The sequence below is a fragment of the Streptomyces sp. NPDC047028 genome (genome assembly GCF_040644095.1).
Classification (GTDB): domain Bacteria; phylum Actinomycetota; class Actinomycetes; order Streptomycetales; family Streptomycetaceae; genus Streptomyces.
Genome location: NZ_JBEYVS010000018.1, coordinates 107,428 through 150,403, shown reverse-complemented (window position 1 = coordinate 150,403; position 42,976 = coordinate 107,428). Strand labels below are relative to the sequence as shown.

General features: G+C 72.8%; 41 protein-coding genes, 1 tRNA gene and 1 riboswitch (1 of these 43 cut by a window edge). Of the genes, 23 read left to right on the top strand and 19 right to left on the bottom strand.

Annotated features, from left to right (window positions below; genetic code table 11):
* Window positions 1-417 precede the first annotated feature (417 nt).
* The 4 genes from ABZ854_RS18330 to ABZ854_RS18315 form a co-directional block, all read right to left on the bottom strand.
* Window positions 418-651 (bottom strand): ferredoxin, encoded by a 234-nt coding sequence (locus ABZ854_RS18330; RefSeq protein ID WP_361211515.1) that lies wholly within the window; start codon window positions 649-651, stop codon window positions 418-420.
* Window positions 652-653: 2 nt separating this feature from the next.
* On the bottom strand, window positions 654-2,105 hold the full coding sequence (locus ABZ854_RS18325) for an aldehyde dehydrogenase (protein WP_361211512.1): 1,452 nt from the start codon (window positions 2,103-2,105) through the stop codon (window positions 654-656).
* A gap of 159 nt (window positions 2,106-2,264) precedes the next feature.
* The gene (locus ABZ854_RS18320; protein ID WP_361211509.1) at window positions 2,265-2,420 is read right to left on the bottom strand and encodes a hypothetical protein; all 156 of its coding nucleotides are present in this window, start codon (window positions 2,418-2,420) and stop codon (window positions 2,265-2,267) included.
* Complete coding sequence (locus ABZ854_RS18315) at window positions 2,410-2,799, bottom strand: hypothetical protein (RefSeq protein ID WP_361211506.1); 390 nt, start codon at window positions 2,797-2,799, stop codon at window positions 2,410-2,412. Before ABZ854_RS18315 ends, ABZ854_RS18320 begins: the two co-directional genes overlap by 11 nt.
* A gap of 193 nt (window positions 2,800-2,992) precedes the next feature.
* On the opposite strand from ABZ854_RS18315, the gene ABZ854_RS18310 reads away from it, so the two are divergent.
* The gene (locus ABZ854_RS18310; RefSeq protein ID WP_361211503.1) at window positions 2,993-4,027 is read left to right on the top strand and encodes an MBL fold metallo-hydrolase; all 1,035 of its coding nucleotides are present in this window, start codon (window positions 2,993-2,995) and stop codon (window positions 4,025-4,027) included.
* A 40-nt stretch (window positions 4,028-4,067) separates the two neighbouring features.
* On the opposite strand, the gene ABZ854_RS18305 is transcribed toward ABZ854_RS18310, so the two are convergent.
* A complete protein-coding gene (locus ABZ854_RS18305) occupies window positions 4,068-4,679 on the bottom strand; it encodes an XRE family transcriptional regulator (protein ID WP_361211500.1) in 612 nt (203 codons plus the stop codon).
* Window positions 4,680-4,934: 255 nt separating this feature from the next.
* On the opposite strand from ABZ854_RS18305, the gene ABZ854_RS18300 reads away from it, so the two are divergent.
* Window positions 4,935-5,981 (top strand): hypothetical protein, encoded by a 1,047-nt coding sequence (locus tag ABZ854_RS18300; protein ID WP_361211497.1) that lies wholly within the window; start codon window positions 4,935-4,937, stop codon window positions 5,979-5,981.
* A gap of 122 nt (window positions 5,982-6,103) precedes the next feature.
* Here ABZ854_RS18300 and ABZ854_RS18295 read toward each other — a convergent pair whose 3' ends face one another.
* The gene (locus tag ABZ854_RS18295) at window positions 6,104-6,772 is read right to left on the bottom strand and encodes an aminoglycoside phosphotransferase family protein (protein ID WP_361211494.1); all 669 of its coding nucleotides are present in this window, start codon (window positions 6,770-6,772) and stop codon (window positions 6,104-6,106) included.
* Between the two features lie 59 nt (window positions 6,773-6,831).
* A riboswitch (cobalamin riboswitch) is annotated at window positions 6,832-6,960 on the top strand.
* 115 nt (window positions 6,961-7,075) lie between these two features.
* Between ABZ854_RS18295 and ABZ854_RS18290 the strand changes: the two genes are divergently transcribed.
* From ABZ854_RS18290 to ABZ854_RS18260, 7 genes are all read left to right on the top strand, one after another.
* A complete protein-coding gene (locus ABZ854_RS18290; protein WP_361211533.1) occupies window positions 7,076-8,311 on the top strand; it encodes a prenyltransferase/squalene oxidase repeat-containing protein in 1,236 nt (411 codons plus the stop codon).
* Window positions 8,308-8,955, top strand: coding sequence for an SCO2322 family protein (locus ABZ854_RS18285; protein ID WP_361211491.1), 648 nt, complete (start codon window positions 8,308-8,310; stop codon window positions 8,953-8,955). Before ABZ854_RS18290 ends, ABZ854_RS18285 begins: the two co-directional genes overlap by 4 nt.
* A gap of 277 nt (window positions 8,956-9,232) precedes the next feature.
* Window positions 9,233-10,345 carry a CbiQ family ECF transporter T component gene (locus ABZ854_RS18280; protein WP_361211530.1) on the top strand — a complete coding sequence of 371 codons (1,113 nt, stop codon included), beginning with the start codon at window positions 9,233-9,235 and terminating at the stop codon, window positions 10,343-10,345.
* Window positions 10,342-12,054 carry an ATP-binding cassette domain-containing protein gene (locus ABZ854_RS18275; RefSeq protein WP_361211488.1) on the top strand — a complete coding sequence of 571 codons (1,713 nt, stop codon included), beginning with the start codon at window positions 10,342-10,344 and terminating at the stop codon, window positions 12,052-12,054. Before ABZ854_RS18280 ends, ABZ854_RS18275 begins: the two co-directional genes overlap by 4 nt.
* The gene (locus ABZ854_RS18270; protein WP_361211485.1) at window positions 12,051-12,881 is read left to right on the top strand and encodes an ECF transporter S component; all 831 of its coding nucleotides are present in this window, start codon (window positions 12,051-12,053) and stop codon (window positions 12,879-12,881) included. The genes ABZ854_RS18275 and ABZ854_RS18270 overlap by 4 nt, the downstream gene beginning before the upstream one ends.
* Before the next feature lie 338 nt (window positions 12,882-13,219).
* Entirely contained in the window at window positions 13,220-13,633 is a 414-nt protein-coding gene (locus ABZ854_RS18265; RefSeq protein ID WP_361211482.1) for a transglycosylase SLT domain-containing protein, read from the top strand.
* 174 nt (window positions 13,634-13,807) lie between these two features.
* The gene (locus ABZ854_RS18260; protein ID WP_361211479.1) at window positions 13,808-14,518 is read left to right on the top strand and encodes a YoaK family protein; all 711 of its coding nucleotides are present in this window, start codon (window positions 13,808-13,810) and stop codon (window positions 14,516-14,518) included.
* A 40-nt stretch (window positions 14,519-14,558) separates the two neighbouring features.
* Here the strand turns inward: ABZ854_RS18260 and ABZ854_RS18255 are convergent, their stop codons facing one another.
* Window positions 14,559-15,728, bottom strand: coding sequence for a steroid 3-ketoacyl-CoA thiolase (locus ABZ854_RS18255; protein WP_129309403.1), 1,170 nt, complete (start codon window positions 15,726-15,728; stop codon window positions 14,559-14,561).
* Between the two features lie 293 nt (window positions 15,729-16,021).
* Here ABZ854_RS18255 and ABZ854_RS18250 point away from each other — a divergent pair, with 293 nt between their 5' ends.
* On the top strand, window positions 16,022-17,257 hold the full coding sequence (locus ABZ854_RS18250; RefSeq protein ID WP_361211475.1) for a cytochrome P450: 1,236 nt from the start codon (window positions 16,022-16,024) through the stop codon (window positions 17,255-17,257).
* A gap of 26 nt (window positions 17,258-17,283) precedes the next feature.
* Here ABZ854_RS18250 and ABZ854_RS18245 read toward each other — a convergent pair whose 3' ends face one another.
* Window positions 17,284-19,320 (bottom strand): bifunctional glycosyltransferase 87/phosphatase PAP2 family protein, encoded by a 2,037-nt coding sequence (locus ABZ854_RS18245; RefSeq protein ID WP_361211472.1) that lies wholly within the window; start codon window positions 19,318-19,320, stop codon window positions 17,284-17,286.
* A gap of 392 nt (window positions 19,321-19,712) precedes the next feature.
* Between ABZ854_RS18245 and proP the strand changes: the two genes are divergently transcribed.
* The 3 genes from proP to ABZ854_RS18230 all read left to right on the top strand — a co-directional run bounded on the left by proP (window position 19,713) and on the right by ABZ854_RS18230 (window position 23,685).
* Window positions 19,713-21,092 carry a glycine betaine/L-proline transporter ProP gene (gene proP, locus ABZ854_RS18240; protein WP_361211469.1) on the top strand — a complete coding sequence of 460 codons (1,380 nt, stop codon included), beginning with the start codon at window positions 19,713-19,715 and terminating at the stop codon, window positions 21,090-21,092.
* Between the two features lie 659 nt (window positions 21,093-21,751).
* A complete protein-coding gene (locus tag ABZ854_RS18235) occupies window positions 21,752-22,873 on the top strand; it encodes a DUF2330 domain-containing protein (RefSeq protein WP_361211466.1) in 1,122 nt (373 codons plus the stop codon).
* Between the two features lie 140 nt (window positions 22,874-23,013).
* Window positions 23,014-23,685: an O-methyltransferase gene (locus ABZ854_RS18230; protein WP_361211463.1), complete on the top strand. Its 672-nt coding sequence runs from the start codon at window positions 23,014-23,016 to the stop codon at window positions 23,683-23,685.
* Window positions 23,686-23,707: 22 nt separating this feature from the next.
* Here the strand turns inward: ABZ854_RS18230 and ABZ854_RS18225 are convergent, their stop codons facing one another.
* Complete coding sequence (locus ABZ854_RS18225) at window positions 23,708-24,100, bottom strand: hypothetical protein (protein WP_361211460.1); 393 nt, start codon at window positions 24,098-24,100, stop codon at window positions 23,708-23,710.
* A gap of 114 nt (window positions 24,101-24,214) precedes the next feature.
* On the opposite strand from ABZ854_RS18225, the gene ABZ854_RS18220 reads away from it, so the two are divergent.
* Complete coding sequence (locus ABZ854_RS18220; RefSeq protein ID WP_361211457.1) at window positions 24,215-24,643, top strand: DUF1992 domain-containing protein; 429 nt, start codon at window positions 24,215-24,217, stop codon at window positions 24,641-24,643.
* 21 nt (window positions 24,644-24,664) lie between these two features.
* Here the strand turns inward: ABZ854_RS18220 and ABZ854_RS18215 are convergent, their stop codons facing one another.
* The gene (locus ABZ854_RS18215) at window positions 24,665-25,339 is read right to left on the bottom strand and encodes a hypothetical protein (RefSeq protein WP_361211454.1); all 675 of its coding nucleotides are present in this window, start codon (window positions 25,337-25,339) and stop codon (window positions 24,665-24,667) included.
* A gap of 5 nt (window positions 25,340-25,344) precedes the next feature.
* The gene (locus ABZ854_RS18210; RefSeq protein ID WP_361211451.1) at window positions 25,345-26,031 is read right to left on the bottom strand and encodes a hypothetical protein; all 687 of its coding nucleotides are present in this window, start codon (window positions 26,029-26,031) and stop codon (window positions 25,345-25,347) included.
* 163 nt (window positions 26,032-26,194) lie between these two features.
* Between ABZ854_RS18210 and ABZ854_RS18205 the strand changes: the two genes are divergently transcribed.
* Complete coding sequence (locus ABZ854_RS18205; RefSeq protein WP_361211448.1) at window positions 26,195-26,683, top strand: GNAT family N-acetyltransferase; 489 nt, start codon at window positions 26,195-26,197, stop codon at window positions 26,681-26,683.
* Between the two features lie 36 nt (window positions 26,684-26,719).
* On the opposite strand, the gene ABZ854_RS18200 is transcribed toward ABZ854_RS18205, so the two are convergent.
* A complete protein-coding gene (locus tag ABZ854_RS18200; RefSeq protein ID WP_361211446.1) occupies window positions 26,720-28,759 on the bottom strand; it encodes an MDR family MFS transporter in 2,040 nt (679 codons plus the stop codon).
* A 129-nt stretch (window positions 28,760-28,888) separates the two neighbouring features.
* Between ABZ854_RS18200 and ABZ854_RS18195 the strand changes: the two genes are divergently transcribed.
* The gene (locus tag ABZ854_RS18195) at window positions 28,889-29,932 is read left to right on the top strand and encodes a peptidoglycan-binding protein (protein ID WP_361211443.1); all 1,044 of its coding nucleotides are present in this window, start codon (window positions 28,889-28,891) and stop codon (window positions 29,930-29,932) included.
* A gap of 452 nt (window positions 29,933-30,384) precedes the next feature.
* On the opposite strand, the gene ABZ854_RS18190 is transcribed toward ABZ854_RS18195, so the two are convergent.
* A complete protein-coding gene (locus ABZ854_RS18190; protein WP_361211440.1) occupies window positions 30,385-31,041 on the bottom strand; it encodes an HAD-IA family hydrolase in 657 nt (218 codons plus the stop codon).
* 214 nt (window positions 31,042-31,255) lie between these two features.
* Complete coding sequence (locus ABZ854_RS18185; RefSeq protein ID WP_361211437.1) at window positions 31,256-31,837, bottom strand: TMEM165/GDT1 family protein; 582 nt, start codon at window positions 31,835-31,837, stop codon at window positions 31,256-31,258.
* Window positions 31,838-32,213: 376 nt separating this feature from the next.
* On the opposite strand from ABZ854_RS18185, the gene ABZ854_RS18180 reads away from it, so the two are divergent.
* The 3 genes from ABZ854_RS18180 (at window position 32,214) to ABZ854_RS18170 (ending at window position 34,410) form a co-directional block, all read left to right on the top strand.
* Complete coding sequence (locus ABZ854_RS18180; protein ID WP_361211434.1) at window positions 32,214-32,858, top strand: HNH endonuclease family protein; 645 nt, start codon at window positions 32,214-32,216, stop codon at window positions 32,856-32,858.
* 293 nt (window positions 32,859-33,151) lie between these two features.
* The gene (locus tag ABZ854_RS18175) at window positions 33,152-33,622 is read left to right on the top strand and encodes a DoxX family protein (protein ID WP_361211431.1); all 471 of its coding nucleotides are present in this window, start codon (window positions 33,152-33,154) and stop codon (window positions 33,620-33,622) included.
* A gap of 224 nt (window positions 33,623-33,846) precedes the next feature.
* Complete coding sequence (locus ABZ854_RS18170; RefSeq protein ID WP_129312084.1) at window positions 33,847-34,410, top strand: VTT domain-containing protein; 564 nt, start codon at window positions 33,847-33,849, stop codon at window positions 34,408-34,410.
* A 188-nt stretch (window positions 34,411-34,598) separates the two neighbouring features.
* On the opposite strand, the gene ABZ854_RS18165 is transcribed toward ABZ854_RS18170, so the two are convergent.
* Entirely contained in the window at window positions 34,599-34,829 is a 231-nt protein-coding gene (locus ABZ854_RS18165; RefSeq protein ID WP_361211428.1) for a DUF2277 family protein, read from the bottom strand.
* A 93-nt stretch (window positions 34,830-34,922) separates the two neighbouring features.
* On the opposite strand from ABZ854_RS18165, the gene ABZ854_RS18160 reads away from it, so the two are divergent.
* Entirely contained in the window at window positions 34,923-35,822 is a 900-nt protein-coding gene (locus tag ABZ854_RS18160) for a 2-dehydropantoate 2-reductase (RefSeq protein WP_361211425.1), read from the top strand.
* Between the two features lie 121 nt (window positions 35,823-35,943).
* Window positions 35,944-36,288, top strand: a complete 345-nt coding sequence (locus ABZ854_RS18155) for a hypothetical protein (protein ID WP_361211422.1) — start codon at window positions 35,944-35,946, stop codon at window positions 36,286-36,288.
* Between the two features lie 54 nt (window positions 36,289-36,342).
* On the opposite strand, the gene ABZ854_RS18150 is transcribed toward ABZ854_RS18155, so the two are convergent.
* A tRNA-Val gene (locus tag ABZ854_RS18150) sits at window positions 36,343-36,417 on the bottom strand.
* Between the two features lie 172 nt (window positions 36,418-36,589).
* On the opposite strand from ABZ854_RS18150, the gene ABZ854_RS18145 reads away from it, so the two are divergent.
* Both ABZ854_RS18145 and ABZ854_RS18140 read left to right on the top strand, forming a co-directional pair.
* On the top strand, window positions 36,590-37,996 hold the full coding sequence (locus ABZ854_RS18145; RefSeq protein ID WP_361211419.1) for a hypothetical protein: 1,407 nt from the start codon (window positions 36,590-36,592) through the stop codon (window positions 37,994-37,996).
* Between the two features lie 162 nt (window positions 37,997-38,158).
* Window positions 38,159-38,734 carry a DUF4383 domain-containing protein gene (locus tag ABZ854_RS18140; protein ID WP_361211416.1) on the top strand — a complete coding sequence of 192 codons (576 nt, stop codon included), beginning with the start codon at window positions 38,159-38,161 and terminating at the stop codon, window positions 38,732-38,734.
* On the opposite strand, the gene ABZ854_RS18135 is transcribed toward ABZ854_RS18140, so the two are convergent.
* The 3 genes from ABZ854_RS18135 to ABZ854_RS18125 form a co-directional block, all read right to left on the bottom strand.
* Window positions 38,722-39,843, bottom strand: a complete 1,122-nt coding sequence (locus ABZ854_RS18135) for an amidase domain-containing protein (protein WP_361211526.1) — start codon at window positions 39,841-39,843, stop codon at window positions 38,722-38,724. The genes ABZ854_RS18140 and ABZ854_RS18135 overlap by 13 nt on opposite strands.
* 175 nt (window positions 39,844-40,018) lie before the next feature.
* Entirely contained in the window at window positions 40,019-41,299 is a 1,281-nt protein-coding gene (locus tag ABZ854_RS18130; protein WP_361211524.1) for a hypothetical protein, read from the bottom strand.
* A gap of 57 nt (window positions 41,300-41,356) precedes the next feature.
* Window positions 41,357-42,976, bottom strand: the 3' portion of a protein-coding gene (locus ABZ854_RS18125) for a transglycosylase domain-containing protein (RefSeq protein WP_361211521.1). The gene runs 594 nt beyond the window's last position; 1,620 of the gene's 2,214 nt are visible here — the last part of the coding sequence; its start codon lies off the right edge, out of view; the stop codon is at window positions 41,357-41,359.

The window sequence follows — 42,976 nt, the reverse complement described above, 5'->3', positions numbered from 1 at the left end:
CCGCGATCAGGCGGTCGCCGTTGAGGTCGGCCGCGTACACGGTGCCGGTGCGCTCGTTCACGGCGAGCCCGGCCGGGCCGGCGCCCTCGACGGTGCGCAGTTCCCCGCGCCCCTTCGGGCGCGGGGAACTGCGGTCGATCGCGGGGCACAGCGAAGACCTACGAGACGGGTTCCCTTCGCCGGTATGGGCCGGATCAGGTTCTGGGGGTCGCCCTCCGGCTTTGCGGCCGCCTTCGGGCCTCTCAGCCCTACCGTCGCTGTCGGCCCCGGCGGATGCCTGTGCGTCTCGCCGAAGTCGGCTACTCCGGTCGGACTCCCTCACTCGTCTCGTAGGCTGATTACAGGATAGAACGCGCAAGCCAGTTCGGAACCCCTCAGAACTGTGTTTTTTGGGGAATTCCGGACCCGGTCGCACCCTCACTCCTCGGGCGGGAACACCGGCTCCCCGCTGCCGGTGAGGGTGAGCGCGATGGCCTCGACCGGGCAGCCCTCGGCCGCCGCGAGGACCTGTTCCCTCGCGTCCGTGTCGGGCTCGACGGGGTGGGACTGGCGGGCTGAGTCGAGCCGGAAGCCGCCGGGGGCGTGGTGGACGCACTGGGCGGAGCCGATGCAGACGGACCGGTCCACCTCGACGTGCCAGCGGTCGCCCATCCCTACGCCCCCGCCGGCAGGTGGATCATCTTGTGTTCGAGGTACTCGCCGTACCCCTCGGGCCCGAACTCCCGCCCCAGACCGGAGTTCTTGTAGCCGCCGAAGGGTCCGAGCATGTCCAGGCTGAAGGTGTTGACGGAGTAGGTGCCGGTGCGGACCTGCCGGGCGATCTCGACGCCGCGCTCGACGTCGGAGGTCCAGACGCTGCCGGACAGGCCGTAGTCGGAGTCGTTGGCGATCCGCAGCGCGTCGCGCTCGTCGCCGTACGGCAGCAGGCAGATGACCGGGCCGAAGATCTCCTCGCGGGCGACGCGCATGGAGTTGTCGACGTCACCGAAGAGTGTCGGCTCGACGTACCAGCCGCGCTCCAGTCCGGCCGGGCGGCCGCCGCCGGTGAGGATCTTGGCGCCCTCCTCCTGGCCGATCCGGATGTAGTCGAGGTTGCGCCGCTGCTGCCGCTCGGCGACCAGCGGGCCGACCTGGGTGGCGGGGTCGAGCGGGTCGCCGACCTTGAGCGCACCGGCCGCCTGGGCGAGGGCGTCCGCGAACTCGTCGTAACGGGAGCGCGGGACGAGGATGCGGGTCTGGGCGACACAGGCCTGCCCGTTGTTCATCCAGGCCGCCGGGACGATGCCGGCGACCGCGGTCGCGGTGTCCGCGTCCGGCAGGACGACCGCGGCCGACTTGCCGCCCAACTCCAGCGTGACCCGGGTGAGGTTACGGGCGGCTACCTCCATCACGCGCTTGCCGGCCGCGACCGAGCCGGTGAAGGACACCTTGTCGACGCCGGGGTGTCCGACCAGGTACTCGCTGACCTCGCGGTCGGCGGGCAGGATCGACAGCACGCCCTCGGGCAGCCCGGCCTCGCGCGCGATCTCCCCGAGCAGGTAGGCGTCGAGCGGGGATTCCGGGGACGGTTTCAGTACGACCGTACAGCCGGCCAGCAGCGCGGGGGCGAGCTTGGCGGCGGCGACGAACTGCGGCACGTTCCAGGGGACCACGGCGGCGACCACCCCGACCGGCTCGCGCCGGACCAGGATCGGCCCGAGGACGCCGTCGCGCCGCTCCTCGTGGGGGACGTCCCGGGCGACCCTGATCGCCGAGTCCCACACCATCATCGCGCCGAGCGCCTGGGCGAGGACGCTCCAGGAGTACGGGGAGCCGTTCTCGGCGGAGATGACCCGGGCGATCTCCTCGTGCCGGGCGGCGATGCCGTCCTTGATCCGGGTGACGACCTCGATCCGCTCGTCCAGGCTCGCCCGCGGCCAGGGCCCCTCGTCGAAGGCGCGGCGCGCCACGGCCACGGCCCGGTCCACGTCCGCCCGGGAGGCGTGCGGCACCCGGCCGATGACCTCCTCGGTGTGCGGCGAGACGACCTCGATGACGTCCGTGCCCAGGGGGTCCGTCAACTCCCCGCCGATGAACAGCTGTCCGTGTTCCACGAGCTGGGTCATGACCGCCCCGCCTCCCGCCGTACGGCTTCTGACACGATGTCAGAACTGATATCAGTTCTAGTTCCAGGAGTCCACGGACAGGACGAGAATGCCGCTGAACAGCGGTTTCCCCGGGGGCCGGTGACATTGCGGACCGGGTGGGGGCCGTGCTGCCACCGCTCAGCGGGAGGCGGGGCCCCGACGGTCGTCGAGGACGTCCGCGGCCGCCGCGCGAAGGCCCTTCACCGCCTCGTACAGCAGGTGCTCCCGCTCGGCGGCGAGCGCGGTGTCCGCCTCCTTCCGGGAGGCGTCGCCCGCGCGGGCGTCACGCACCATGCGCCGCACGACCTCGGCCAGGCCCTCGGCCGCGTGCACCGCGCGGTGCAGCGCCTTCCGCCACCGGCTGCGGGCCTTCGAGCACGACGGACTCCGCGGCCCGGTGCACGGCACGGGCCTGGGCGCGGAAACGCTCCGTCCGCTCGTCGACCTCCCCCGTGTCCGGCCGGTCCGCGCGCAGCGCTTCACGCACCGCGTCCAGGGCGACGTCCCGGTCGTACACCGCGGTCAGGTACTCCACGTAGGCGTCCCGGCGGTGCCGGCGGCGCCACTGCGCGAACTGCGAGCGCGCCGCCGCGCGACCGGTGACCATCGCGGAGCCGACGGTGGCGAGCGATCCCACGGCGGCACCGAGCAGCGCGGCCAGTCCAGCGCCCATGGGGCCATGCTGCCGAGGCCGGGGGCCCGGCCGGACCGGCATCCCAGGAGGCGGGCATGCACAGGCCGCTTCAACGCCCGCAGGAACCGGTCGACTTGGGCATCCATTGGAACCAGTTCTAGTTATAGTGGCGGTGGCCGCGTGAGGCGTGGGTGGCACGGTGGTGTCCGGCACGGCGTGGGGCGGAGGGCTGATGACGGGGACGAGGACGTTCGATCACGGCGGGGGGGTGCGGTCCGTCCAGGTGCCCATCCCGGACAACCCGCTCGGCCACACACTCGTGTACGTCGTGGATACCGACCGGGGTCCCGTACTGGTGGACACCGGGTGGGACGACCCGGCGTCCTGGGACGCGCTGTCGGCCGGGCTGGCGGACTGCGGTTCGGGGGTCCAGGAGGTGTACGGGGTGGTCATCACCCACCACCACCCCGACCACCACGGCCTGTCGGCGCGGGTGCGGGAGGCCTCGGGGGCGTGGATCGCGCTGCACGCGGCCGACGCGGCGATCGTGCGGCGGACGCGGGAGACGCGGGCCGAGCGCTGGTTCACCTACATGGCGGCCAAGCTCACCGCGGCCGGCGCACCCGAGGAGCACATCGCCCCGCTCCGCTCCCCGCGCAGGCGCACCACCCTGCCCGGCCTCGCCCCCGCCCTGCCGGACCGGGAGATCGTCCCCGGCGACCTCCTCGACCTGCCCGGCCGCCGCCTGCGCGCGATCTGGACCCCGGGCCACACCCCCGGCCACGTCTGCCTGCACCTGGAGGAGCGGCACCCCGCCCGACTGCCGGGCCACGGACGCCTGTTCTCCGGCGACCACCTCCTCCCGGAGATCACCCCGCACATCGGCCTGTACGAGGACCCGGACGACGCGACGGTCACCGACCCCCTCGGCGACTACCTCGACTCCCTCGAACGCGTCGCCCGCCTCTCCCCCGCCGAGGTGCTCCCGGCCCACCAGTACGCCTTCAGCGACGCGCCGGCACGCGTACGGCAGCTTCTCGCCCACCACGAGGACCGGCTCACCGCCCTGCTGGCCCTGCTCTCCACTCCGCACACCCCCTGGCAACTCGCCGAGCGCATGCGGTGGAACCGCCCCTGGGACGACATCCCCTACGGCTCCCGGAACATCGCGGTCTCCGAGGCCGAGGCCCACGTGCGGCACCTGGTGAAACAGGGCCGGGCCGAGCCGGTCGCAGGCAGCGAGCCGGTGAGCTACGTGGCCGTGTGAACCGGGCGGCCTTACCGACCCGGCGGACGGGCGGTGGGCGTCAGGCGGAGGCCGAGGCCGCGGGGTGGGGCGGGTTCACCGTGTGCTCGGCCGTGATGATCATCTCAGCCAGGTCGGCGAGGGTGGTGAGCTGGCGGGCGTTCATCTGCGGCGCCCGGGCGGCGAGCCGGACGAGGCCGCACTCGCGCAGGCGGAGGAGCGGATCCGCCTCGGCCTCCAGGGACTGCAGGACCGGCTGCAACGCCTCGTGCAGCGCCTCCTGTTCGTCCGCGGTGAAGAAGCCGGCCGACAGGCCGAAGTACCTGCGCAGCCGGTCGGCGTGTTCCAGGCTCGGCATGCCGCTCTTGCGCCACTCGCTCAGCCACTGCCGGCTGGTCCCGGCGATCCTGGCCAGTTCGTCCAGCGAGTAGCGCTTGCCGTCGGGACGGCGCCGGGTCTCCCGGATGAAGTCCAGCCGCTGCCGCACCCGTTCGGCCAGTCCCACCTCCGGTGCGCGGCCGCCCCCGAGCAGGTCGACGACGACGCCGACGGGGATGCCGGTCCGGTGCGAGAGGTCGGACACGTCCAGGGCCTCCGGCAGCCGTCCGGGCCGCCCGGTCAGCTCGCCGAGCCGGTCCAGCACGTCGGCCAGCGGGGCGTAGGCGTCACTCACCGAGGTCCCCCCTGGGCGCGTCGTCCGTTCCGTGACTCAAGTGGACGCGAGGCTACCCGGTCCCTCGCCGCGTCACCAGAGAGGCAACACCCCCTGCGCAAGAAGGCAGCAATCGTTGACAGTTGAGGGTGCGGTGGGTGAGGATCACGGCACAGAGAGCAAGATTGATCTGACCCGCCCCGGGTGCCGCCTATGGGGGAGCGGCACCCGGGGTGTATCTCTGTTCGGCTTCTCCCACACGAAGGTGAGGCGCCGATGCCGTCGCCCCTGCTGCTCCTCGGGGCCGGACGTCAGGCCGCGTACGGCGAGTTCCCGCTGGCGCGGATCGCCGCCGTACACCCGGTCGTACTGGTGGGCGCGGCCCCGCCCGCGTGGGCGATCCCCCTCCTGGCCGGTCATCTCGTGGCCGACCCCGACCGGGAGGCGGACACGGCCGCTGTGGTGGCGCGGTTCGCGGCCCGGCACCGGGTCGCCGGGGTCCTGACCTGGTCGCGGGAACACCTGGTCACCGCCGCGCGCCTCGCCGGGCAACTGGGGCTGCCGGGCCTGCCGTACGAGACGGCGACGGCCTGCGCCGACCCGGCCGCGCTGCGCACGCTGCTCGCCCGGCACGGGGTGCCGCCGGCCGGCCGCGACGACCAGGAGGGACCACTGGTCGCCGCCGAGGCCGTCGTCCACGACGAGGACGTCCACATCGTCGCGATCACCCGTACGACCTTGGGGCCGCCGCCCGCACGGCAGCCGCTGCGGCACATCGTGTACGCCCACGACGGCCTGCTGCACAACCCGTTCCTGCGGCAGGCCGTGGAGCGCACCGGCCGGGCACTGGGCCTCACCCACGGTGTCCTGCACGTCGAGCTCCGGGTCACGCCGCGCGGCCCCCGCGTCATCGGTGCCGCCCCGTGCCTGCCCGGCGACCTGATCCCGCTGCTGGTCGAGCGGGCCACCGGCGTCGACCTCGCGCGGGCGGCGGCCGCCGTCGCCACGGGCGGTGCGCCGGACGTGTCCCTGACCCGGCAACGGGCCGCGGCGATCCAGTTCGCCTACCCGGCGGCCACCGGCCGGCTGACCCACCTGGCGCTGGCCCCGGCCGCCGCGCAGGAGCCGTCCGCCGAGCGGATGGTGCTCAGCCGGCAGCCGGGCGGGCTGGTGCGGGCGGCGTCGCACGCCGACGCGAGTGACCGGCTGGCGCACTGGGTGGTGGTGGGGGCGGATCCCGGTGAGTGCGAGGGGGGGTTGCGGGGGTTGGCGGTTCATCTGAGCGCTGCTGTTTCGCCGCCGAGTCGGACGTTCGCGGCGTGACGCTCCGCTGAGGTTGGGTTCGTTCTTGACTGCGGCGCCGTCGTGGCTTGTCGCGCCCACGTGGCGGAGCCGCATATCGATGCAGCCCCGCGCCCCTTTGGGGGCGCTCCCCGACCGCGTGTCTAGAACTTCGCCCGGGATCTGATCAACTCCTCTGCTGGACCGAGCAGTTCGAGTTCTCGCGGGCTCATCGTCGGGTTGGCTGCTCGGCGGTTGCGGGCCTCGGTCAGGACGGGCTCTGTGAGGTCGGAGGGGTCTCTCAGCAAGGACGTGAGGGTGGTGTGGGCCGGGGCGGTGAGGGGGGTGTCGTCCACCGCTACCTGGGCCAGGATGATCGCGGACATGGCCCAGTCCAGGCCGGGTGGGCCGTCCTCGGTGTTGGACCAGTCGATGACGCGGGGGCCGTCGGCCGTGAGGATCACGTTGTCCGGGTGGAGGTCGAGGTGCAGGACCCGTGCGGCCGGATCGTCCGGGTTCCGGCCCGGCAGCGCGTGCAGTTGGCGCAGCAGCCGGGCGAGCAGCGTACCCGCCTCGTCCGGGCCGATCCCGCCGGAGGTGAGGGCGGCGAGCATCGTCGGCCCGGACAGCCGCTCCAGGACCAGGTCGGTGCGGGACGCGGAAGGCCGTACGCGGGGCACCGGATAGCCGTGCTCGCGCACGTACGCCATCACCGCACCCTCTGCGGCCGCGTCCCCCCACCCGCCCCGGTCGCGGCGCAGCACCCACGCGTCGTCTATCTCGTACACGTCCGCCGAGCGGCCCGAGCCGAGCAGTCTCCCCGTCGTCGTCATGGCCGTGACCCTAGTCACCGGGCGGCTGTGCCCACAGCCACTCCTCGAGGTCCGTTCGGCTGCCGGTAAAGTGGCGGCGTCGTCATCACACTCGTACGGGGGGAAGCCGGTGCAATTCCGGCGCTGACCCGCAACCGTGAACCGTCCCCCGGGCGGTGAGCCGGACTGCCTCGTACGGGATTTTGACCGGCTCACGTGCGTCGGCGTTCCGCCGCGCACGGCACCGTCGAGGTTCACGGAGCCGAGCCGCCCGGGGTGTTCCCGTGCGCTGCCCGGCTCTCCGAGGAGAGGCAGTCGCCGATCATGTACGTCCGCCGCAGTGCCGCGGTCCTCGCCGCCGTGGGCGTGATCGCCGCGGCCGGGTCCGCCGCGCCCGCCCTGGCCGCGGGTCCGTCCCCGTCCGCGTCGCCGAAGGTGACGGTCCCGTCCGGCCTGTACGGCACCACCGACCCGACGTACGACGGTGTCTGGCGCCAGTCGCTCACCCTGCTCGCCCAGGACACGCTCGGCTACCGGCCCGCGACCGCGGCCGTCGGCTGGCTCGCGGGGCAGCAGTGCGCGAACGGCGCGTTCGCCGCGTTCCGCGCGGACCCCGGCAAGGCGTGTGACGCCAAGGTGATGGTGGACACCAACAGCACCGCCGTCGCCGTACAGGCGCTCAAGGCGACCGGCGGGCACGGGGCGGCCGTCGAGAAGGCGGCCGGCTGGCTGAAGTCGGTGCAGAACAAGGACGGCGGCTGGGGGTACACGCCCGGCGGGCCCAGTGACGCCAACTCCACGTCCGTCGTCATCGGCGCGCTCGCCGCGGCCGGAGAGGACCCGGGGCAGGTGCGGGCGGGCGGCAAGTCGCCGTACGACCTGCTGGCCACGTTCGCCCTCCCCTGCGAGGGGAAGGGCGGCGGCGCCCTCGCCTACCAGCCCAAGAAGGGCAAGCTCACCGCCAACGCGGACGCCACGGCCGCGGGTGTCGTCGGCGCGCTGGGCAAGGGCTTCGCGGTGAAGGCCGGGGCCGACCGGGGCAAGGCTCCCGCCTGCGCCTCCGGGAAGCCGGCCCCGGCTCGGACCGCGGACAACGGCGCCGCGTACCTCGCGGACGCCGTCGCCAAGACCGGCCACCTCGTTTCGGCCCTGCCCGGCGCCACGGACCAGCCGGACTTCGGCAACACGGCGGACACGGTCGTGGCGCTCGCCGCGGACGGCTACGTCGCGCAGGCCAAGAAGCCGTACGCCTGGCTGGAGAAGAACGCCGGCGCCTGGGCGAAGCAGAGCGGTCCGGCCGCCTACGCCCAGCTGATCCTGACCGCGCACGCGGTCGGCGCCGACCCGGCGGACTTCGGGGGCACGGACCTGGTGAGCGCGCTGAACTCGTCGGGGCCCGCTCCGTGGAAGCAGGCGGCCGCGTCGTCGCACGCCGACGAGAAGAAGAAGTCGGACGACGGTTCCGGCAACAGCGTGTGGTGGATCGTCGGCGTCGGGCTCGTCGGAGGGATCGGCGTGGGCTTCCTGATGAGCGCCCGCCGGAAGCAGCGGCAGCTGTGACCGCCGTCCGCCGTGCCGGGGCCCTGCTGGTCGCCGCGCTGGTGCTGGTCGCCGGCGCGGCGGCCGAGGCGCGGGCCGCGGGCTACCGCTACTGGTCGTTCTGGGAGCGCGCCGACGGGCACTGGACCTATGCCACCGAGGGTCCGTCGACCGCACGCCCCGAGGACGGCGCCGTCGAGGGGTTCCGCTTCGCGGTGAGCCCGGACTCGGCGAGCGCGGTGCGCCCGCGCGGCGCGGCGGACTTCGGGACGATCTGCGCGGGGACGCCCGCCAAGCCGGGGACGAAGCGGGTGGCGTTCGTGCTGGACTTCGGTACGGCCGCGGACGCGCCGTCCGGTGAGCGGCCGCCGCGGGGACGTACCGCGTGCGCGCGGGTGTCCGGCGACGCCACGGCGGCGGAGGCGCTGGCTGCCGTGGCCAAGCCGCTGCGGTACGACACCAACGCCCTGCTGTGCGCGATCGCCGGGTACCCGGCGAAGGGGTGCGGGGAGCAGGTCGCCGCGGGGGACTCTCGTACGACCCCGGCCGCGGGTCACTCGTCCGGCGGACCTTCACTGGGGTTGCCGATCGGCGTCGGAGTGGTCGCCCTGCTCGCGGGCGCGGGGGTGTGGCAGGCACGACGGCGGCGACGCGATGCCGCCTGAGCCCGCACCGGATGCGACCGACCCCGCAGTTCCCCGCGCCCCTGGGGAGGTGACGTCCGCCCTCGGGCGCGGGTCCGCGGGGGCTGAGCGCGCAGTTCCCCGCGCCCCTTCGGAGCACTCCCCGGCCGAGGGCAGCCGCGCCCCTGAGGAGATCACGTCCGCCGTCGAGCGCGAGTCCGTCGGGACTGAGCGCGCAGTTCCCCGCGCCCCTTCGGGGCGCTTTGTAGCCGCGGGCAGGCGTGCCGCTCGGGGCCGCACGGGTGGGCGCGGCGGCACCCTGCGAGCGCCGGTGAGCATAGCGACTCCCGGGTCACGCCGGCGCGCCGCGCAGCTCCATCCCGGGGCCTGGTGGCTCTGGTCCCTCGGGCTCGGGACCGCCGCCACCCGTACCACCAACCCGCTGCTCCTCGCCCTCCTCATAGCCACCGCGGGCTACGTCGTGGCGGCGCACCGCACCCCGAACTCCCCCACCGCCTACACCGCGTTCGCGAAACTCGCCCTCGCCGTGCTCCTCATCCGCCTCCTCTTCGCCACCGCCCTCGGCTCCCCCATCCCCGGCACGCACCCTCTCCTCACACTCCCCGAAGTCCCCCTCCCCCACTGGGCGCAGGGCATCCGCCTCGGCGGCGAGGTCACCGCCGAGGCGCTCCTCTTCGCCGCCTACGACGGCCTCCGCCTCGCCGCCCTCCTGATCTGTGTCGGCGCCGCGAACGCCCTCGCCAACCCGGCCCGCCTCCTGAAGTCCCTCCCCGGCGCCCTGTACGAGACCGGCGTGGCCGTCGTCGTCGCGCTCACCTTCGCCCCGCACCTCATCGCCGACGTCCAGCGGCTGCGCGCCGCCCGCCGGCTGCGCGGCCGGCCGGACCGGGGCCTCAGGGGCCTGCTCCAGGTCGGGCTGCCGGTCCTGGAGGGCGCGCTGGAGCGCTCGGTCGCGCTGGCCGCCGCGATGGACGCCCGGGGTTACGGCCGTACCGCCGAGGTCCCCGCCCCGGTGCGCCGTACGACGGCCGCCCTCACCCTCGGCGGCCTGATCGGCGTGTGCGCGGGCACGTACGGACTGCTCACCGCGGCGGGCGGCACGTACGGCGTCCCGGTGCTGCTGGCCGGGGTCGTAGCCGCGCTCGCGGGGCTGCGTCTCGGCGGCCGGCGCTCCCCGCGCACCCGGTACCGGCCCGACCGGTGGGACGCGCGCGCCTGGCTGGTGGCCGGCTCGGGCGCCGCCGTCGCCGCGGCTCTCACGCTCGCCTCGGTGCGGGACCCGGAGGCGCTGCACCCCGGTGTCGTACCGCTCGTCGCGCCGACGCTGCCACTGTGGCCGGCCGCGGCCGTGCTGCTGGGCCTGCTGCCCGCGTTCATCGTTCCCGCCAGGTCCCCCGAGGAGCCGTCGTGATCCGGTTCGAGGATGTCAGCGTCACGTACGAGGGGTCGGCCGAACCGGCTGTCAGCGGCGTGGACTTCGAGGTGCCGGAGGGTGAACTCGTGCTGCTCGTCGGCCCGTCGGGAGTCGGCAAGTCGACGGTGCTGGGCGCGGTCAGCGGTCTGGTCCCGCACTTCACCGGCGGCACCCTGAGCGGCCGCGTCACGGTGGCCGGCCGGGACACCCGCACCCACAAGCCGCGCGAACTCGCCGACGTGGTGGGCACGGTGGGCCAGGATCCGCTCGCGCACTTCGTGACGGACGTGGTGGAGGACGAACTCGCCTACGGCATGGAGTCGTTGGGGCTCGCCCCGGCCGTGATGCGGCGCCGCGTGGAGGAGACCCTGGACCTGCTGGGGCTGGCCGGCCTGCGGGACCGTCCCATCGCCACGCTCTCCGGCGGCCAGCGGCAGCGGGTCGCGATCGGCTCGGTCCTCACCCCGCACCCCCGGGTGCTGGTCCTCGACGAGCCGACCTCCGCGCTCGACCCGGCCGCCGCGGAGGAGGTGCTCGCCGTGCTGCAGCGCCTGGTGCACGACCTGGGTACGACCGTGCTGCTGGCCGAGCACCGGCTGGAGCGCGTGATCCAGTACGCCGACCGGGTCGCCCTGCTGCCCGCCCGCGGCGCCGCGCCGCTGCTCGGCACCCCGGCCGAGGTGATGGCCGTGTCACCGGTGTACCCGCCGGTGGTCGACCTCGGCCGGCTGGCGGGCTGGTCCCCCCTCCCCCTGACGGTCCGCGACGCCCGCCGCCGCGCGACCCCCCTGCGCGACCGCCTGGCCACCCTGCCTCCACCTCACATCACACCGGCCGGAGGCGCCGCCATACCCCCGGCCGCGCCCCCGGTCCCGGACGGGCCCTCCGCCGAGCGGCCCCGCACAAAGGGCCTCTTCCGGCGGCGTCCCTCCACTGTCGCCGCCCCGCTCACCCCCTGTGTCGCCGAAGTCTCCGCCCTCGCCGTCCGCCGGGGGCGGGTCATCGCGCTGCGGCACGTCGATCTCGCCGTCGCCCCCGGCGAGACGGTCGCCCTCATGGGGCGCAACGGGGCCGGGAAGTCCACGCTGCTCGGCTCGCTGGTCGGGCTGGTGGAGCCGAGCGCCGGCAGTGTGCGCGTCGGCGGGGCCGTACCGCATCGGACCGCTCCCCGGGACCTCGTACGCCGGGTCGGGCTCGTCCCGCAGGAGCCGCGCGACCTGCTGTACGCCGACACCGTGGGCGCCGAGTGCGCGGCGGCCGACCGGGACGCGGGGGCGGAGCCGGGCACGTGCCGGGCCCTGGTGTCCGAACTGCTGCCCGGCATCACCGACGACACCCACCCCCGCGACCTCTCCGAGGGCCAGCGGCTCGCCCTGGCCCTGGCCGTCGTGCTGGCCGCCCGCCCGCCCCTGCTCCTGCTGGACGAGCCGACCCGGGGGCTGGACTACGCGGCCAAGGCGCGGCTGGTGGGCGTGCTGCGCGCGCTGGCCGCCGAGGGGCACGCGCTCGTGCTGGCCACGCACGACGTGGAGCTGGCCGCCGAGATCGCCCACCGGGTCGTCCTGCTCGCCGAGGGCGAGGTGATCGCCGACGGCCCGACGGCCGACGTCGTGGTCTCCTCCCCGTCCTTCGCCCCGCAGGTCACCAAGATCCTCGCCCCGCAGGAATGGCTCACGGTGGCCCAGGTACGGGAGGCACTGGCATGAATCCCCCCAGGCTCCGAGCCGCCCGCCCCGTTCCCCTCGGCCCCCGTTCCCTCGCCGCCCTGGTGCTCGTCTCGGCCGTCGGCGTCGTCGCCTTCTTCTGGCCGTTCCTCGCGCCGCCCAGCTCGCGGCTGAGCGCGCATGCCCAGGACGCGCCCTGGCTGTTCGCGGGGCTGCTGGTGCTGCTGGTCGCGGTCGTCGCGGCGACGATCTCCGAGTCGGGGCTGGGGCCGAAGGCCGTCGCGATGCTGGGCGTGCTCGCCGCGACCGGTGCCGCGCTGCGGCCGATCGGCGCGGGCACCGCCGGCATCGAGCCGATGTTCTTCCTGATGGTGCTCAGCGGCCGCGTGCTGGGCCCCGGCTTCGGCTTCGTCCTCGGCTCGCTGACGATGTTCGCGTCCGCCCTGCTCACCGGCGGGGTGGGGCCCTGGATGCCGTTCCAGATGCTGGCGATGGGCTGGTTCACGATGGGCGCCGGGCTGCTCCCGGGCCGCTCCCGTGTGCGCGGCCGGACGGAGCTGCTCCTGCTGGCGGCGTACGGCTTCCTCGCGGCCTTCGCCTACGGCACGCTGATGAACCTGTCCGGCTGGCCCTTCATGGGCGCGCTGGCCTCGAACATCGCCTTCGACCCGCATGCCGCGGTGGCCGCCAACCTGTCCCGGTTCGTCGCCTACTGCCTGGCCACCTCCCTCGGCTGGGACCTGGGCCGGGCCCTGTGCACGGTCGTGCTCACCCTCGCCCTCGGCCCGGCGGTGCTGCGCGCGCTGCGCCGGGCCACCCGGCGGGCCGCTTTCGAGACCGCGGTCACATTCGACGCACCCGCTGCGTGAGGGCTCGTAACCGGCCGGTCAGCAACGCGGTGAACCACCCCACATGACGCAGGTCACCTACGACCCGGGGCCGTAGTCCTAAATGTCCGATACATCCTTTCGTGCACCCTTGCTGACCTGCACATTGAGAGCCACGCCACACGACCGACGATTCCCGTCGATCCGGCCACAACTAGTAAAAGGGGTCATTGCGGACCCGGTTCCGGCCTGCTTCTCTGGACGACGTCGCCAGGCGCCACGAGCCCTCACGGGCCGCGGCGCCGACGTATGCGGCCACCGCACGACGCGGGGGTCACGGCATACGGGCGATCCACCGTCCCCGACGCAAGAGGTTCTCCGTGTCCGTCTCCTTCATCCGCCGCATCGCCACCCCGAAGAAGGCCATCACCGCCGCCGCCCTGGCCGCCGCCACCGCCGGTATGGCGCTGAGCGCGGCGCCCGCCCAGGCCGCCCCGACCTCGGCCTCCTCCGCTCAGGCGATCGCGCACAAGATGATCCCGGACGCCGCGCAGTACAACGCGTTCAACAAGATCGTCTCTCACGAGAGCGGCTGGAACATCTCCGCCACCAACAGCTCCTCCGGCGCCTACGGCCTGGTCCAGGCGCTGCCGGGCTCGAAGATGGCCTCGGCCGGCTCGGACTGGAAGACCAACCCGGCCACCCAGATCAAGTGGGGCCTGGACTACATGAAGTCCCGCTACGGCAGCCCCGTCGCCGCCTGGAGCTTCTGGCAGGCCAACGGCTGGTACTGAGCCGGCCCCCCCACGAACCGGCGGAACCTGACCCCGCCCAGCGAGCACCCCCGTCCCTCACGGACGGGGGTGCTCGCGTGTGTGCGGGGCGCGTGCGCGTGCGGGGTGCCGTCGGCGTGGGTCCGGGCGTGGTGGACTGGTCCCGCCCTGTCCGACCGCCCGGAGGAAACGACGATGCCGCCCTCGACGACACCGACGCCGGCCCGGGGCCTGGACCCGGAGGCGCGCGGGGTGCCGCTGGTGGCCGTGTTCCTGGTGCTGACCGCGGTCAGCGGCCTGATCGACGCGGTGAGCTTCCTCGGGCTCGGCCGGGTGTTCACGGCGAACATGACCGGCAACGTGGTCGTCCTCGGCTTCGCCGCGGCCGGCGCGCCCGGCTTCTCGGCCGGGCACACGGCGACCTCGCTGGCCGGGTTCCTGCTGGGCGCGGCCGCGTCCGGGCGGGTGGCGGCGTGGCACCGCACGGAGTCCCGGCGGGCCCGCGCCCGGCTCACCCTGGCACTGGAGGCGGTGCTGACGGGCGGTGCGGCGGCGCTCGCCTTCGCCCGGCCGCACGCCACCGGCCCCGGGAGCGGCACCGGCTACGCCTTGATCGCGCTGACGGCGTTCGCGATGGGCCTGCGCAGTGCGGCAGTCCGCAGACTGGGCGTCGCGGACCTGAACACCACCGTGCTCACCATGACGCTGACCGGCCTGTTCTCCGAGCCCCGGCTCGGCGACTCGACGAGCCGGCGCTCGCCCCGCCGCGCGGGCGCGGGCCTCGCCATGCTCGCCGGTGCCTGTCTGGGTGCCTGGCTGGTCCTGCACCACGGCCCCGCGCTGCCCCTGCTCGTCGCGGCGGCGACCGCGGCCGTCCTGGCGGTGGTGACGTCGGGCCACGACTGACCCGGCCCGCCCCGACCGTCCGTGGCCGGCGACCGTGCCCTCACAGCCGCTGGATGATCGTCCCCGTCGCCAGTCCCCCGCCCGCGCACATCGTGACCAGCGCGAACTCCTTGTCGGTGCGTTCCAGCTCGTGCAGGGCGGTGGTGATCAGCCGGGCCCCGGTCGCGCCGACGGGGTGGCCGAGGGCGATCGCGCCGCCGTTGACGTTGACCTTGGCCAGGTCCTGGTCGAAGACCTGGGCCCAGCTGAGGACGACGGAGGCGAAGGCCTCGTTGATCTCGACGACGTCGATGTCCTTCAGGGACATGCCCGCCTTGCCGAGGACGGCCTTGGTGGCGTCGATGGGACCGTCGAGGTGGAAGTGCGGGTCGGCGCCGACCAGGGCCTGGGCGACGATCCGCGCGCGCGGCCGCAGCTTCAGGGCGCGGGCCATCCGCTTCGACGCCCACATGATGGCGGCGGCGCCGTCCGAGATCTGGGAGGAGTTCCCGGCCGTGTGGACGGCCCTCGGCATCACCGGCTTGAGCCCGGCCAGCGCCTGCGCGGAGGTGTCCCGCAGCCCCTCGTCCTTGTCGACCAGCCGCCACATCCCCTGCCCGGCGTGCTGCTCCTCCTCGGTGGTGGGCACCTGCACGGCGAAGGTCTCCCGCTTGAAACGTTCCTCCGCCCAGGCGTGCGCGGCGCGCTCCTGGGAGAGGAGGCCGAGGCCGTCCACGTCCTCGCGGGTCAGGCCGCGGTGCCGGGCGATCCGCTCGGCGGCCTCGAACTGGTTGGGCAGGTCCACGTTCCACTCGTCCGGGAACGGCTTGCCCGGCCCGTGCTTGGAGCCGGAGCCGAGCGGCACCCGGGACATGGCCTCGACCCCGCAGCTGACGCCGACGTCGATCACACCGGCGGCGACCATGTTGGCCACCATGTGCGAGGCCTGCTGCGAGGAGCCGCACTGGCAGTCGACGGTCGTCGCGGCCGTCTCATAGGGCAGCCCCATGGTCAGCCACGCCGTGCGCGCGGGGTTCATGGACTGCTCGCCGGCGTGGGTCACCGTGCCGCCGACGATCTGCTCGACCGCGTCGGCGGGTATGCCGGTGCGGCCGAGGAGTTCACGGTAGGTCTCGCCCAGCAGATAGGCGGGGTGCAGATTGGCGAGCGCGCCGCCGCGCCTGCCGATCGGGGTGCGTACGGCTTCGACGATCACGGGTTCCGCGGCCATGGGGGTGCGTCCTCTCCTCGGTCGCCCGCGCGGCGCGGAGACGTCCCGGCCCGCCCGCCACGCAGAACTAGAACGCGTACTAGTTCTGCGTGCAGTCTGCTGACAGACCGTCCGGTGCCGCAAGAGTCGTGCAGCCCCCGAAGTCGTGATCCGCATGAATTTCGTACGCGTTCGGTGCCGCCGGATGTCTTGCGGCTTGTAGAACCCGTTACTACCTTCGCGACAGCCCTGCCTTCCTGATGGGCCGTCAGAACAGACGGTGGTCCGTCAGAACGAAACGACGGGAGCCCCCGATGCACTGCCCCGCGCTGCCCGACGGGTTCGACCTCACCGACCCCGACCTGCTGCACCACCGCGTGCCCCTCCCGGAGTTCGCCGGGCTGCGCGCGGCCGAGCCGGTCCGCTGGATCCCGCAGCCGCACGGCCTGGCGGGCTTCGACGACGACGGCTACTGGGCCGTGACCCGGCACGCGGACGTCAAGTACGTCTCCACGCACCCGGAGATCTTCTCCTCGTACCTCAACACGGCGATCATCCGCTTCAACGAGCACATCGAACGCGACGCCATCGACGCCCAGCGGCTGATCCTGCTCAACATGGACCCGCCGGAGCACACCCGGGTCCGCCAGATCGTGCAGCGCGGCTTCACGCCCCGCTCGATCCGCGCCCTGGAGGAGCGTCTGCGGACCCGCGCCCAGTCGATCGTCGAGGGCGCCCGCGCCCGCTCCGGCCCCTTCGACTTCGTCACCGAGGTGGCGTGCGAACTGCCGCTGCAGGCCATCGCCGAGCTGATCGGGGTCCCCCAGGAGGACCGCTCCAAGATCTTCGACTGGTCCAACAAGATGATCGCGTACGACGACCCCGAGTACGCCATCACCGAGGAGGTCGGCACTCTTTCGGCCACCGAGATCATCGCCTACGCCATGAACATGGCCGCCGAGCGCAAGCGGTGCCCGGCGCACGACATCGTGACGACGCTGGTGGCGGCGGAGGACGAGGGCAACCTCAACTCCGACGAGTTCGGCTTCTTCGTGCTGATGCTCGCGGTGGCCGGGAACGAGACCACCCGCAACGCCATCACCCACGGCATGCACGCCTTTCTCACCCACGCTGATCAGTGGGAGCTGTTCAAGCGGGAGCGGCCGGCGACCGCCGCGGAGGAGATCGTCCGCTGGGCGACCCCGGTCAACGCGTTCCAGCGGACGGCCACGCAGGACACCGAACTCGGCGGCGCGCGGATCAGGAAGGGCGACCGGGTGGGCCTCTTCTACGCCTCCGCCAACCACGACCCCGACGTCTTCACCGACCCCGACGCCTTCGACATCACCCGGGACCCCAATCCCCACCTCGGCTTCGGCGGCGGCGGTCCGCACTTCTGCCTCGGCAAGTCCCTCGCGGTCCTGGAGATCGACCTGATCTTCACGGCCCTCGCCGACGCCATGCCCGGCCTGAAACTCGCCGGCGACCCGCGCCGGCTGCGCTCGGCCTGGATCAACGGCGTGAAGGAACTCCCGGTCAGCGCGGACTGACCGGCCTCGTCAAGGAGCCGCCGGCGTCAGCGCGGCGCCGGCGCGTCCTCGGCCGCGGGTTCCCGGCGCAGCGCCGCCGCTTTGACGATCTCCGCGCGCGGCCCCTGGAAGAGGTACGACAGCCCGAACCCGGCGCTCACCACCGCGGCCCCGCCCACCGCGTCCAGGACCCAGTGGTTGCCGGTCGCGACGATCGCCGAGACCGTGAAGAGGGGGTGCAGCAGGCCGAGGGCCTTCATCCACCAGCGGGGGGCGACGATCGCGATGACGACGCCGCACCACAGCGCCCAGCCGAAGTGCAGCGAGGGCATCGCCGCGTACTGGTTGGTCAGTGCGGTCAGGGTGCCGTAGTTCGGTTTGGAGAAGTCCTGGACGCCGTGGACGGTGTCGATGATGCCGAGGGCGGGCATCAGGCGCGGCGGGGCCAGCGGGAAGAGCCAGAAGCCGACCAGGGCGAGCAGGGTGGCGAAGCCGAGACTGGAGCGGGCCCAGCGGTAGTCGACCGGGCGGCGCCAGTAGAGGACGGCGAGGACGGTCAGCGGGACGATGAAGTGAAAGGTTTCGTAGTAGTAGTCGAAGAAGGAACGCAGCCACCCGATGTTGACGACGGCGTGGTTGGCCCAGTGCTCGATGTCGATGTGCAGGAACCGCTCGATGCCGAGCACGATGTGCCCGTGGTGCTCGGCGCGGGCCCGGCCGCCGGAGATGGTGCCGCCGGTCGCGGCCAGCCTGACCTGCTGGTACGCGGCGTAGGTGACGCGGATGAGAAGCAGTTCCAGCAGCAGGTTGGGGCGGGTGAGCACGCGGCGCAGGAACGGAAGCAGCGGCACGCGCCGGAAGCGGGCGGGGACCGGCGGGGCGTACTGCGTCGGCAGGGGCTCCTGGTAGTACGGCGAAGTACGGGAGAGAAACGGTACGGCGACCGCGGCGGACAGCGCCGCGAGCAGCACCAGGTTGTCCCTCAGCGGGAACATCACCTGCATGTTCGGCAGCATCATCTTCGCCGGGAGCGTGGTGACGAGGACGAGCGCGACCGGCCAGACGTAGCGGTCGGAGGCCCGTCTGCCGACCCGTCCGGCGACCGCGAGCAGCACCCACAGCAGCTGGTGCTGCCAGGCCGTCGGGGACGCGGCGACGGCGGCGCAGCCGGTGACGGCGACGGCGAGCAGGAGCTGGCCGTCGTGGGCGTAGCGGACGGCGCGGCGCAGGGCGAGGCCGGCGACGGCGGCGCCCAGCAGCAGGAAGACGGCGATCTCCAGAGGGCCGGTCAGGCCGAGGCGGAGCAGGCCGCCGTGCAGGGACTGGTTGGCGAGGTCGTCGGCCCTGCCGCCGAGTCCGGCGCCGGCCATGTGGTGCACCCAGTAGGTGTACGAGTCGTGCGGCATCGCGGCCCAGGCCAGCGCCGTGCTCGCGGCGAACGCGGCGAGCGCGGACAGGGCGGCCCGGCGGCGGCCGGTGAACCACAGCAGCGGGGCGAAGAGCAGCACGGTGGGCTGGAACGCGGCGGCCAGGCCGACGCACAGGCCGCTCAGCCGCTGCCCGCGCACGGTGAAGCAACCGGCCAGCACCAGCAGCACCGGCAGGATGCTGGTCTGGCCGAGCCAGAGCGCGTTGCGGACCGGCAGGGAGAGCATCAGCAGGCTGACCGCGACCGGCGCGGCCAGCAGCGAGGTGCGGCGGCTGACGGGCTGGGGCAGCGCGCGGGCGGCGATCAGACCGACGGCGACGACGAGGAGCAGGGTCCCGAAGGTCCAGCCCCAGCCGAGGGCCTGTTCGGCCGCGTGGGTGAGGGGCCTGAGGACGAGCCCGGCGAACGGGGTGCCGGTGAACTGCGTCGAGTCGTACAGCGAGCCCTTGACGTGCAGGACGCCGTTCGGGCCGACCCAGGTCTCCAGGTCGGTGAGCCGTTCGCCGCTCGGGGTGGTGAGGACGGCGGCCACCTGGCGCACCGACAGGAGCGCGGCCACCGCCCACAGGGCGAGTCGGGCCGCTCTCAGGCGGGCTCCGATCGCCGTCGTCCCGAAGGCATCCGCCGGTCGCCCGCTGTGCTCCACGTTCGCCACGCCTCGTCGGCCTCCCGCCCCGTCGTCCCGGGCGCGTCCGCGCGCCGGGTTCCTCCAGCGAACCCCCTGGAGGGGCCGCACGCCCCCCCGGGGGAGACGCGGGACACCTCCGCTTCGCCTGACGCAGGTCTCCTTTTGTCCGGATGACGATAGTCCGCACGGTCTGCGGTTGCAGGCGGGGGGCGCGAGAAGGGTCACAGCGGACGGCCGGAATGCCGGCCCGGGGACGGGTGGACGGGCCTGGACAGGCGCCGTTTAGCTGCCCTATGCATCGACTTGTGCACGATGCGTAATGCGCCGAACACACCCTATGGTCGCTTTTCGGCCCGCTTTCGGCACCGTCGCCGCCGGGCCGCGCCCCTGTCCCCGTCGAAAGGTAGGCGAGCCCCGTTTTGGCGACCGCCACAGCCGTCTCCCCGCCCCTGGTGAAGCCCCGGAAGCCCGTACGGGTCTCCTCCGACGTCACCGTCACCGACCCCGCGCTCGTCAAGCGCGCCGTGAAGGCGGCCGCGCTGGGCAACGCGATGGAGTGGTTCGACTTCGGCGTCTACAGCTACATCGCGGTCACCCTGGGCAAGGTCTTCTTCCCGTCCGGCAACCCCACCGCACAGCTGCTCTCCACCTTCGGCGCCTTCGCCGCGGCCTTCCTGGTCCGCCCGCTCGGCGGCATGGTCTTCGGCCCGCTCGGCGACCGGGTGGGCCGGCAGAAGGTCCTCGCCGTCACGATGATCATGATGGCGGCGGGCACGTTCGCGATCGGTCTGATCCCCTCGTACGGCACGATCGGGGTCGGCGCACCGCTACTGCTGCTCGCGGCCCGGCTGGTGCAGGGGTTCTCCACCGGTGGCGAGTACGCGGGCGCGTCGACGTTCATCGCCGAGTACGCGCCCGACAAGAAGCGCGGCTTCTTCGGCAGCTGGCTGGAGTTCGGCACCCTCGCCGGGTACATCGGCGGTGCGGGCCTGGTCACCCTGCTGACGGCGCTGCTCTCCACGCACGACCTGACGTCCTGGGGCTGGCGGATCCCGTTCCTGGTCGCCGGTCCGATGGGCATCATCGGGCTCTACCTGCGGCTGAAGCTGGAGGAGACGCCCGCCTTCGCCGCCGAGGTCGAGAAGGCGGAGGCCGCCCGGCCGAAGGTGCCGCTGCGCGAGATGATCACCGGTCAGTGGAAGTCGCTGCTGCTGTGCATGGGCCTGGTGCTGGTCTTCAACGTCACCGACTACATGCTGCTGTCGTACATGCCGAGCTATCTGACCAGTGAGCTGAAGTACGACGCGACGCACGGGCTGCTGGTCGTGCTCGCCGTGATGGCCCTGATGATGATCGTCCAGCCGTTCGCCGGCGCGCTCAGCGACCGGGTCGGGCGCCGGCCCGTCATCGCCGCGGGCTGCGCGGGGTTCCTGTTCCTGTCGATCCCGGCGCTGCTGCTGATCCGTGAGGGCAGTCTGCTGGCGGTGGGGCTGGGCATGGCGGCGCTGGGCCTTCTCCTGGTCTGCTTCACGGCGGCCATGCCGGCCGCGCTGCCCGCTCTCTTCCCGACCCGGGTGCGGTACGGGTCCCTGTCCATCGGGTTCAACGTGTCCGTGTCCTTGTTCGGCGGGACGACTCCGCTGGTCGTGACCGCGCTGATCGGGGCGACCGGGAACATGATGATGCCCGCGTACTACATGATGGCCGCGGCTGTCGTGGGCGGGGTCGCGGTGTGGCGCATGACGGAGTCCGCGGGTCGGCCGCTGCCGGGCTCGGCCCCGTCGATCGAGTCCGCCTGACCGCTGGGCGCGGCGCCCCGGCAGACTCCGGGGCTTGCAGCCCCGCCCGCCGCCCGTCCGTCGCCTGCGGGCGCGCCGTGGCCGCTCGCGCAGTTCCCCGCGCCCCTAGGGGGTTGCAGCCCCGCCCGCTGCATCGCGCCGACGCCCGCCGCCCGTCCGTCGCCTGCGGGCGCGCCGTGGCCGCTCGCGCAGTTCCCCGCGCCCCTAGGGGGTTGCAGCCCCGCCCGCTGCATCGCGCCGACGCCCGCCGCCCGTCCGTCGCCTGCGGGCGCGCCGTGGCCGCTCGCGCAGTTCCCCGCGCCCCTAGGGGGTTGCAGCCCGGCCCGCTGCATCGCGCCGACTTCCGCCGGCTGTCCGTCGACTGCGGGCGCGCCGTGGCTGGCCGCGCAGTTCCCCGCGCCCCTTCGGGGCGCTGCCCAGCCGCTCGCCAGAATTCCGCCCCCCAGCCGCGGGCAATCGTGCCGCTGGGGCGTCACGGGTGGGCGCGGCGGCACCCTGGCGGCGCCGGTAAGCGGACCCACCTCCGGCCCGCTGGGACGAGCTGCACCGGGCAGCGCCGGTGAGTGGGCCCGCCCCCGGGTACCGTGAGCGGCGGAACCGTTCTCACGGCAGCACCGTCTGTAGCCCTGGCAACGGCACGTTGGAGGGGGCGGCGGTTCATGGTGGACGTTCGGCGGAGGCGTCGCGCGCTTGTGGTGGTGCTCAGCCTCCTCGGTATCCAGCTGAGCCTGCTCATCGCCCCGGCGTACGCGTGCGGCTGCGGTGCCATGATTCCCGACGCCCGGCGGCAGATCGCCGTCGCCGAGGAGCAGTCCGTGCTCCGCTGGGACGGCCGCCAGGAGCAGATCGTGATGCGGCTGACGGTCGGCGGAGACGCCCGCCGCGCCGCCTGGATCATGCCGGTCCCGCACCGCGCGACCGTCCGCCTCGGCGACCCCCGCCTCTTCGACCAGCTGTCCGCCGCCACCGCCCCCGTGCACCGCACCCGCCGGCACTTCTGGCCCCGGCACGGCGACTGGCCCTTCGACGACACCACGGACGGCGTCGCGGCCGCCCCGCCCCCGGCGGACGGCGCCGGCGGCGTGCACGTGGTCGGCCGGCAGCGGCTCGGCCCGTTCGACGTGGCCCGGCTCACCGCCACCGACCCGGCCGCCCTCGACACCTGGCTGCGCACCCACGGCTTCAGCTTCCCCGACCGGCTGCGAACCGCGCTCCAGCCGTACGTCGACCAGCACTGGGAGTACGTGGCCGTCCGCCTCGCCCCCGAGACCGCCGGCACCCCCCTGCACGGCGCCCTCGATCCCCTGCACCTCACCTTCGCCAGCGACCGCGCCGTCTACCCGATGCGCCTGTCCCGGCTGGCCCGCACCCCGCAGACCCTCGGCCTGTACGTGCTCGCGGCGCACCGCATGCGCCCCGTCTCGGACATCGGCGGCACGGCCCCCCGCGTGCTGTTCGCGGGCCGGCTCAAGGACCCCGCCGGCCCCCTCGCCACGCTCGCGAGCGGAACGCCGTATCTGACGGCCCTCAGCCAGGAGTTCTACGACCCCTCCCACATCACCGGCGACCACGAACTGCGCCCGGCCGCCACCGACACGCCGTACCAGCAGGTCGTCTACGAGGACCGGCTGAGGGAGTTCGCCGGTGTGCCGGCCTGGCTGCTGACCGTCGGCGGGGGCCTGCTGCTGGTGGTAGCGGCGGCCGTCCTGCTCGCCGTACGGCACTCCCGGCGGCCGGTGCAGCCCCCGCCGCCCGTACACCCACCTGAGCCGATCGGCTGAGTTCCGACGGTGCCCGGGGCGGGCACCCGGAAGTCGGGTGACACGGAACCGAACCCCGACTACCTTCGTTAGCACATCTAGTTAGAAGTGCTAAGTAGCCTCGGGGACACTCGGGACCACTCGGGAAAGGCAGCAGACGCATGAGCGGGTCGCAGCTGTGGGACGACGTCGACAACTACTTCTCCGGACACCTCTCACCCGATGACGAGGCGCTGGAAGCGGCGTTTCGGGACAGTGAGGCCGCCGGGCTTCCGGCCATTTCCGTCACCCCGGCCCAGGGCAAGCTCCTCCAGATCCTCGCCCAGGTCCAAGGTGCCCGCACCATCCTGGAGATCGGCACCCTCGGCGGCTACAGCACCATCTGGATGGGCCGCGCCCTCCCCGAGGACGGCCGCCTCATCTCCCTCGAGTACAGCGCCAAGCACGCCGAAGTGGCCACGCGCAACCTGGCCCGGGCCGGCCTGGAACGGGTCGCGGAGGTGCGGGTGGGCCCCGCCCTGGAGTCGCTGCCCAAGCTCGCCGACGAGAACCCGGCCCCCTTCGACCTGGTGTTCATCGACGCCGACAAGGCCAACAACGCGCACTACGTGGAGTGGGCGCTGCGCCTCACCCGGGCCGGCAGCCTGATCGTCCTGGACAACGTGGTGCGCGGCGGCCGGGTGCTGAACGCCGACAGCACCGAACCGGACGTCGTCGGCACCCGCGCCGCCCTCGACCTGATCGCCACCCACCCCAGGCTCACCGGAACGGCGATCCAGACCGTCGGCAGCAAGGGCCACGACGGCTTCGCCCTGGCCCGGGTACTGGCGTAGCCGCCGCAAGATCCCTGATGTCTCAACCCTCGTGGTAGAAGCCCACGTTGACGCTGCGCGGCGCCGTGCGGTCCTGGACGACGAGTTCACCGGAGCTACCCCGCGGGAGGGCGACGGTGCCGCCGTAGGTGAGGGTCTGCGCGTACTCCCCGACGATCAGCCGCACTTCGGAGGACGGCTCGGCCTGTGAGCCGCGCAGCCAGCCCACCTGCCAGGTGCCGTCGGGGCCGCAGCGGAACTCCAGGTGGACGCGGGAGACGAACAGCCAGTCGTCCGGCGTGACCAGGCGGCACACGGACGCGTCCCGGCCCACCCGCAGCACGGCACCCGGCTCGCTGGGCGCGTCGGCCATCGTCATGCCGGCGGTGGCACCCGCGTCGGCCCCCGAGACGGTGGCCATGGTGAGTTCGAGCACGTGCGTCCCCCTGATGCGGCGAAATGTCAGAACGTCCCTGCGCGGTGCCCGTCCGGGCACACCGCCGCCGCATGATAAAACGCCCGGCCGGGTCACGTCCGGCACAATGGGTCCATGACCGAGCGAAAGCCACCCGGCGTTCCGTTCGAGTCCTGGGTGGACAAACAGATCCGGGACGCCCAGCGGCGCGGTGAGTTCGACGCGCTGCCCGGCGCGGGCGAGCCGCTGCCCACGGACATCGAGTCGCCGTACGACGAACTGTGGTGGATCAAGCGGAAGATGGCCCGCGAGGGCCTGGCCGCGCTGCCGCCGGCGCTCGCCCTGCGCAAGGAGGCCGAGGACGCCCTTGTCGCGGCCTACGCGGCGCCCTCGGAGCGGATCGTGCGGCAGATCATCACCGACGTCAACGTCAAGATCCGCGAGATGATGTTCAAGCCGCCGCCAGGCCCGCCGCTCGGCAAGAAGCCGTACGACGTCGAGGAGGTCGTACGGGAATGGCGGCAGCGCAGGGCTGCCGCCACCCCCGAGGGCGCACCGGGCTGAGCCCCCGCCGCGCCCCACTTCTCAGTTGTGCAGCAGCCGCCCGGCCAGCTCCCGGTAGTCGCGCAGGGCGAGCCGCAACTGCTCGGTGTCGGCGTCCGACCCCGGGCCGCGCTTCTCGGTGTCCTGCCAGGAGTTGCGCAGGGTACGGCGCCTGCGCGTCACGGCGTCGGTGAAGCGCGCCGCGATCTCCTCCAGCGCCCGGTCGGCCTCCTCAACGGCGGCCCGAGGCTCGTCCACGAACTCCGTGACGGCGTGCCGCAGCCGCTGCTCCCACTGGTCGGTCTCGTCATGCGCCAGCAGCGGCGCCCCGGCCACCCCGGTCCCGGCGGAGCCGTCGGTGCCGGGCGCGGAGTGCGTTCCCGGTGCGCCGGGCGCCGTGGGCCAGGTGTCGCCCGAGCGGGGCTCGGTCGTTCCGCTCTCGCGTGCGGCGCTCCGGCCAGGGGAGGGCGCCCCGAGGCCGTCGTCGGGCATGCGGGCGTCGGTGCCGGGTCCGGGCGGGCCCGGTGTGCGGTCGTCGGCCGTCAGGCCCTCCGCGCCGGGGGCCACCGTGCCCGGCAGCCGTACCGAGCGGGAGCCGGGGGACCCGGCCTCGCGTTCGGTGTAGTCACCGGTGTTCCGGTCGATGTAGTCGCCGCTGTCGCGTTCGGTGTAGTCGCCGCCCGGGTCCGGACGGCCGGTCGTCCTGTCATCGGCCATGGTGCTCAGCTCTCCTTCGGACGGCTCTTGTCGGCGGTCCACGGCAGATGGTGGCCGTGCGACGGCGCTCCGGCGCCGGCGTGCGCCCGGTGCCGGCCGTGGTCGCCGTCGCCGGTCCCGGTCAGGTCGTCGAAGAGGGCCCGGGCCGAGACCAGGGCCGACCGCATCTCCTCGGTTCCGGCGCCGGCCGCGTTCGCCCCGCCGCTCCCGCTCGCGGCCGTTCCCGTCTCCATGTGGGACATCCGGTGCACGCGCCGGTAGCCGTCCACATGGCCGGCGTGGTGCACGGACAGCGCGGCGAACTGATCCTCGTACCGCTCTCCGCCCGGGTAGCCGCGCTGCCCGGCCAGCTCGGCGAGCAGCTGGTCGGCCTCGGCCACCGCCTGGCGGGGCGAGTCGACGAAGTGTTCCTGTACGGCCGTCCAGCGGGCCTCGTACCGCTCCCGCTCGTCGCCTTCGAGCGGGCGTTCTCGCAGGTCACCGTGGCGTTCGACGCGCTCGGCCAGCTCTCGCTCGGCCGCCTCGGTGTCGCCGTCGTGCCGGGCGACGGTCCGCTCGTACTCCGGCCCGAAGCGCCGCTTCAGGCTCGATCCGCCGCGCCGCCGTCCGCGGGCGCCCCAGACCAGGGCGGCCGCGACGAGGAGCACGGCCACCACGATCACGATCACTGTGATGATCATGCCTGTGGACATGATTGCCTTCCGGTCGGACCGGCCCACCTGGCCGGTTCCCTGTTCGGGTGACCCGGAAGGCCGCCCGCAAACGGCCCACCCAGCGCCCCGGCCCGCACCCCGGCCCGGACCGCCCTACAATTCGCTTGCGCCGCGTCCCGGGTCGCCGCCGAGAATGGGCGGCATGAGCTGGACCGTCGCCCCGGAGCCGTACGACTCACCGGTCGCCGCCGCCCTCTGGCGGGCGTACTACACGGAGGTCAGCGACCGCTGGTACCTGCTGTACGAGGGGCGCCGCACCGACCCCCACGAGCTGGAGCGGGAGATCGCGGCCAACACGGGCGCCGAACTCACCCCGCCGACCGGGCAGTTGATGGCCGGCCGGTACGACGGCACGCCGGGCGGTACCGCGGGCGTACGGCTGCTGGACTCTGTCACGGCGGAACTGACCCGGGTCTTCGTGCACGAGGCGATGCGCGGCAAGGGCGGGGCGGCGCTGCTCGTCACCGCCGCCGAGGACGCCGCCCGCGCCCTGGGCGCCACGCGCATCGTGCTCGACACCCGCGGCGACCTGGTGGAGGCCCGCACCCTGTACGCCCGGCTCGGCTACACGGAGACCGAGGCCCACAACGACGTGCCGTACGCCGAGCACTGGTACCGCAAGGAGCTGTAGGGACCCGTCACCTGGCGCCGTGTGCGCCCGGGCCGGTCAACTGAGCCTGGCGGTCGTGCCGTTGTGCGGGCGCTCCTGTTCCGAGCCGCACAGTTCACCGGTCAGCTCGTGCACCAGCTGGGTGAGGTCGGTGGAGCGGCCCGGCTCCCACCAGTCGCCCAGCAGCTCGGCGAGGGACTCCTCGCGGGCCGTCGCGAGCCGTTCGGCGACCTCGCGGCCGGCCTCGGTCAGCACCAGGTCCGGGCCCCGGCGTTCGGCGAGGTGCCGCTCCTCGACCTGGCGGGCGGCGGCCATGACCGCCTGGAGCGGGACGGGGCTGCGCTCGGCGAGCTGGGCCGGTTCCACGGAGCCGAACTTGCGGATGCGCAGCAGCATCCAGCCGGCGGCGGGCAGCAGGTCGTACCCGGCCCGGTCGGTGATCTTCCGGTAGATCTCGCGGCGCCCCTCTCGGGTGCCGAGCAGGGACAGCGCGCGGCACACCTCGTCGTAGGAGGACCGCTCCACGGGGTTGGGCGCGAGCGTCTCGGAGACGTCCGGCGCGGTGACCGAGCCGCGCAGCCGGTCCTCCTTCAGCAGCCACGCCAGGACGAAGCCGAGGGCGGCGACCGGGGCGGCGTACAGGAAGACGTCGGTGATGGAGGCCGCGTAGGCGTGCAGCGCGGCGGGGCGCAACGCGGGCGGCAGGGCGCCTATGCCGCGCGGGTCGGCCTTCAGCGTGTCGGCGCTGACGCCCGGCGGCAGGTGGACGCCCCGGAAGGCGGCGGTGAGTTTGTCCGCGAGGCGGGTGGCGAAGACCGTACCGAAGATGGCGACGCCGAAGGAGGCGCCGATGGAGCGGAAGAAGGTGGCGCCGGAGGTGGCGACGCCCAGGTCCTCGTAGGCCACCGCGTTCTGCACGATGAGGACGAGGACCTGCATGACGAGGCCGAGGCCCAGGCCGAAGACGAAGAAGTAGGCGCTCATCTCGGCGGTGCCGCTGTGCTCGTCCAGCTGGTGCAGCAGGAGCAGGCCGATGGCGGTGACGGCGGTGCCGGCGATCGGGAACACCTTCCAGCGGCCGGTGCGGCTGACGATCTGCCCGGAGACGGTGGAGGAGAGCAGCAGGCCGAAGACCATCGGCAGCATGTAGACGCCGGACATGGTCGGGGTGACGCCGTGCACGACCTGGAGGAACGTCGGCAGGTAGGTCATCGCGCCGAACATGGCGAAGCCGACGATGAAGCTGATGATCGCGGCGAGGGTGAAGGTGCGCAGCCGGAACAGCTTGAGCGGGAGGACGGGTTCGGCGGCCCGCCGCTCGACGGCGACGAAGCAGGCGGCGAGGACGACCCCGAGCACGATGAGCGCGATGATCTGCGCCGAGCCCCAGGCCCAGGTGGTGCCGCCGAGGGAGGCCACCAGGACCAGGCAGGTGGCGACGGAGGCGATCAGGATGGTGCCGAGGTAGTCGATGACGTGCTGGGCGGTGCGGCGCGGGATGTGCAGGGCGGTGGCGATCACGGCGAGGGCGACGACGCCGACGGGCAGGTTGACGTAGAACACCCAGCGCCAGCTGAGGTGCTGGGTGAACAGGCCGCCGAGCAGCGGTCCGAGCACGCTGGTCGCGCCGAAGACGGCGCCGAACAGGCCCTGGTAGCGCCCGCGTTCGCGGGGCGGCACGATGTCGCCGACGATCGCCATCGACAGCACCATCAGCCCGCCGCCGCCCAGCCCTTGCAGGGCGCGGAACGCGATCAGCTGGGGCATGTTCTGCGCGGCCCCGCACAGGGCGGAGCCGATCAGGAAGATGACGATCGCCGTCTGGAACAGCCGCTTGCGTCCGTACTGGTCGCCGAGCTTGCCCCACAGCGGGGTCGCCGCCGTGGACGCCAGCAGATAGGCGGTGACCACCCAGGACAGGTGCTCCAGACCGCCGAGGTCACTGACGATGGTGGGCAGCGCGGTCGACACGATGGTCTGGTCGAGCGCGGCGAGCAGCAGTCCGAGCAGCAGGGCGCCGATCGAGACCATCACATTGCCGGAGACGTGTTCGGACCGCGTGACGTCCTCGTCCGTGCCGTGCGTTTCCAGGACCATGGAGACCTCCCGGGCTCGGGTGCACCTCTCCCATCCTGGTCGGTGTCACCGTTTATGGCCTGTTGACTCCTGCGGACATGGAGGAAGTCTGCATAATCTCTGTGGTTCGCGCGGGGAGGGGACGCGGAGATGACTCAGAACGAGGGCGCGGGCTGCCCGCGGTGCGGTGCGCCCAGAGGCCCGTCCAACACCCCGTCCTGCGACTGCGGCGAACGCACCGCCGAGGCCCTCCGCGCCTCCCGCACGGCGGAGGCAGCAGCGGCGGAGGACTTCGACCCCCTGCGGATACGGCCGTACGTGGCGGTGGGCGAGGCGGGCCCGGCCCGGGCGACTGCCGACGGGGAAGCGGCCCCGCGGGCTGCCGGGGAGGCGACGCCGGGCGACGCGGGGACGGACGACTCCCGTCCGGCGGGCCCGGTGGCGGCAGCGGGCGGCTCCCGGACGGAGGACCCGGTACCGGTAGGCCCGGCTGCGGGCGACTCCGGGGCGGACGGCCCCGCGGCGCCGGACCCGACGGCGGCAGCGGGCGGCTCCCGGGCGGAAGGCCCGGTGGCGGGAACGGGCGGTTCCTCGGCTGCGGGTCCGGCGGCCGGGTCCGGGCGGGGGCGTCGTACTCGCCGGGCCGTTCTGCTGGGCGCGGCGGGCGCGGGGGTCGTCGTCGTGGCGGCGGCCGGGGTGGCGAGCGGGCTGTTCTCCTACGCGGAACCGACCCGGGAGCAGGCCGCGCCGGAGATACGGCAGAGTGTCCCGGACGTGACGGCGTCGCGCTCGGCGTCACCCTCGTCGGCGGCCCCGGCCGTCTCCTCCCGGCCGCCCGTGCGGCCCGCGGCCCCGGCGCCGCCGCCGCGCACCGCGTCCAGCACCCCCTCGCCGTCCGAGCCGACGCCCCGGCCTTCTCGCAGCGGCAGCCGTACGGCCTCCCCGTCCCCCTCGGTGAGGGCGACGACGACGGCCGACCCGGCCCTGCGGCGCGGCGACACGGGACCCGCGGTCGTGGACCTCCAGGTCCGCCTGGCGGAGCTGAACCTCTACGACGACCAGGTCGACGGCGTCTACACCGAAGCGGTCGAGGACGCCGTACGCCGATACCAACAGGCACGCGGCATCCGCACCGACACGTCCGGGGTCTACGGCCCGGCGACGCGGCGCAGCCTGGAGTCGGAGACGTGGTAGCGGCAGCGCGGGCCGCCGGCTGACGGCCAGGTCTCCGGTGGCGTGGGCCTTGCGGCCCGCAGTGGCCGCCGCAAGGTGGCGGCCGCTCCGGACACACACGGAACGGCCGCGGACGTCTGGGCCGGATGCAGCGCGGGCGGCGGCGCGGGTCACCGTCCGAGGGGCGGGATGAGCCCGGCCGCGCGGCCCGCCGTGCCGGCCGCGACATGGTGGCCACGCATGGCGGCGGTGCGCATCGCCTTCTGACCGGAGAGGCCCCCGGTCGCATGGGGTCCTGCGGCCGCGGTGCCGCCGCGAGGTGGCGGCGACGCCCGACACACCGCCGGACGGAAACGAGCCCCTGACAGGAGGGGCAGCCCCGGTCGCGGAGGCGTGCGGCCCAGCTCGGGGTGGGTGCGCCGCCGTGTCGTCGGTGCCGTCCCGAAGAGCACGCTCCTCGTGAGAACCCGGCCTCAGCCCAGGTGCAGCCTGATCGTGCCGTCGTCAGCGGGTTCCACCCGTACGTGGGTCAGGTCCGGTACGACCGCGTCCGGGCCGTACAGGCCGGCGCGCGCGCCCACACCCACGACCCGCATTCCGGCGGCGCGGCCGGCGGCGACGCCTGCCTCGGAGTCCTCGAGGACGACGCAGTCGGCCGGGTCGACACCCAGTTCCGCCGCGCCCTTCAGGAATCCCTCGGGGTCGGGCTTGCTGGCGCCCACCGACTCGGCCGTGACGCGCACCTCGGGCAGGGCGAGGCCCGCCGCGGCCATGCGGGCAGTGGAGAGGGCGACGTCCGCGGAGGTGACCAGGGCGTGCGGGAAGCCCCGCAGGGAGGCGAGGAAGGCAGCCGCGCCGGGCACCTCGACCACGCCCTCCAGGTCGGCGGTCTCCTCGGCGAGCATGCGCGCGTTGTCGGCGAGGTTCTGCTCCCGGGTCCGCTCCGGCAGCAGGACGGCCATGGAGGCGTGCCCCTGCCGCCCGTGGACGACGTTCAGCACCTCGTCGCCGTCCAGCCCATGCCGCTCGGCCCAGCGCCGCCAGACACGTTCGACGACGGCGTTGGAGTTCACAAGGGTGCCGTCCATGTCGAGCAGGAGGGCGCGGGCGGTGAGGACGGTGGCCGGCATCGGCAGCTCCAGAGGGGTGAAGACGAGGACAAAACGGGCCCCGCCCGCCGGTCAGGGAAAACAGGCGGGGACCACTTTGTTTCTCTACGGTACAAAACCAGCCCGGATCTCGCCACCACCACCCCCGCCAAGCCCCACCGCCGACCGCCGGAGACCCACACGGCAGACCCGGGGATCCACCGGATCCGACTACCTGCCGGCCGGCTCCCCACAGTCAGCCCGCGACCGCCTCCCACAGGCTCCACACGCCGAGCCCGAGCATCAGCAGCGCCGCGATCTGCGTGATCAGCCGCAGCGGCACCCTCCTCATCAGTGCCTTCCCGCCGACGATCCCGAGTCCCGCCACCGCCCACAACCCGAGTACCGCGCCGAGGCCGACCGAGATCGGGTCGTCGTAACGGGCGGCGAGGTTCGCCGTCATGATCTGGGTCAGGTCGCCGAACTCCGCGACCAGGATGAGCGTGAACCCGGTCCCCGCGACCTTCCAGAAGGACTGGTCGGCGGGCTTGCGGACCTCTTCCTCCTCCTCACCCCGCTTCAGCGCCAGCACCGCCGCACCGGCGAGGAAGAGCACACCGGTCAGCGCGTGCACGAGCCGCTGCGGCAGCAGGGTCAGCGCGCTGCCCGCCGCGACGGCGAGCACGACATGCAGCAGGAAGGCGGCGGCGACGCCCACGAAGACGTACGAGGCGCGATAGCGGGTGCCGAGGACGAGACCGGCGAGCGCGGTCTTGTCCGGCAGTTCGGCGAGGAAGATGACGCCGAACACGAGCGCCGTCACGGTAATGCTGATCAAAGTTCCTCAATCGGTCGGGGCCGCCCCACCGAGAGTGCTGTAGCTCGTCCTCAGACACCTCGGCACGGCAGCGCACTCGGCACCCGCGCCGTGGAAGCACGGGTGTGCACTGCTTGCCGAAGGTCTCGCTGGGCGGTCCGCGCGGGGTCCGCCTCCGGGCGCCGGCTCAGGCTGGCTGAGCAGTATGTCGACGGTCCGGCGAAGAGCTACTCCCCTTCTGCCCGTCCATAGTAAGGGACGCGAAAGTTCCGCCGTGAACCTTGTCGTGTCATGAACGCGTCACTAGCGTCTAACCGAGCGCTCACTCCCCGGTCACACGACACCGCGAGCATTCCCCTGCCCGCAGCCAAAACCCCCACCCCACAAGGAAGTTCACATGCCGAAAGTCTACGCGCGTCGACGGTTGAGCATACTCGCGACCCTCACCGGACTCATCGCCTCGGCCGCCCTCTTCAACTCCCCCAGCGCCTCCGCCGCCCTGCCCACCCCGGTCAGCGGCGCGACCGCCCGGAGCTACCTCTCCCAGCTCACCGTGGCCGCCGAGAACCGCACCGGCTACGAGCGCAGCCTGTTCCCCACCTGGATCACCATCTCCGGCACCTGCAACACCCGCGAGTGGATCCTCAAGCGCGACGGCTCGAACGTCACGACCGACTCGTCCTGCTACCCGACGAGCGGCAGCTGGTACTCGCCGTACGACGGCGCGACCTGGTCCTCGCCGTCCGACGTCGACATCGACCACCTCGTCCCGCTCGCCGAGGCCTGGGACTCCGGCGCGAGCAAGTGGACCACCGCGCACCGCCAGGCCTTCGCCAACGACGTCACCCGGCCCCAGCTCCTCGCGGTCACCGACAACGTCAACCAGTCCAAGGGTGACCAGGACCCGGCCACCTGGATGCCGTCCCGCACGGCGTACCGCTGCACGTACGTCCGCGCCTGGGTCCAGGTGAAGTACTACTACGACCTCTCCGTGGACCCCGCCGAGAAGAGCGCGTTGCAGGGATACCTGGCGAACTGCTGAGCCCGCGCCGCGCGTTACGGACGCCCGCGCCCCTGGGAGGCGCGGGCTTCTGCACACCAAAGCGCTTCAAGTCTCAAGTTAAGTCCGGCACAAGGGACTTGGGCTTCGATGTCCGCACAGAGGGCGATCGGCACCGGCAAGGCACCGCAGAGGCAGGCATGCACCATGGCCAGAACTTGAACTTGCAAGTATGAATTAGGTCTGCCTAACCTGGCCCCCGATTCGGTACCGCCGCCCCCACGACCGGCTGCCCCGGCCGGTCGGTACGACACCGAAGAGGAGACCTCCCCCTCATGACCGCGCGCCTCAACACCGCTCAGCCGTACGCCATCGGTCTGTTCCGTATCGTCGTCGGCCTGTTGTTCGCCGTGCACGGCGCCGCCTCGCTCTTCGGTGTCCTCGGCGGCGCCATGGGCACCCACGGCGGCACGATCGAGGCCGGCACCTGGCCCGGCTGGTACGCGGCCGTGATCCAGCTGGTCGCCGGCACCCTCGTCCTGCTCGGCCTCGGCACGCGCGGCGCCGCGCTGCTCGCCTCGGGCTCGATGGCGTTCGCGTACTTCGACGTCCATCAGCAGCACGCGCTGTGGCCCATACAGAACGGTGGTGAGATGTCCGTCCTGTTCTGCTGGGCCTTCTTCCTGCTGGTCTTCACCGGTTCCGGCGCCTTCGGCCTGGACCGGTTCGTCACCCAGCGCACGGCGACGGCGCGGCCGACGGCCGACCAGCAGCCGGTCGCGGACCAGACCCCGGTCGCGGCCTGACCCTCACATCCGCACGGGTGCCCTTCTCCCACCACCGGAGAAGGGCACCGTCGTGTACGGGACCCGGTGAGCGACTGTTCCCCGCGCCCCGATCGCACCGGCCCCCGGCGCACCTGCTGTCACAGCCCGGGCGTACGCTGTATGGCTGTCATCGGGGGAGTCAACGGGGAGTCGTCGTGTGGGAGAGCCTGGGGTCACTGGCCGCGGGACCATGGATCTACGCCATGGTGGCCGTGTCGGTGCTGCTCGACGTGTTCGTGCCGGTACTGCCGAGCGGCGTCCTCGTGATCACGGCCGCCACGGCGGCGGCCGCGGGCACCGGGGCGGCGACCGGCCAGGTCCCGCACGAGGTGCCCGACGTGCTGGCCCTCATCCTGTCCGCAGCCACCGCCTCGGTCCTCGGTGACCTGGTCGCCTACCGCCTCGCCTGGCGGGGCGGCGAGCGACTGGATCGCGCCATCGCCCGCTCCCGGCGGCTGACCTCCGCGCAGGAACGTCTCGGCGAGGCGCTGTCCCGCGGCGGCGGCGCCCTGGTGGTCCTGGCCCGCTTCGCCCCGGCCGGCCGCTCGGTCGTCTCCTTCTGCGCGGGTGCCGCCCACCGCCGCGCCCGCGACTTCGTCCCCTGGTCCGCACTGGCCGGCCTGTCCTGGGCCGGATACAGCGTGGCCCTCGGCTACTACGGCGCCCGCTGGCTGGGCCCGACCTGGATCGCCACGGCCGTCTCGGTCGCCGCACTGTTCGGAGCGGGGGCGGCCGCGGCGTACCTGATGCGCCGGCGCCCGGCGTAACCACGCGGCGCTCCACGGCCGATCACCCGGACCCGGCACGCGGCCACCGCGCGGCACGGTGACCAGCCCGGCCACCCCACCCGTACGCACCGACGCCCGCGGGCGACCAGCGGCACCCCATACACACGGCCACCAACGCCCGCACGCCCCCGCGCCCAGTCACCCGCCCCCTCACCTCCCCTTCACGGTCACCCGGCGCTTCGTGCGGACTGTCCCCGGACCTCCAGGCCCCCGAGCAGTTCCGCCGTGGCCTCGGCGACGGCCTCGACGGCCCGTTCGAACACCTCGCGGTTGTGGGCGGCTGGCGCACGGAAGCCCGAGACCTTTCGCACGTACTGCAGTGCGGCGGCCCGGATCTCCTCCTCGGTGGCCTCCTCGGCCAGCGCGGGCGGTCGTAGCGTCTTGATACTCCGGCACATGCTCCCAGTCTGGCCCAGCCCGCCCGCGGCTGCGAAGATCACCTCGAAGGCGGCCACCGATCCCCGGGGCCGACCGACGAGAGGACCCTCCTCATGACGACCAGACTCACCGTGGCCATACTCGGCCCCGGCGGCATCGGCGGCCTCCTCGCGGCCCTGCTGTCCCGCGCCGGACACCGGGTGATCTGCCTCGCGCGGGCCGGCACGGCCGACACCCTGCGCACGAACGGAATCCGGGTCCGCAGCGGCCAGTTCGGCGACTTCGGCGCCGGTGTCGAAGCGGACACCGAACTGCGCGAACCGGTCGACGCCTGCGTGATCACCGTCAAGCACACGGCACTGGACGCCGCACTGGGCCGCGTCCCGGCCGGCGCCCTGGGCGACGCCCTCGTCATACCGCTCCTGAACGGCGTCGAACACCCCGCCGTCCTGCGCGCCCGCTACCGGCCCGACCGTGTGGCCCCGGCCGTGATCCGCGTCGAATCGACCCGCGTCGCCCCTGGCGAGATCGAACACGGCAGCCCGTTCACGGAGATCGACCTCGCGGGCGACGAGGTGCCCCGGCCCCTCCTCGACACCCTGGCGACCGCCCTCACCGCGGCCGGCCCGGTCACGCGCGTCGTCGGCGACGAGACGGCGGCCCTGTGGGCGAAGATGGCGTTCCTCGCCCCGTTCGCCCTGCTGACCACGCGCTACGGCCTTCCGCTCGGCGAGGCCCGGACCCGCCACCGGGACGAACTCCAGGCCCTGGTGGCCGAGACGGCGGCGGTCAGCCGCGCCTGCGGCGCCCCCACCGACCCGGCCCAGGCCCTCGCCCGGTACGACTCCTTCCCGCCCGCCACCAAGTCCTCCATGCAGCGGGACGCGGGGGCGGGCCGCCCCCTCGAACTCGACGCGATCGGCGGGGCGTTGCTCCGCGCGGCGGACCGGCACGGCGTTCCGGCACCGGTGACGGCACGCCTGGTGGGCGAGTTGCGGGCAGCAGGCCACTGATCCGCTCCCCGTCCGGCCACGAGGTTCGACCGCGCTGTCGCGGAGTCGACCGACCCCCTCGTTCGCGTGAACCTCGTGGCCGAACTCGCCACCTAAAATCGAACAGGCGTAGCATTGCGGTGTGGCAACGACCTACGGATTCCCCAGTGACCTCCTCGCCGGCCAGGAGGAGCTGCATCAGGTCCGGTCCGAGCTGTCGGCCCTGCTCAAGCGCCTGCCGTGGTCCGTCGAGCCCGCGGACGCGTTCAGTGACGACAACGGCTGGCGCAAGGTGGAACGCCCCGCCTCCCCCGGCTGGACGGCGGACGAACAGGCCGAGGTGGAGAAGCTGCGGCGCCGGGAACACGAACTGGCGGTCTTCGTCAGCACCCACCGCTTCTGGTCCGAGATAGCGGCAGCGGAACGCGTGGACGCCCGCACCAAACTCAAGCACGCCCACGAGGACTCCGCGGAACAGTCCGGCTGACCCACAACGCGAAGACCCCGAACCGCTCACGGTCCGGGGTCTTCCCTGATCACCTGGTGGGCGCGGACGGTTTCGAACCGCCGACATCCTGCTTGTAAGGCAGGCGCTCTACCACTGAGCTACGCACCCGGGACAGGCCGACAGCCTACATGGCCGGGGCAGCACCGCCGCACACCCGGTCCGCCCCCGCACCGGACGCCGAAAGCAGGGTGCGTACGGCGAACTGATCGGCTCGTGTGTTCGTCCTCTACTGGTGGGAGAATGAGAGCGCCCAGGGCGGATCGCAGCACGGGAGAGGGATGTGACGACGGGGATCTCGGCGACGCCGGCTTCGCGGCCGGGTCCGCCGCCGACCGCACGACCGCGGCCCCGGCGCCGCTCCACGGGTCTCGGTGACGCCCTCGTGCTGATGGGGCTGCCGGTGCTGGCCGCGCTCGCGCTGCCCGCCGCGTTCGCCGGGGGCGGCACCCGGCGCTGGTTCGGCGGGCGGGCCGAGGGGCAGCGGGCCGAGGCGCAGGCCGCGAAGGACGCGGCCGCGGCCGCGTTCTACGAACTGGACACCGCCCAGCGGGACCTGCGGATCTCGGTCGAAACCATCACGGCCGTCGACGACTCCCCGGCGGCCCGGCGCGCGGTCGCCGACTTCGAGGCGCTGGGCCGGCGCATCGACGAGGTGAGTCAGCGCTACATCCAGGCCGTGGACGCGCATGATCTGGACCGGGTGGATCTGGAGGCATCCGCCGCCGCGCGGGCGCGGAGCGAGCTGACGGCGGCGAAGGACGAACTGGCCCGGGTCAAGCAGGAGCTGGAGCGGTTCGGCGGTTCGCTGGGGCCGCTGCTGGGCAAGGCGGAGACGCAGCTCGCGCGGGTCGCGCCGGCGGTGGAGCGGGCACGGCAGGCGCTACTGGCGGCGAGCAACGCGCTGGACGCCGTACGGCAGCACGGGCTGAAGGCCGACGACCTGGCGGCCCGGCTGGCCGCACTGTCGCCCGAGCTGACGCGGCTGAACCAGGGAGCCGGGCAGCACGGGGTGGCGCCGACGCTGGAGCGGGCCGAGCGGGTGCAGCGGGAGGCCGGGGCGATCGCGGCGGAGGCCGAGCGGCTGCCGGAGCGGGCCGGCGAGATCGACCACCGGCTGGTGAGTCTGCGGACCCGGGCGCAGGCGCTGACCACCCGCGCGGGGCAGGTCGAGCCGGTGCTGAGCGAGCTGCGGCGGCGGTTCGCGGCGGCCTGCTGGCAGGATCTGCAGCATGTGCCGCAGCAGGCGGGCGAGAGCGTGCGGCAGGCCGAGCTGAAGCTGCGCGAGGCGCAGTCGGCGCGGGAGGCACAGCGCTGGCCGGACGCCACGTCACTGCTGTCGACGGTGCGGGCGCTGCTGAACACCACCGACGAGGCGGTGTCGGCGGCCGGGGACCGGCTGACGCGGCTGAACGCGGTCCAGAAGGACCCGGAGCAGGAGATCCAGCGGACGCGGTTCGCGATCCGTGACGCGCAGCGGCTGGCCATGGCGGGACGTGCGACCCCGGATCCCCGGCACGCCGGGCCGCTGGACGAGGCGGTGGCGCGCCTGGACCGCGCGGTCGCCGGCCTGGAGGGCCGGCACCCGGACTACTGGCGCTTCCTGACGGAGACGGAGGCCGTACGCCGCACGGTGACCGATGTGGTCGGCCGCATCCGCGAGGAGCGCGGCGGCGGCACGGCCCGCTGAGCCCAGCCTCCCGCCGCCCACGTTGCGCCGAGCCGCCGGCGTCGGTGTCCGGTTCGGTCCGGGGGCCGCCGGTTGGCGGTGGAATGTTGCCGTGTGGGGTGGGCAGGCGGATATTTGGTGGAACGGACGGATGGCCTCCGCTAGCGCCCGAGGGAGGCGGATATGGCCACGCACGCAGCGCACACGCGGGAACCCCGGTCTCGGATCCGGTTCGACGAGCATCTGCCCGTCGATCACCGGCTGAACCTGATCTACCGGATCGGCGCGGGCCTGATAGGGCTCTTCCTGCTGGTTTTCGGGATCCTCGGGTTGATCGACCAGATCGGGTTCTTCAACACCGGCGGTGACACGGTCGCGGGCCTGAACACCAACGGCACGCTCAGCGTGCTGTCCATCTGTGTCGGCGTCCTGCTCTTCGTCGCCATGGTGATCGGCGGAAACGTCGCCTCGACGGTGAACATGGTCTTCGGCGTGCTGTTCATCCTGAACGGCTTCCTCAACCTCGGCCTGCTCGACACCGACTACAACTTCCTGGCGTTCAAGATGCAGAACGTGCTGTTCAGCTTTATCGTCGGGCTGCTGCTGATGACGTTCGGGATGTACGGCAGGGTGAGTTCCACCCTGCCGCACGACAACCCGTACTGGCGGGCCCGGCATCCCGAGCCGTCCCCGCACGAACGGCGGGAGCTGGACGGCCGGGACGGCAGTGGCCCTGCGGGCCTGGATCAGGTCCGGTAGGCGTAGTACGCCGCGGTCGGGTAGGACGCGATGAGGCTCGCCACCGACCGGTTGTACGTGTTGGTGGAGTGGTACGACACGTACGGCACGCCCTGCGGGCTGCGGTAGGTGACGATCATGGAGTGGTCCTTGGACCCGTCCTTGTTGAAGTCCATCTGCAGCACGTCACCGACGTCCAGCTGGTAGACGTAGGGCAGCGGGGTAACCCGCTTCGAGGACAGGGCGAACCAGGAGAACTCGTTGACTCCGACGAACGAGTCCGACTGGATGTCGGCGTTGCCGAACCACTTGTGGAAGTCGTACGTGTAGCCGGGTACGTGCTTCCAGCCGCCGGCCTTGAGGGACTGGCTGACGAAGTTGGTGCAGTCGCCGCCGTCCCCGTGCCCGTTGTAGTTCGGGTAGTCCGGGTTGTAGTTGCTCCAGTACTTCTTGGCGTACGCGGCCATGGCGGCGTAGTCGTACGTACCGGAGGTGAGGTTCTTCGGCTTGGCCGGCGCGCTGCGCGAGGTGGACGAGCGGGGCGCCTCGGGCGGGTTGTCGTCCGTGGCGGTGTCCGGCGTGGCCACCTGCGGCGTGGCGACCTGGTTGACGGCGACGCCGTCGTCGGTGTCCTGGACGCCGGTCAGCTGCCAGGTTCCGTGCCGGTCGGCCTTGAACGTCAGCTCGTGGTGGGCCTGGAAGCCGGTGGTCTTGGGCGCACCGGGCTTGGGCTGCTCGTAGGTCAGCGAGGTCGTCTCGGTGACGGCGACCTTGGCGCGGCGGCCGTGCACCTCCGTGGCGTCCAGCGTGACCGTGGTGCTGCCCGCGCTGTACTTCTCGCCGAGTTCGGCGAGGCGGGACTTGCGGCCGCGCAGCTGGTCCAGGGCGGAGTCCTCGTGCCGGGACTGGGTGCCGGACAGGCGGACGTGGCCGCGGAAGCCGGCGGTCCGCTGCTTGCCGTGCCCGCCGTTCCCGTGCCCGTGGTTGTCCACGAGGGCCTCGGTGCGGTCGGTGAACACGGCGTCGGCCAGCTTCTGGAAGGTGGCCTTGGTGGCCGCGTCCACGGTCGGGTCGTTGGTCACGGCCGCGCCCGCGCTCCAGTTGGGCACCAGCACCACACCGGCGACCACGGATGCCGCGGCCGCGCCGACTATCGCGGTACGACGCCGCTTATGGCTCAGTCTTCTTGATTTCAATGATGTTCCCCTCTACGCCGGTATGACTACCGGGAGACGGCATCTTCGCATGACGCACGCGGCGGTTGTGAAGAGGGTGTACACAAGTGGAACCGAGTGGTTACAGGGGTCACTTGACGACCTGGGACCAGTCGGGCGACTGCGCCGGGTCGAGGCTGCGCAGCCGTTGCAGCGTGGCGGGCTTCTGCGCGTCGAGCCAGTCGGACAGCTCCCGGAACGAAACGCACTTGACGCCCTTTTTGGTGCAGATCTTCGGGATGATCTGGTCGATGGACTTCATGTAGATGCTGCCGTTCCAGTCCTCGAAGTGGTTGCCGATGAACAGCGGTGCGCGGCTGCCGTAGTAGACGCGGTTGAAGCCGGCCATGTACGAGTCGACGGTCTGCTGTTCCCACTGGGGGTACTTGGACGGGTCACCCTTGGTCTCGCCGCCCGACTGGTTGTAGAGGAAGTTGAAGTCCATGGACAGGCCCTGGAACTTGCCGTTCTCGTACGGCAGCATCTCCAGCGGGAAGTCCCATATGCCGTTCTTCTTCGCCGGCCATATCTGGAAGTCGCCGGGCGAGGAGGCGTCGTAGCGCCAGCCGTAGCTCTTGATGGCCTTGAGCAGGTTCGGCTGGCCCTCCAGGCAGGGGGCGCGTCCGCCTTCGACCTCCTTCTTGAAGTCGAAGGGCAGCGGTGGGATGTCCTTGTAGCCGGTGTTGGTCTTCCAGTTCTCCACGAAGGAGTAGAACTGATCGATCTCACTCTTCCACTCTTTGACGCTCCAGTCGCCGCCCCCCTTGGCGCCGCAGAAGTGGCCGTTGAAGTGGGTGCCGATGTCGTTGCCCTGCTCGTAGGCGAGACGGAGCTGTTCCAGGGTGGTGCGGATGTGTTCGTTGGTGGGGTAGTCGATGGCGGCGGCGCCCGGCGCGTGCATCGGCGGGTGGTAGAGGGTCTTCTTGTCCTTGGGCAGCAGGTAGATGCCGGTCAGGAAGAAGGTCATGTGGGCGTTGTACTGCTGGGCCATCTCGCGGTAATGCGAGAAGAGGTGGTCGCTGCCCTCCAGGGCGCCGTCCCAGGAGAACACGACGAACTGGGGCGGCTTCTCCCCCGGTTTGAGGGGTTCTGCCTTCAACTGCCCCTTCTGCGGCCCGGTGTAGGAGGTGGACCCGTCGCCGAGGACGTGCGTCTTGCCGTCCCAGGGGGTCGCGCTCGGGCTGGGACTCGCCGCGCCGTTCTTGCCGGCGGAGGCGGTCGGCGTGGTGCTGTCCGTGCGGGTCAGCACCAGGTAGCCGGCCACCAGGGAGGCCACGACGAGGAACGCGGCCAGCGTCAGGACCTGCGGGTTGGTGGCCGTGGGGACGCGGCGGCGGCCGGCTGCTCGGCGGCGGCCCGTCGGTGACTTCATGCTCGGCATGCGCGGCTCATTCTGCGGAGGGGGGTTCGGGCGGTCGGGGTCCGGGCATCAGCCGAGACCCGTCGCGGTCGACCAGAGGGCGTAGGGGACTCTGTCGGCGGGTGTGCCCGCCAGTCCGTGCAGGGGCAGCGGTTCCAGGGACTTCGCGAGGTCCATCCGGTAGACGACCACGGCGGTCGACACGGAGTCGGCCGTGCCGGCGTACCAGGAGGCGGTGTCCTTGTCATTGCCGCCCGCCTTGCCGGACACGCCCGGCTCGGCGGCGGCCGGGTGGGCGGCGCGGAAGGAGTCGGTGAGGGCGTCGGTGACGTCCGCGGCGACCTGGGCGCCGACCGCGCGGTGCGGGCGCGGGGTGGCCAGGGGGATCGCGGAGCCGTTGCGGGTGATCCGGCGTACCGAGTACGGCTCGGTGTGCTTTCCTCCGGCGGCGAACGTGGCGTACCCGCTGGCCATCCGGATGGCACTGGGCGTGGAACTGCCCAGGGACAGGGCGGGCACCTGTGGGCCCATGCTGGAGTGCAGCAGGCCTGCCGCCTCGGCGGTGTCGCGCACCTTGTCCAGGCCGGTGTCCATGCCGAGCTGCATGAACGGTGTGTTCACCGACTGGGCGAGCGCCTGGCGCAGGGTGATGGGGCCGTAGGATCTGCCGCCGTCGTTGTGCGCGGCGACCTTCTTGCCGCTGCGGTCCCAGTACGGCCCCTCGGGCGTGGTGACGGGTACGGCGTCGTCACCGTTGTAGACCGTCTCCGGGGTGACGGGGGTGGCGGGGCCGGAGCGAGTCTTGTGGACCCCGTGTTCCAGGCCGGCGGCGTACACGAACGGCAGGAACGCGGTGCCGGCCGGCACGGTCGTGGCGTTGGACTCGTTGTAGCCCTGTTTCCGGTGGTCGGGGCCGCCGTAGACGGCGAGGATCCGGCCGTCGGTGTCCACCGAGGCGGCGCCGTAGTGGCCGTTCTTCGCGGCGGCGGGAGTGTCCCTCTTCGCCTGCTTGCGGGCCTTGGTGACGGCGTCGGTCAGCGCCTTCTCCCGTGTGCGGTCGAAGGTGGTGTAGATCTGGTAACCGCCCAGGTCGAACTGCTGGTCCGTGAGGTGCGCGGCCTTCTTGGCGTACTGCGAGGCCAGTTCCACCAGGTAGTCGCTCTGCTGTCCGGTGTCGTACAGCGGGGGCGTCTTCAGCGGCTCGGGGAACGTCTTGTACGTGGCCCGCTCGGCCGGTGACAGCTTGCCGATCTTGACCATGCGGTCCAGGATCCAGTTCCAGCGCTCCACGGCGCGGGCGTGGTTGGCCTGGTTGAGGGTCGGGTCGTAGAGCCCGGCGCCCTTGAGGAGCGAGGCGAGGAAGGCGGCCTGGGAGGCGTTGAGCTTGCTGACGTCCTCGCCGTAGTAGGCCTGTGCGGCGCGCTGGATGCCGTAGGTGCCGCGGCCGAACCAGCTGGTGTTGAGGTACCCCTCCAGAATGTCGTCCTTGCTCATCTGGTTGTCCAGCTTGAGCGAAATCATCGCCTCGGTGAATTTGCGGCTGATGGTCTGATTCTGGGTGAGATAGACGTTTTTGACGTACTGCTGGGTGATGGTGGAGCCGCCCTCGGTGTCCCCCTCGCCCACCGTGCGCCACAGGGCCCGGGTGATGCCCTTGAACGAGATGCCCGGGTCCGAGTAGAAGCTCTC

Bases quoted from the DNA above. Each gene is read 5' to 3' on its own strand.
- ABZ854_RS18295 (WP_361211494.1), bottom strand. From the start codon at position 6,772: ATGACGACGACGGGGAGACTGCTCGGCTCGGGCCGCTCGGCGGACGTG.
- ABZ854_RS18255 (WP_129309403.1), bottom strand. From the start codon at position 15,728: ATGGCCGCGGAACCCGTGATCGTCGAAGCCGTACGCACCCCGATCGGC.
- ABZ854_RS18220 (WP_361211457.1), top strand. From the start codon at position 24,215: ATGACCGAGCGAAAGCCACCCGGCGTTCCGTTCGAGTCCTGGGTGGAC.
- ABZ854_RS18330 (WP_361211515.1), bottom strand. From the start codon at position 651: ATGGGCGACCGCTGGCACGTCGAGGTGGACCGGTCCGTCTGCATCGGC.
- ABZ854_RS18175 (WP_361211431.1), top strand. From the start codon at position 33,152: ATGACCGCGCGCCTCAACACCGCTCAGCCGTACGCCATCGGTCTGTTC.
- ABZ854_RS18230 (WP_361211463.1), top strand. From the start codon at position 23,014: ATGAGCGGGTCGCAGCTGTGGGACGACGTCGACAACTACTTCTCCGGA.
- ABZ854_RS18300 (WP_361211497.1), top strand. From the start codon at position 4,935: ATGCCGTCGCCCCTGCTGCTCCTCGGGGCCGGACGTCAGGCCGCGTAC.
- ABZ854_RS18140 (WP_361211416.1), top strand. From the start codon at position 38,159: ATGGCCACGCACGCAGCGCACACGCGGGAACCCCGGTCTCGGATCCGG.
- ABZ854_RS18205 (WP_361211448.1), top strand. From the start codon at position 26,195: ATGAGCTGGACCGTCGCCCCGGAGCCGTACGACTCACCGGTCGCCGCC.
- ABZ854_RS18315 (WP_361211506.1), bottom strand. From the start codon at position 2,799: ATGGGCGCTGGACTGGCCGCGCTGCTCGGTGCCGCCGTGGGATCGCTC.
- ABZ854_RS18170 (WP_129312084.1), top strand. From the start codon at position 33,847: ATGGTGGCCGTGTCGGTGCTGCTCGACGTGTTCGTGCCGGTACTGCCG.
- ABZ854_RS18200 (WP_361211446.1), bottom strand. From the start codon at position 28,759: ATGGTCCTGGAAACGCACGGCACGGACGAGGACGTCACGCGGTCCGAA.
- ABZ854_RS18325 (WP_361211512.1), bottom strand. From the start codon at position 2,105: ATGACCCAGCTCGTGGAACACGGACAGCTGTTCATCGGCGGGGAGTTG.
- ABZ854_RS18210 (WP_361211451.1), bottom strand. From the start codon at position 26,031: ATGTCCACAGGCATGATCATCACAGTGATCGTGATCGTGGTGGCCGTG.
- ABZ854_RS18130 (WP_361211524.1), bottom strand. From the start codon at position 41,299: ATGAAGTCACCGACGGGCCGCCGCCGAGCAGCCGGCCGCCGCCGCGTC.
- ABZ854_RS18310 (WP_361211503.1), top strand. From the start codon at position 2,993: ATGACGGGGACGAGGACGTTCGATCACGGCGGGGGGGTGCGGTCCGTC.
- ABZ854_RS18180 (WP_361211434.1), top strand. From the start codon at position 32,214: ATGCCGAAAGTCTACGCGCGTCGACGGTTGAGCATACTCGCGACCCTC.
- ABZ854_RS18320 (WP_361211509.1), bottom strand. From the start codon at position 2,420: ATGGTGCGTGACGCCCGCGCGGGCGACGCCTCCCGGAAGGAGGCGGAC.
- ABZ854_RS18260 (WP_361211479.1), top strand. From the start codon at position 13,808: ATGCCGCCCTCGACGACACCGACGCCGGCCCGGGGCCTGGACCCGGAG.
- ABZ854_RS18290 (WP_361211533.1), top strand. From the start codon at position 7,076: ATGTACGTCCGCCGCAGTGCCGCGGTCCTCGCCGCCGTGGGCGTGATC.
- ABZ854_RS18215 (WP_361211454.1), bottom strand. From the start codon at position 25,339: ATGGCCGATGACAGGACGACCGGCCGTCCGGACCCGGGCGGCGACTAC.
- ABZ854_RS18235 (WP_361211466.1), top strand. From the start codon at position 21,752: ATGGTGGACGTTCGGCGGAGGCGTCGCGCGCTTGTGGTGGTGCTCAGC.
- ABZ854_RS18160 (WP_361211425.1), top strand. From the start codon at position 34,923: ATGACGACCAGACTCACCGTGGCCATACTCGGCCCCGGCGGCATCGGC.
- ABZ854_RS18195 (WP_361211443.1), top strand. From the start codon at position 28,889: ATGACTCAGAACGAGGGCGCGGGCTGCCCGCGGTGCGGTGCGCCCAGA.
- ABZ854_RS18190 (WP_361211440.1), bottom strand. From the start codon at position 31,041: ATGCCGGCCACCGTCCTCACCGCCCGCGCCCTCCTGCTCGACATGGAC.
- ABZ854_RS18165 (WP_361211428.1), bottom strand. From the start codon at position 34,829: ATGTGCCGGAGTATCAAGACGCTACGACCGCCCGCGCTGGCCGAGGAG.
- ABZ854_RS18270 (WP_361211485.1), top strand. From the start codon at position 12,051: ATGAATCCCCCCAGGCTCCGAGCCGCCCGCCCCGTTCCCCTCGGCCCC.
- ABZ854_RS18250 (WP_361211475.1), top strand. From the start codon at position 16,022: ATGCACTGCCCCGCGCTGCCCGACGGGTTCGACCTCACCGACCCCGAC.